The sequence below is a fragment of the Rhizobium sp. CCGE531 genome, assembly GCF_003627795.1.
GTDB lineage: Bacteria > Pseudomonadota > Alphaproteobacteria > Rhizobiales > Rhizobiaceae > Rhizobium.
On sequence record NZ_CP032684.1, the window covers coordinates 1,855,594 to 1,912,782 of the forward strand.

52 protein-coding genes, 5 tRNA genes and 1 pseudogene (2 of these 58 cut by a window edge) are annotated in these 57,189 nt (G+C 59.4%); 33 read left to right on the plus strand and 25 right to left on the minus strand.

Annotation, left to right across the window (positions count from 1 at the left end; all coding sequences use genetic code 11):
- From CCGE531_RS09050 to CCGE531_RS34200, 5 genes are all read left to right on the plus strand, one after another.
- A protein-coding gene (locus CCGE531_RS09050) for a hypothetical protein (RefSeq protein ID WP_120663856.1) crosses the window boundary here: on the plus strand, positions 1-4,305 show its final stretch. It extends 7,017 nt beyond the left edge of the window; 4,305 of the gene's 11,322 nt are visible here — the last part of the coding sequence; its start codon lies off the left edge, out of view; its stop codon occupies positions 4,303-4,305.
- On the plus strand, positions 4,293-4,976 hold the full coding sequence (locus CCGE531_RS09055) for a hypothetical protein (RefSeq protein ID WP_162943872.1): 684 nt from the start codon (positions 4,293-4,295) through the stop codon (positions 4,974-4,976). Before CCGE531_RS09050 ends, CCGE531_RS09055 begins: the two co-directional genes overlap by 13 nt.
- Before the next feature lie 255 nt (positions 4,977-5,231).
- Positions 5,232-5,993, plus strand: coding sequence for a hypothetical protein (locus CCGE531_RS09060; protein ID WP_120663858.1), 762 nt, complete (start codon positions 5,232-5,234; stop codon positions 5,991-5,993).
- 386 nt (positions 5,994-6,379) lie between these two features.
- Positions 6,380-6,805: a hypothetical protein gene (locus tag CCGE531_RS09065; protein ID WP_120663859.1), complete on the plus strand. Its 426-nt coding sequence runs from the start codon at positions 6,380-6,382 to the stop codon at positions 6,803-6,805.
- Positions 6,806-7,090: 285 nt separating this feature from the next.
- Complete coding sequence (locus CCGE531_RS34200; RefSeq protein WP_162943873.1) at positions 7,091-7,618, plus strand: hypothetical protein; 528 nt, start codon at positions 7,091-7,093, stop codon at positions 7,616-7,618.
- 342 nt (positions 7,619-7,960) lie between these two features.
- Here the strand turns inward: CCGE531_RS34200 and CCGE531_RS34205 are convergent, their stop codons facing one another.
- A complete protein-coding gene (locus CCGE531_RS34205) occupies positions 7,961-8,476 on the minus strand; it encodes a hypothetical protein (RefSeq protein WP_162943874.1) in 516 nt (171 codons plus the stop codon).
- Between the two features lie 960 nt (positions 8,477-9,436).
- Between CCGE531_RS34205 and CCGE531_RS09075 the strand changes: the two genes are divergently transcribed.
- The 3 genes from CCGE531_RS09075 (at position 9,437) to CCGE531_RS09085 (ending at position 14,831) form a co-directional block, all read left to right on the plus strand.
- Positions 9,437-11,614 carry a hypothetical protein gene (locus CCGE531_RS09075; protein WP_162943875.1) on the plus strand — a complete coding sequence of 726 codons (2,178 nt, stop codon included), beginning with the start codon at positions 9,437-9,439 and terminating at the stop codon, positions 11,612-11,614.
- A 307-nt stretch (positions 11,615-11,921) separates the two neighbouring features.
- A complete protein-coding gene (locus CCGE531_RS09080) occupies positions 11,922-12,533 on the plus strand; it encodes a hypothetical protein (protein WP_120663862.1) in 612 nt (203 codons plus the stop codon).
- Between the two features lie 393 nt (positions 12,534-12,926).
- Positions 12,927-14,831 carry a hypothetical protein gene (locus CCGE531_RS09085; RefSeq protein WP_162943876.1) on the plus strand — a complete coding sequence of 635 codons (1,905 nt, stop codon included), beginning with the start codon at positions 12,927-12,929 and terminating at the stop codon, positions 14,829-14,831.
- 236 nt (positions 14,832-15,067) lie between these two features.
- Here CCGE531_RS09085 and CCGE531_RS09090 read toward each other — a convergent pair whose 3' ends face one another.
- Entirely contained in the window at positions 15,068-15,562 is a 495-nt protein-coding gene (locus CCGE531_RS09090; protein ID WP_120663864.1) for a hypothetical protein, read from the minus strand.
- A 179-nt stretch (positions 15,563-15,741) separates the two neighbouring features.
- Between CCGE531_RS09090 and CCGE531_RS09095 the strand changes: the two genes are divergently transcribed.
- The 6 genes from CCGE531_RS09095 to CCGE531_RS09120 all read left to right on the plus strand — a co-directional run bounded on the left by CCGE531_RS09095 (position 15,742) and on the right by CCGE531_RS09120 (position 20,746).
- Positions 15,742-16,161 (plus strand): transposase, encoded by a 420-nt coding sequence (locus CCGE531_RS09095; RefSeq protein WP_120663865.1) that lies wholly within the window; start codon positions 15,742-15,744, stop codon positions 16,159-16,161.
- Positions 16,142-16,450: an IS66 family insertion sequence element accessory protein TnpB gene (gene tnpB / locus CCGE531_RS09100; protein WP_120663866.1), complete on the plus strand. Its 309-nt coding sequence runs from the start codon at positions 16,142-16,144 to the stop codon at positions 16,448-16,450. The genes CCGE531_RS09095 and tnpB (CCGE531_RS09100) overlap by 20 nt, the downstream gene beginning before the upstream one ends.
- Positions 16,451-16,617: 167 nt before the next feature.
- On the plus strand, positions 16,618-16,806 hold the full coding sequence (locus tag CCGE531_RS34210) for a hypothetical protein (protein WP_162943877.1): 189 nt from the start codon (positions 16,618-16,620) through the stop codon (positions 16,804-16,806).
- Positions 16,784-18,874 (plus strand): recombinase family protein, encoded by a 2,091-nt coding sequence (locus CCGE531_RS09110; RefSeq protein ID WP_120663868.1) that lies wholly within the window; start codon positions 16,784-16,786, stop codon positions 18,872-18,874. Before CCGE531_RS34210 ends, CCGE531_RS09110 begins: the two co-directional genes overlap by 23 nt.
- Before the next feature lie 7 nt (positions 18,875-18,881).
- Positions 18,882-19,106, plus strand: a complete 225-nt coding sequence (tnpB, locus tag CCGE531_RS09115; RefSeq protein WP_281024509.1) for an IS66 family insertion sequence element accessory protein TnpB — start codon at positions 18,882-18,884, stop codon at positions 19,104-19,106.
- Positions 19,107-19,159: 53 nt separating this feature from the next.
- A complete protein-coding gene (locus CCGE531_RS09120; protein WP_120663870.1) occupies positions 19,160-20,746 on the plus strand; it encodes an IS66 family transposase in 1,587 nt (528 codons plus the stop codon).
- Positions 20,747-21,269: 523 nt separating this feature from the next.
- Here the strand turns inward: CCGE531_RS09120 and CCGE531_RS09125 are convergent.
- The 5 genes and pseudogenes from CCGE531_RS09125 to phaC form a co-directional block, all read right to left on the minus strand.
- Positions 21,270-22,511: a site-specific integrase gene (locus CCGE531_RS09125; RefSeq protein WP_120663871.1), complete on the minus strand. Its 1,242-nt coding sequence runs from the start codon at positions 22,509-22,511 to the stop codon at positions 21,270-21,272.
- Positions 22,512-22,698: 187 nt separating this feature from the next.
- Positions 22,699-23,412: pseudogene (gene radC, locus CCGE531_RS09130) on the minus strand (DNA repair protein RadC); the annotation flags it as partial.
- 3 nt (positions 23,413-23,415) lie between these two features.
- A complete protein-coding gene (gene map / locus CCGE531_RS09135; RefSeq protein WP_120663872.1) occupies positions 23,416-24,252 on the minus strand; it encodes a type I methionyl aminopeptidase in 837 nt (278 codons plus the stop codon).
- A 2-nt stretch (positions 24,253-24,254) separates the two neighbouring features.
- Entirely contained in the window at positions 24,255-25,004 is a 750-nt protein-coding gene (sfsA, locus tag CCGE531_RS09140) for a DNA/RNA nuclease SfsA (RefSeq protein WP_120663873.1), read from the minus strand.
- A gap of 12 nt (positions 25,005-25,016) precedes the next feature.
- Positions 25,017-26,864: a class I poly(R)-hydroxyalkanoic acid synthase gene (phaC, locus tag CCGE531_RS09145; RefSeq protein ID WP_120663874.1), complete on the minus strand. Its 1,848-nt coding sequence runs from the start codon at positions 26,862-26,864 to the stop codon at positions 25,017-25,019.
- A 160-nt stretch (positions 26,865-27,024) separates the two neighbouring features.
- Between phaC and CCGE531_RS09150 the strand changes: the two genes are divergently transcribed.
- From CCGE531_RS09150 to recJ, 4 genes are all read left to right on the plus strand, one after another.
- Positions 27,025-27,477 (plus strand): hypothetical protein, encoded by a 453-nt coding sequence (locus CCGE531_RS09150; RefSeq protein ID WP_120663875.1) that lies wholly within the window; start codon positions 27,025-27,027, stop codon positions 27,475-27,477.
- Between the two features lie 222 nt (positions 27,478-27,699).
- Complete coding sequence (locus tag CCGE531_RS09155) at positions 27,700-28,917, plus strand: LL-diaminopimelate aminotransferase (protein ID WP_120663876.1); 1,218 nt, start codon at positions 27,700-27,702, stop codon at positions 28,915-28,917.
- Positions 28,918-28,974: 57 nt separating this feature from the next.
- Positions 28,975-30,294 carry a homoserine dehydrogenase gene (locus CCGE531_RS09160; protein ID WP_120663877.1) on the plus strand — a complete coding sequence of 440 codons (1,320 nt, stop codon included), beginning with the start codon at positions 28,975-28,977 and terminating at the stop codon, positions 30,292-30,294.
- A 57-nt stretch (positions 30,295-30,351) separates the two neighbouring features.
- Complete coding sequence (gene recJ / locus CCGE531_RS09165) at positions 30,352-32,154, plus strand: single-stranded-DNA-specific exonuclease RecJ (RefSeq protein ID WP_120666662.1); 1,803 nt, start codon at positions 30,352-30,354, stop codon at positions 32,152-32,154.
- Between the two features lie 61 nt (positions 32,155-32,215).
- Here recJ and CCGE531_RS09170 read toward each other — a convergent pair.
- The 5 genes from CCGE531_RS09170 to CCGE531_RS09190 form a co-directional block, all read right to left on the minus strand.
- Positions 32,216-32,290, minus strand: a tRNA-Glu gene (locus CCGE531_RS09170).
- 141 nt (positions 32,291-32,431) lie between these two features.
- Positions 32,432-32,506 (minus strand) — tRNA-Glu (locus CCGE531_RS09175).
- Positions 32,507-32,694: 188 nt separating this feature from the next.
- Positions 32,695-32,769, minus strand: a tRNA-Glu gene (locus CCGE531_RS09180).
- A 172-nt stretch (positions 32,770-32,941) separates the two neighbouring features.
- The gene (locus CCGE531_RS09185) at positions 32,942-33,736 is read right to left on the minus strand and encodes a hypothetical protein (protein WP_120663878.1); all 795 of its coding nucleotides are present in this window, start codon (positions 33,734-33,736) and stop codon (positions 32,942-32,944) included.
- Between the two features lie 204 nt (positions 33,737-33,940).
- Entirely contained in the window at positions 33,941-34,381 is a 441-nt protein-coding gene (locus CCGE531_RS09190) for a VOC family protein (RefSeq protein ID WP_120663879.1), read from the minus strand.
- Positions 34,382-34,579: 198 nt separating this feature from the next.
- Here CCGE531_RS09190 and CCGE531_RS09195 point away from each other — a divergent pair, with 198 nt between their 5' ends.
- From CCGE531_RS09195 to CCGE531_RS09215, 5 genes are all read left to right on the plus strand, one after another.
- A complete protein-coding gene (locus CCGE531_RS09195) occupies positions 34,580-35,158 on the plus strand; it encodes a cold-shock protein (protein ID WP_120663880.1) in 579 nt (192 codons plus the stop codon).
- Between the two features lies 1 nt (position 35,159).
- A complete protein-coding gene (locus tag CCGE531_RS09200) occupies positions 35,160-35,678 on the plus strand; it encodes a DUF192 domain-containing protein (RefSeq protein WP_120663881.1) in 519 nt (172 codons plus the stop codon).
- A gap of 165 nt (positions 35,679-35,843) precedes the next feature.
- A tRNA-Pro gene (locus CCGE531_RS09205) sits at positions 35,844-35,920 on the plus strand.
- A gap of 179 nt (positions 35,921-36,099) precedes the next feature.
- Positions 36,100-36,405, plus strand: coding sequence for an ETC complex I subunit (locus CCGE531_RS09210; protein WP_120663882.1), 306 nt, complete (start codon positions 36,100-36,102; stop codon positions 36,403-36,405).
- Between the two features lie 91 nt (positions 36,406-36,496).
- A tRNA-Arg gene (locus CCGE531_RS09215) sits at positions 36,497-36,573 on the plus strand.
- 71 nt (positions 36,574-36,644) lie between these two features.
- Here the strand turns inward: CCGE531_RS09215 and CCGE531_RS34215 are convergent.
- Positions 36,645-36,806 (minus strand): hypothetical protein, encoded by a 162-nt coding sequence (locus tag CCGE531_RS34215; RefSeq protein ID WP_162943879.1) that lies wholly within the window; start codon positions 36,804-36,806, stop codon positions 36,645-36,647.
- A gap of 90 nt (positions 36,807-36,896) precedes the next feature.
- Positions 36,897-37,190 carry a hypothetical protein gene (locus tag CCGE531_RS34755; RefSeq protein ID WP_245459031.1) on the minus strand — a complete coding sequence of 98 codons (294 nt, stop codon included), beginning with the start codon at positions 37,188-37,190 and terminating at the stop codon, positions 36,897-36,899.
- Positions 37,191-37,209: 19 nt separating this feature from the next.
- Here CCGE531_RS34755 and CCGE531_RS34760 point away from each other — a divergent pair, with 19 nt between their 5' ends.
- Positions 37,210-37,389, plus strand: coding sequence for an Lrp/AsnC ligand binding domain-containing protein (locus CCGE531_RS34760; RefSeq protein WP_245459118.1), 180 nt, complete (start codon positions 37,210-37,212; stop codon positions 37,387-37,389).
- A gap of 97 nt (positions 37,390-37,486) precedes the next feature.
- Here the strand turns inward: CCGE531_RS34760 and CCGE531_RS09225 are convergent, their stop codons facing one another.
- The 4 genes from CCGE531_RS09225 to CCGE531_RS09240 form a co-directional block, all read right to left on the minus strand.
- A complete protein-coding gene (locus tag CCGE531_RS09225) occupies positions 37,487-38,260 on the minus strand; it encodes an amino acid ABC transporter ATP-binding protein (RefSeq protein ID WP_120663883.1) in 774 nt (257 codons plus the stop codon).
- A 19-nt stretch (positions 38,261-38,279) separates the two neighbouring features.
- On the minus strand, positions 38,280-39,434 hold the full coding sequence (locus tag CCGE531_RS09230; RefSeq protein WP_120663884.1) for an amino acid ABC transporter permease: 1,155 nt from the start codon (positions 39,432-39,434) through the stop codon (positions 38,280-38,282).
- A 1-nt stretch (position 39,435) separates the two neighbouring features.
- Positions 39,436-40,629: an amino acid ABC transporter permease gene (locus tag CCGE531_RS09235; protein WP_120663885.1), complete on the minus strand. Its 1,194-nt coding sequence runs from the start codon at positions 40,627-40,629 to the stop codon at positions 39,436-39,438.
- Positions 40,630-40,724: 95 nt separating this feature from the next.
- Positions 40,725-41,750 (minus strand): amino acid ABC transporter substrate-binding protein, encoded by a 1,026-nt coding sequence (locus CCGE531_RS09240; RefSeq protein WP_120663886.1) that lies wholly within the window; start codon positions 41,748-41,750, stop codon positions 40,725-40,727.
- A gap of 372 nt (positions 41,751-42,122) precedes the next feature.
- Here CCGE531_RS09240 and CCGE531_RS09245 point away from each other — a divergent pair, with 372 nt between their 5' ends.
- The gene (locus CCGE531_RS09245) at positions 42,123-43,313 is read left to right on the plus strand and encodes a cystathionine beta-lyase (RefSeq protein ID WP_120663887.1); all 1,191 of its coding nucleotides are present in this window, start codon (positions 42,123-42,125) and stop codon (positions 43,311-43,313) included.
- On the opposite strand, the gene CCGE531_RS09250 is transcribed toward CCGE531_RS09245, so the two are convergent.
- Positions 43,314-44,477, minus strand: coding sequence for an FAD-dependent monooxygenase (locus tag CCGE531_RS09250; protein ID WP_120663888.1), 1,164 nt, complete (start codon positions 44,475-44,477; stop codon positions 43,314-43,316). It abuts the gene before it with no gap.
- Positions 44,478-44,505: 28 nt separating this feature from the next.
- Complete coding sequence (locus tag CCGE531_RS09255) at positions 44,506-44,751, minus strand: zinc-finger domain-containing protein (RefSeq protein WP_015339780.1); 246 nt, start codon at positions 44,749-44,751, stop codon at positions 44,506-44,508.
- Between the two features lie 220 nt (positions 44,752-44,971).
- On the opposite strand from CCGE531_RS09255, the gene CCGE531_RS09260 reads away from it, so the two are divergent.
- Positions 44,972-45,772 carry an alpha/beta hydrolase gene (locus CCGE531_RS09260; RefSeq protein WP_120666663.1) on the plus strand — a complete coding sequence of 267 codons (801 nt, stop codon included), beginning with the start codon at positions 44,972-44,974 and terminating at the stop codon, positions 45,770-45,772.
- Between the two features lie 212 nt (positions 45,773-45,984).
- Here the strand turns inward: CCGE531_RS09260 and CCGE531_RS09265 are convergent, their stop codons facing one another.
- Positions 45,985-46,785: an enoyl-CoA hydratase-related protein gene (locus CCGE531_RS09265; RefSeq protein WP_120666665.1), complete on the minus strand. Its 801-nt coding sequence runs from the start codon at positions 46,783-46,785 to the stop codon at positions 45,985-45,987.
- Positions 46,786-46,861: 76 nt separating this feature from the next.
- Between CCGE531_RS09265 and cysE the strand changes: the two genes are divergently transcribed.
- From cysE to clpA, 5 genes are all read left to right on the plus strand, one after another.
- Positions 46,862-47,725, plus strand: coding sequence for a serine O-acetyltransferase (gene cysE, locus CCGE531_RS09270; protein WP_120663889.1), 864 nt, complete (start codon positions 46,862-46,864; stop codon positions 47,723-47,725).
- A gap of 125 nt (positions 47,726-47,850) precedes the next feature.
- Positions 47,851-48,054: a DUF3126 family protein gene (locus tag CCGE531_RS09275; protein WP_047633271.1), complete on the plus strand. Its 204-nt coding sequence runs from the start codon at positions 47,851-47,853 to the stop codon at positions 48,052-48,054.
- 351 nt (positions 48,055-48,405) lie between these two features.
- On the plus strand, positions 48,406-48,771 hold the full coding sequence (locus CCGE531_RS09280; RefSeq protein ID WP_120663890.1) for a phasin family protein: 366 nt from the start codon (positions 48,406-48,408) through the stop codon (positions 48,769-48,771).
- Between the two features lie 288 nt (positions 48,772-49,059).
- The gene (gene clpS, locus CCGE531_RS09285) at positions 49,060-49,413 is read left to right on the plus strand and encodes an ATP-dependent Clp protease adapter ClpS (protein ID WP_069612294.1); all 354 of its coding nucleotides are present in this window, start codon (positions 49,060-49,062) and stop codon (positions 49,411-49,413) included.
- Between the two features lie 10 nt (positions 49,414-49,423).
- Entirely contained in the window at positions 49,424-51,955 is a 2,532-nt protein-coding gene (gene clpA / locus CCGE531_RS09290; RefSeq protein WP_120663891.1) for an ATP-dependent Clp protease ATP-binding subunit ClpA, read from the plus strand.
- Positions 51,956-52,064: 109 nt separating this feature from the next.
- On the opposite strand, the gene CCGE531_RS09295 is transcribed toward clpA, so the two are convergent.
- The 4 genes from CCGE531_RS09295 to CCGE531_RS09310 form a co-directional block, all read right to left on the minus strand.
- On the minus strand, positions 52,065-52,493 hold the full coding sequence (locus tag CCGE531_RS09295) for an HIT family protein (protein ID WP_120663892.1): 429 nt from the start codon (positions 52,491-52,493) through the stop codon (positions 52,065-52,067).
- A gap of 41 nt (positions 52,494-52,534) precedes the next feature.
- A complete protein-coding gene (locus CCGE531_RS09300) occupies positions 52,535-53,722 on the minus strand; it encodes a GNAT family N-acetyltransferase (RefSeq protein ID WP_120663893.1) in 1,188 nt (395 codons plus the stop codon).
- A 123-nt stretch (positions 53,723-53,845) separates the two neighbouring features.
- Positions 53,846-54,565, minus strand: a complete 720-nt coding sequence (locus CCGE531_RS09305; protein ID WP_120663894.1) for a glycerophosphodiester phosphodiesterase — start codon at positions 54,563-54,565, stop codon at positions 53,846-53,848.
- Positions 54,565-55,032, minus strand: a complete 468-nt coding sequence (locus CCGE531_RS09310; protein ID WP_120663895.1) for a RidA family protein — start codon at positions 55,030-55,032, stop codon at positions 54,565-54,567. The genes CCGE531_RS09305 and CCGE531_RS09310 overlap by 1 nt, the downstream gene beginning before the upstream one ends.
- Before the next feature lie 135 nt (positions 55,033-55,167).
- On the opposite strand from CCGE531_RS09310, the gene CCGE531_RS09315 reads away from it, so the two are divergent.
- Together CCGE531_RS09315 and CCGE531_RS09320 are read left to right on the plus strand one after the other, a co-directional pair.
- Entirely contained in the window at positions 55,168-55,995 is an 828-nt protein-coding gene (locus tag CCGE531_RS09315) for a cell envelope integrity EipB family protein (protein WP_120663896.1), read from the plus strand.
- A gap of 222 nt (positions 55,996-56,217) precedes the next feature.
- Positions 56,218-57,189: the 5' portion of a toxic anion resistance protein gene (locus tag CCGE531_RS09320; protein WP_120663897.1), read on the plus strand. The gene runs 108 nt beyond the window's last position; only the first 972 of its 1,080 coding nucleotides appear in the window; the start codon lies at positions 56,218-56,220; its stop codon lies off the right edge, out of view.

Sequence of the window (57,189 nt, forward strand, 5' to 3'; positions counted from 1 at the left end):
GCGGTGCGTGGCGAGTGGAGAACCGCCGCCTTCAACATTGCGATTGCCGGGAGCGACGAGACGACCGCCATCAGTTCGGTCGTTGAGGTTCTAGAACAGCCGGTTCACTACGAGTTCAAGGCTCTCCAGCGCAGCGACATGCGGGCCGAGAGCGGCCGTCTGATCATTATCCACCCCGGCGTCGCATCGACGATTGGCAAGATCGGGTATGCCGGCGTGCGTGATGCGGCGCGTCGCACCGCCGCGCGGCTGGAGTGGAACGCCAATCCCGCTTCTCTGGCGCTGACCATCGGCGCTGCCGGCGTCGACAACCGCACGATCGGCGGCTTCGATCTGTTCTGCGTCGATCCCGACGCATTGCCAGGACGCGATGAGACGGTCGTTGGAGAGGTGGTCTCGGCAGCCCGTCGCATGGGTCGCGTGGCGCTGCTTCCGGCCGAGATGGATGGGCTCGACCCGTCCGGCTTCGGCGATTTCGGTCGTATCGAGAGCGCCTACCCAAGCGAGACCTTGCGCCTGCTCCACGGCGAGAAGATGAAGGGCGCCAGCGGCCTGTCGAAGGCTGGCTGGTACTCGGGCGCCGATACAACGGCGATATTCCCGGAGCCAGCCATCCGGCGTTCAATCATGCCCGATCCCGATGAAGGCCTCATCGCAGCACTCTTTGCCGGCGGCAAGCCGGATGTGATCAGGGTATCGATTCCGTCCTGGCTGGCCGATGATCGCAAAATACCAGCACTTGATGGCTGGACGATATCCATCGGCGGCGCGCTGAAAGACGCAACCGGCTGGGACGAATACACCGACCAGGCGAGCGCGCCTGTGGCGGTCCCCGGCCCTGACCCGCGTGGCTGGAGCGTGTCCTATTCCCTGGCAGAGGGGGGTGCCATGTCGGTGCCAAAGCTTAGGCGCCTTCTGCAGAACCTTCGACTAAGTCCCGGCGACAATCCAGCGCAAGCCGTCGGTCGCGAAAAGGAGGTTCTGGGCTTGAGGATGAGCCAGCCGGACTTCATGTCGTCGATTGGCGTTCTTATAGAAGCATTGCGCGTCGGTCGCGACGGGCAACTGCTGGTCGTTGCGAGCCAGGAACACAGTTTCGACCCGATGCCGGCCACCCATCCCATCCTGGCGGATGCGCTCGCCTTCCTTCAGTACGATAGCCAAGACGACAACGGTCTGAAGAACGCTGACGGCAAAATCTATCGCCGCTTCGCCGTCGCGCCGGACAGCAGCCCCCAAATCACGTCAAAGGATTTCCTCGCTTACCTCGACGAGGTGCCGCCGGAACGCGATCCTTATGGCTGGGGTGCCCTGCGCACCTTGGGCCTTGCCGCAGGGTTCCGGCTCTACGACACCGACACCGGCGACTATGTCCGCTTCGGAACAGGGCTTGAAGGGCTTGAGAAGCGCGTCCAACTGGCGTTCGAGCGCGCACTTGAACGCTACGGTGACGAAGGAGCTCGCGACAACGGCCAGCCATTCTTCGATCTTTTGACGCAGCCCTGGGGCAATGTAAAACTTGAGTGGTTCGACGGTGGCGATTTGAGCGTGTCCAGCGGCGAGGCCGACCAGGTTCGCGAAGAAATGCTAGCAGTTGCGCAGATCGCGCTGCGACCACGTCCCGACCGGCTTCTGCCAGCGAAAATCGCCGATGCCGATGAAGAGACCGCCGTGAAGAATCTGGCTGTCGCGTACTATGCCCTGGTGATTGACGCGAACCAGCCAATCGCGAGCAAGCCCTGGGGCATCACTCAGAGGGACGAAACATTCGAGAACGTGCGTTACGACGTTCTCAGTGTCGTGCGCACGGTGACGACGCAGAAGCCCATGCGGCTAAGCAAGGATGCGTCTTACTTCGAGTTCCACGAGCCTGCGAAAGCCATCGACTGGCCGGAAACCGGTATGCGGCTGATCGCGATCGTGCGGGAGATCAGGATCGCCGCACCAGGTCCGGATGCCCCCCTGCTGGACATCCTGCCCCCGGAAGGCGCGGCAATCGGAACTGACGAACCATGGAAACGGGTCGTGCAGCCGGCAGTTCTCAATGCCCTCGCAGAGTCCGGGGTTCCGGGCGAAGAATTCTGCTTCGGGCGGTTTGAACGCCTGATCGCGGCCGATTGGGGCGATGCTCTGTTCTCCGGGACGGAGAGCAATATCGCTGTTCATCAGGCGCTCGATCGCCTCGCGCACTATGCCGGTCGCCGCTTTGCGCCGCTCGTGTTTCCAGTCAGTTCGGGCGCGGACGAGACCGATGCGAAGCAGTTGCGGTCCGATATGGCCAATCGGTTTGTCGCCTTCTGGGGTCGTTTCCTGGATCATTGCACGCCGGCCTGGGGCAAGGTAGCCTCAGGCGCACTCACACCAGCCCAGCCCCTTTCCGTCTTCCTGTCCCTGGGCACCGTTGCGGATCCCGGTCAGTGGCGGCGCGCGCCCGGTTCGACAGGAACGGTCTCCGTTACTATGGTCGATGCCGACCGCAGGGGTGCGCGACGCAAGTTCGCCATACGTCCTTATGGTCGCTATGAGGCATGGGCAAGCGCGGCGCCTGACAAGCTCGACGTCACGGGAAAAAAGAAGTTCCCCTGGACTGGTCCGACCGATCTTAAGGGAGCGCTTGGGGATGTCGCGGCCGAGGCCATAGGCAGGACCTACTTCGTTGACGTAACGCTGCCGCGGACCGAGCCACTCGAAAAGCCTGTCATCCTGTCATCGGTGACGCATCAGCCCAGCAAGAGCGCGCCGGGGCGAATGGAACTGGTCATCGCTCACAGTTCGGACGTTGTGCTGGCCGAAGCCAACCGGCGCAATGCTGCTCTGCTTGCGCCGCTCGATATCTCTGTCGGGTTCTGGCGCGAGTTCGCCAACATGCCCTGGTTGAGGTCATTGGAGAGCAAGCACGAGCTAACACTACAGCCCATGGATCAACTCGGTACGCTCGACGGGCCGATCGATTCCACAAGCCTGGCGATCACACGCGATACCGCCGATGAGCGTCTGACAGACCTCAGGAAACGCGTTCCCGATGCCTGGCTCGGATCGACGATGATCAGCGCGATGAACCTGCCGTACTTCTTCAGGGTGCACGCGCTGGTCCACGCGACGGCCGGCGTGGTCGTGTCCGAACAGGTGGCAACGACATTCGAGGAAGGGTTCTTCAAACTGGGCTGGCCATACGCCGCAGACGGCTACAAATATCGAGAGCTGTCCAGGCAGCATCGCTACAGCGTAAGCCGAAGACCGACAGAGCCGCCGCCAGAACCGGAGAAAGACCCGGCCAAGCGCATCAGTGAAGTCACAATCGTCACCTTTGACCTTGCCGCTATCCGGTTCGTCGACTGCATGGTAGTCGCTGAGGCTGAGACATGGTTCGGCAAGGATGGCAGCTTATGGTCAACAGCCTTTAAGGCTGTCGCGCACCTTCCAGAACCGTCGGTCAGTTACCGCATTTTGGTCGAGACATCGTTCAAGGTCACCTCCAGCGATGCGGGCAGCAAGGAAGTGCTGGCACGCACGTCCGAGATCGATGTGCTGCCAAATCCGCCAGCTCAGATGACGGCGGACGACCTCTATCTCCTGCAACAGTCAGGCGCTCGGTTTGTGCCCGGCCTCGGCTACGATGAGGAGGGCAATCCGATTGACCCGACCCCGGTCTACACCGCAACGCCTGTGCCGACCGGGAAAGATAAAATAACATGGCGCATTGCTGTCCCGGTCCGTCTGGCGCGAGAGCCGGCGCCAGTCACTCTGACACTCGACATGGGCCTGGCAATGGCGCTTCAAGATGCCCTGAAATTGCTGCCGGCGCCTGTTGCAGGAACCAGTCCAGCTGTCGCCGGCCTGCAGAACTTGCCCGTGGAATGGAGATCGCTGCCAACGGACATGCAGTGGACGGGCCTGATTGATGCCCTCGTGGCACGCTCGGATTGCCCGGAGGCGGTTGGGTTGGCAGGCGCGGCATCACAGCAGACACTCCCCACGCAGGGCGTTCTCATGTTACCGGTACCGCCTGAAGCACTGGAAGATCCAAATGTCGCTGCAGCTCTGAAATCGATCACTGGCGTTGATCCGGCCCCCGCCATGCCCGATCTGCTCGTTCTGCGCAGGCCGCCGACCGACATGGAACTGAACGCTTTCGCAGACAGCGGCGGCAAAGCATCCGGACTTCGCGACAAGGTCTACGATCTCGCAGAAGAGCAGCTTTTTGGACCTGGCCGTCAACCGGCCCTGGCCGCGTCGAAGGGCGCCCAGGTGCTGCCAAGTGACGCTTTCGTTTCCCGCAAGGAGGCCTCGACATGGCTGACCTGAGCATCGACCAATTCCTGTTGGAAGCTGCACCCGACGGCGAGAGGGATCTCGCTCGCATCAACATCGCCGGCGGCGATCAAAAGCCCTTCTACAGCGCACAATTGCGATCGTTCTGGCGCGAGAGCAAAGATGACGCCGGCCAAGTTGTCGACGAGAGTTTCGGCCTGCGCAGCCTGCTCATCGATGCGAGCGCCCGCGACATCATAAAACCCAAAACCACGATGAATCCGCCGACGGTGTTGCGGGTCTATCCACGCTCGCGAGAGTACGGATATAACCCGAAAAAGGGCGAGGGTGTGCGATCAAGGCGCTTCTTTCTGTGGTCTAAAAAGGGTGTGATCGAGGGGCTGCTTCAAGAATCGACTGCAGCCTTCGATCTGATGGTTGTGCCGACCGACCCATGGCCAACCAGCAACGAGGGAGCCAATGTCCGCCTTCCCGCGATGCGACTGGTTGACGGGGTCGCCAGTGTCCAGCTCGATCTCAAGAACGGTGGTCTCGGCAAATTCCTCGCCTATTCCAAGGGCGCCCAAAGCCTTTTCGGCGGCCTCATGATTCAGGTTGCAAAAGGGACGGCCTTCTTGATGCACGCCTTGTTCCGAGCGGCATTGAATTCAAGGGTTGCCTGCCGGATCCGACCCGCGATTTCGGCGGGGCCCCCACAGATCTGATCGAAGGAACCTTCAGGCTCGAATGCGATAGCCGGGGCTCGAACCGCAATACCTGCTGCGCCTGGTTTCCGTAGAGAATCAGGCAGCCATCGATAAGACCGAAGGGCGCATCGCATTGGCGCTGGCCGAGCCTGCCGCGGCCTCGGCGCCCATCGCAATTCGCTACGACAAACGGCCCTGGTGCCTCCACTCTCATGGCCTCTGAAGCAGAGCGCCAACGCTCTCACCCTTGTAAAGACTGACCAGGACTTCGAGATGCGGATCGACGCGTCCGCTATTGACGTGCGCGTCAGGACGCAGGGCATCAGCGGCGATGAGCGGGGTCTCGCCACGATCTTCGTCAAGACCGTGGCCTGGATGCGCATGGCCAAGCCAACCGTGGAACTCACGATAAGCGCGGGCGTGGTTGCGATGAAGCCGCAACCCAGCCCGGGCGACGTCGAGATTACCTTTGACAAGGATGGGAAGGGTGGTTGGACGGCTGCGCTTGCGGACATCACGGATTGCCCCTTTTCCGCGCCGCTCACACCAGTCGTGGAACGGCTGTTGCCAATCTATCAGGCAGGGGGCGGCATAGGTCCTGAAGCAGACGCGGTCCCTTATGTCTTCCTGCCAGTACAGGAAGGTTGGCTGCAGATCGCGGTGCCGGGACCGCTTCCGGATGGACAGGGCGCCGTTGCGAACAATGACGAGACACCGGATTCGGCCATGAGCGGACGCATTTTTGTCTCGCACGAAGGTTCCAATCGTGGCGTCGTCATCGACGACGCCAGTGCAATCGAGCTCAAGATCGACTGGTCCTTCGCAGGAAAGCCCACGCCCAGTCTGATCCAGCTCCGGGCCGGAACGCCAAAAGGCCAACTGCTGGGGATGGTTTATGTTTCCGAGAGCAGCCCTAATGCTCGCGAAGCCTTGCGACGTTTAGCGGAGGGCCAGCTTCGACCCGCGATCTGCCTTTATGGTTTGGCGCCGAGCCCGCCGATCCTTGCATCAGGGGACATTCGACTGGAACCATGACACGGGCGTATTTTCGGCGTCGATCACCAGCGTGCCTGTTCCGCCGGAAGGAATTGACGCCGTGCTCTGCTGGCTGCCACCGGCCGAAAGCGCCTATATTTCGAACTTCGCATTGACCCGCAGGCCCTCGGCGCCTGACCCATCCGTCTCGCGTGGCCTGTTGCCGCGGCGGATCCTTCCCCTAAGAATCCCGTTTTCCAGCTTTCGTCCGATCCAGGAAGCGGATATCTCCCCAAACTGACCGCCCAAACACGGAATGGTTCAGGTTCCTTGCCAAGCCTAAGAACGGCCAACAAGAAGTCGTAACCGACGACGATCGACTGATCCTTCTCACATTACCGGGAACCGAGTTCCGATCCAGCGCAGACTACGGGATCGACAAGGCGATGCTGCGGTTCGATTTGCCGGTTCTGGATGAACTCTTCGCTTGGTCCGACCCACCAAAACAAACCGCATCGTCGCCGACCTTGCCGCCGCATGGGGCGACTACGAGGCCGCCGGCACTTCCCACCGCTTTGCAACCGGAGCAACTGGCGGACAGTTGGCAGGCGAGCCGGAACCGGATGGCGCTGACCCGAACCCAGGACGCCGAAGTGACCGATGGTTTGATGTTGGCAAAAACGTCCCCAGACGATCCACAGCCTCATCGCGCCTTACGACGGTCAGTCAAGGCGGAGGTCCATCCAGATGCCTTGGAGGGATGGGGCGAATACGCACTCGCAACGGTCAAATACTCCAAGGATCGCGCGGCCGAGGGGCTGGGCGGAGACAAGGCGGTGCCGTTCTACATCGACGGTTCGCAATCAAGGTAGGCGACGGCGCGATCGAAGTGGAGGGCTATGCGGCCAACCTGTCAAGCATTCAGTCAGATGAGTGACCGGAAAGGCTTGGGATTCGCGCGGCTTGGCCTGTCATCCCAGATCAGGCGGTATCCGCGGCGCGGCCTATCTCGCTGACGCAAAGAAAGGCGAAAAAAAGCCCATCAAGGTTCGCGACCAGCGCAGAGGTGGCAGTCATCGAGGCCGTGGACCAGAAGAAAGCCTGGTCCTTCGCAACCAAGCTTGGGTTTTTCACCCGCGATCTGCCACTGGAGGGCCATGGTCTTCGACGGGGAGAACAAACTGTCGATCGAAAGCGCCTGCGGCACTGATGGCCAGGCCTTCAATGCGGACCATTTTCCTTATTCGCTTTACGAATGGCGCCTGTTCGAGATCGGGGATGACAGCGGATCCAAACCATATGACATCCGCTGGGGGCCGTTCACGTTCAAGCCGTTGCGCCTGCGCAAGGCCACGTTCGACGGATCAGGCAAGCCAACGGCGCTCGCCATCCTCGGCAGCCTGCGTTTTGATCCGGCAAGGCGATGCCGCCAACACCGACGGTCCATTGGCCAAGACGACGTCTATGCACGCAGCGATCTCTTTACACTAACGCTACAATGGAAAGATGGACATGGTCCTACAGTTGGTCCGGTAGCGAGGTCTCAACTGTCGGAAACGCGCTCAGCTTCGCTTCCACAGAGAGCCAACGGTCAATTTCCAGGCTTCGCTTGGCAATCCCGAAGGAGCATTCTTCAAGTCGGTGGACGACGTTCAGACCATCGTTTGTGTCAACATCGCGAATGACAACCGACCGCCGATTTCACTTTCCGGCTGTTCGGCAATGACTTTGCCATGAAGAATACCGTTGTTCTACCAACGGCTCGGGGTTTTAAGGTCGAACTGCCCGTTGAAATACCGTCTGAGCCGCTTTCGAAAGGGCAACCTGTGTCGTGTTCTATCCGCAGCGCGCGTCCGTGACGATAGACGGAAAAGCCCGCACATTGACCATTGCCGGACAGGTTAGGGTCTATCCACAGCCTGACGGCAAGACGCTGGCCGATGAATGCCTTGTCACGTTGGAAAAGGGCAAGCTGACCTGGCTTGGTCTGGCAGTCCCGTCAAATGACTGGCGATTAACGTCGACCATCAGGCCGGAGTCCTGTCATGGCGTCTGGAAAAGTTGATACCAGGCTGCGATCGCACCTTTTGGATTCCGGGCGAACGGGCTGACATTGTCCCGCGACCTTGATTGCTGGCAGCACCAGTTGCAGCCGCCCCTGCATCCAGCTCCCCAGCTCGACATGTCATCGGTGTGGATGGAGAGTTCGCGCCGTCGATGCCAAGCAGCCCGAGCACGTAATGGAGCATGTGCTCCTCGCCCCAACGGACGATCAACGTAAGCACAGCCTCCACATCTCTTGGGAAAAACTCGCCAAAAACACCCGATTCAGTGGCCGGTTCGATCCCAGTTTCAGACGCCAGGGAAAAGCAGTCCGGATGCATGGCTGAGACCGGATGATGCCGATCAGACTGTTCTAAGCCGCGAGCTTCATATCGCGGCAGCAACGATTGAGGCTCGAACATCAGGTGCGTTTCGTCTTGAAGCGGCACCGCATCGACGGCGATCGGCTGGCATCGATCGCCGCCTCGCCACAGTCCCAACCGGTGCGCCTGCTGTCGTCGCCGCGCATACGCTGGGACCGGAGGGAGCACAGGCGCAATGGACCACACTTGACCATGTCGTCATCACCACCGCGAAGCTTACGGCCGCCGCAAAGAATCCAAAACTTCGGCCCCGCTCGACAGCAAGGACAAGTACCGGGGGAAGAAAGTGGACGTTGAGAACGGGCGGCGACCTTCCCGACGGCGCTCTCGGCTTTTTCGACGATTTCCTCATCGAGCAATGGTGGTCAAGAGGCGACGATGCGCCAATCTTCATAGGCGGGGCGGTTGCGCAATTCCCCGATGGGGAGGCGAACGCTATACTGCTGTCGTGCCATGGGCCGACCTGTCACTGGCAAAGTCGCCCATAGGTGCAAAGCCGCTCAACCCAAGCCGGCGTCTGGCAAGTTGCAAGCGTCGATCATGGCCCTCAACGCCACAGAAACAACCGGACCGATCACCAATGTCACGATAGGAAGCCTGGCAGAAGGTAGTGCAATCGACACTGCGTTCGTTCTGGCCGATTGGCATCGGAAGGCTTGAGGCGACCGCGGGCCCCTGAGGTCATTCCTGTAGAGCAAGCCTATTTGTGAAAACGCAAAAGCAAGGCAGGCTTGCTCTTGAACCGGCGGACCTGGAAGCGGCCGCCCTTCTTTCTACGAGCGATTTTGCCATCGCTGCGCGCGTCGGGACCTCGATAAGTTTGCCGCCGATCGTACGGTCATTGACTGGAAGGCATCGACATTGCAGGGCGGACGCTTTCTTGCAGCAGGGAGCGTGATCCGCAGGCCCGCGACACCCCCGTTCGGGTCCCATCCGCCCCGACACGACCGGGTTTGTCGGCTGATTCACAGGTTGCGGTGTTTGCAGATCTAATCGTCCTGTCGCGCAGCCGGGCAACCAGCTTGGCAATATCGGCGTGTCGTCGCTGGCGCCGCAGATGATCTTTCCGACAAGGTCATGCGCGATGAGCGGGGAGGCGCGCTCAATGTCGACACCAACGCCCTGATCGCGATACGGGTGACGTCATGCTCCGGCGCGCTGCCGGGCGTTGCCTGGCGGCGAATTTCCCGACCCCTGGCGGCCCTGGTGAAGGAGCCGCCTCACCCCGGCCCAAAGCGATGTCGGTCCTCCGCCGCGCTCGGATGGCCGACGGGGGAAGGACGCAATGGCTTGCAAAACTGGGCCGGCACTGGGCGACGAGTTGCCGCTGCTCGGTCACGACTCAGGCTTTGCAGGAGACGTTTCCAGATATTCGGAATGGCCAGCCTTTGCGCCAGCCTCTTCCGACGCATCTTGATGTCGACGGAACAGCCTTTGGTCGACCCAGCAGGTCTTTATCTGACGTTCGCCAACCAGATAGCCTACGATCGCGGCGCTGCGCGCAAATTCGGCTTTGACGGTCCGGCCGCGCGACACCTGCTGCCTTCAGTCGCGCGTCGGCGCGCACCTTTGTCGAAAGCCACAGAGGCGGTGCTGGAAACGGTACTTCATGCGGCGGCGCCGCAGCAAGCGGACGCGATCGTGGCCGCCAAGGCAGATGAGAAACCGCAACATAAGCAGGTGGCGGCCATATTGCCGCCCGTCATCGAGCGAGGGACAGTGGGCCGCAGGCCCGGCGTGATTGACGTTTCGGTCGCTTCCCTGACAGTGCCCGCGGACGAGGCAGCCTTCGACGAGGGACAGGTGCAGTTCGGCCGGCCGGCGAACTCCGGCCCGGTGGTTGCACATCAGCTGCGCACCCCGCGTTCTCCGGTTCTCCCGGCCGATCTTATGCCATGGGATGAGAGTGGGAAACCGCCAAGCCTAGCGGAGATGGAGCGCGTCACGTTCGGCCTTCGCCGCCGCACCTATGTGTCGCTGGCCGATTTCGATGAAACGGCTGGCCGGCTTGCACTCTTCCTGGGGTTGGACGGACTGGCCGATGCGGCTCGGTTCGAGTTCTCGTCCCCACACGCCCATCGACACGACCGCGCTCTGTTCACCCTAAAGGGCGGGGCCACGATTAGCGCCAGCTGGAATGGACTGGCGGCGATCGCGATCGAGGTAGAATCGCGCCCGGAAGGCGCCGGCGTTGAACCGACGTTGACGGCCTCAGGCCGGATCGAGATCGGCTCGCTGTCGTTTCCGGTTCAACTATCAGCAGACAAGAATGGGCCTTTCGCGTCGTTGCTCGACTTGAGGCTTGCGACCTCGATAGTCTACGCCAAACTTCAAGAGGGACTTGGCGATGTCCAGATAGCGCTGCGCGAAGCCAATGCCGACACGCATCTGCGACTGGTGGTCGACCTCAAGGCCAAGAACGATGGGGGCGGCGGCCAGCCTCCCGGTGACCTCCCGGATGGCCCACGATGGCAGATCTTGCTTCCGCTCCTGCTTGATCCCGGTGCGCGTCGGGTGCTGCCGGTGTGGTCGAAGACGGTTCTGTTCGGCGATCCGTCCTATGACCGCCAGCTTGCCAGCCCGACCGCCAGCGACGCAATCGGCGGCGCAGGCTCGTTCATGCTGGCTGCGGATCGCGTGGCCTATGACCTGGGATCGACCCTCTATTTCGCCGCAGGGCTGACTGCCACTGATAGCGGTGAGTTTGTCAAAGACAATGGCAAGTACGAGATCAGTTTCTCAAGACTGCCGCCGCGCACTCCGGGGGGCGACCAGCCACCTCCGGAGCCGCTGGTGCTTCAGGGGATCGCGCCCAACAGTAACGGCCGCTACAGCCTGACCAATGCGGTGGTCTTTGAGGCGGCTCTTGCGAATCTTGTCTCGCCCAGCCTGGCGGAGGGCGCCTTGGGTAGACGTTGTCCGCTGGCGCCCGGCGATCGGCTGCAACTCGTGGCCGGCAAGGCGGTCGTCCAGGTCGATATTGTAGCTGAACCAGTGATCGCGCCACCGCCGTCGGTCTTCTCCGTCGTCGAAACATCGAAAAAAGGCGTCGTACGCGTGCGCCTGCATGCAGCCGCGCCGCTGCCGCAGAAAATCGAGTTTCCTGGACTGCTTCGGGATCTGGCGCTCGGCCACGTCAGGCGACGGGCGCTCTTTGTCTGGTGCTATGCTCTTGGCGGCGCCGAACCGAAGGATGCCCGCACCGACCTGCTGAAATTCGATCGGTCAGGGGGTGCGCAACTCAACGATTTGTGACGGGGCGAGCTTTCCCGTCGCGGTCAACAAACGGAGGCGGAGGCATTATGATTGCTGGTGATGTTCGATTTGGGCAGGTTAAGCGAAGCATATCGCCAAGAAGCTGGGTTCGCATACCAAGATCAACCGCTCTATTCGCATGAGGCAGGCAGAGTAATGGAATCGACTTGCGATGCGCTTTGAACGGTTACATCGCGGTTCTGCTTGACGATACCGAAGGACCAACAAGCGACCTCCGACGCGAGGCTCTTCAATCGGACGGTCATGCGCGGCGGACAGAGCCGGTCGACGCGGGATGTGCTATCTAATGGGAGCCCAGGAAATGATAGATTGGCCAGACTGGATATCCGCTGCGGGTGGCCTGCTGGGCGGCCTGGGCACGGCGGGCGGCGTCATCTATGCGGCCAGGCAAATACAGCTTGGCAGGCACGAACAACAACGAGACGAACAGTGGCGCAGAACCGAATTCGCGCGTGGTCTGATCGACCGACTCTCGTCTGATGACGAATTGGTCTTTTGTACACGTGCTCTTGAATGGGGTGTCGGGCCTCTAATCATCCCGGAAAAATATCGGATCCTATTCACTCCGCCCTGTAGCACATTCGAGCATAGTCAGAGCAACATGTCCGCGGCATTGAAAGCTGATCTTGGTGCGAGTTGGAGAACGCCAGAGGCGCTCACCTATCGCTACTGCTTTGACACGTTCTTTTCTTATTTAGAGGTAATCAGCCATCACCTAAAAGTCGAAAATGTGCAAAGAGCACAGTTGGTCGGCTTGGATTACTATCTGCGGCTCGTCCGCGAACCCCCTTATCTGGATTGGAGCCGGACGCATCCGTTCTTGCCGTTTCTAGATCGATACTATCCCGGCCTTAGAAGTTTCATTTGGCATTGCGTTGAGATGGAAACCGGCTCCTAAAAGTTGTCCGGGCAACAGCCCGCGCCCAACAAGCTGAGGTGGCGATCGGTGGTCGGCGAGCCAACTTGCGTAGTCGGTTTTGGAATGTAAGCTTGATTGACTTGATAATACATCTCAAAGTCAACGGATTTGCGTAGTGGCAGAAGATGCCAAGCTCGTAGCAGGCGAGAAAGGACTTGGAGTCTGAAAAGCAGGGCATATCGATCTGGAAAGATGTCGAATGAGGAAAATGAGCGGTCGTCATCCCGTCTAGCTTATTATCCAATGGCTCGCTTATCACCTGTGCTTGTATTTGCGAACACACTTCAGATACGACACTAGACTGCTGCATGCCGAAAATATTACTATGTGCTCAGAAAAGTAGCACTTTGACCGTATTTCTTGGGGAGATAGATGAAAAGGATTGTTGCTACAGTCATTTGCGCAGTCGTTATGTTGGGCGCAGTTATTTATGGCGCCTTGCTTGCCACAGGGGCGATTTCGCAAGTCGCAGCCAGTCATCTTGCCGAGGAGGCAGAAAAGAGGGCTGTCGCTGCCGAAATGGCAGTCGGTGAAGAAGGGTCGACTCCGAAAGAGTGGCCACTTCGAGTATTTTTGTCGACGTCAGCAGTTAGCAAGTACGCTTCAACGTTAAAAGGAGCGAAGGTCGTTTTCCCAGTCGGTAAGAACGATGGAACTGGCCACGTGGACGGGTATGTCGAAGCGTCCATTGTTGACGTCAGCCTTGTACCTGACGACGCCAGACTTCGACTTCGGTTAGTTACAGACGTGAGCTATTTGGCCGACAAGGAGAACCCGTGGTGGGCAAGCGCCACAGCCAAAGCAACGATAGAAGCCTTAGCACTCCCTCAAGGCGCCGCGGCCGATGAAAATGGCAAGCACGGAACGCGCTTCCAGATCATTCCGGACTCAATAAGAGTCCAGGTTGGCTGGTTCGATTGGGGAGCAAAGGAGGTCGCAGCGCGGCTAGTGGCAAATCTGACAACGATTGGCCTTGGCGATCAACTCTCCTTCTTGATCGACCCGCTTCCCTTCAACCCAGAGGTCGATCTTTCAAAACCGTCGATAAGTGAAAAGGGCCTCGGGGGCGGTGGCAGTACGCAGATTGCCACCACTATCCATCGCGATCCAGTGTCGTTGGGAGCGAAAATCGATCAGTGGCTTATTACGCGTTCCGGTGTCTGGCTCCTTGGAGGAAAACCGCCAGCAACCCCCGTGGCTAACCTACCAGGGAGCCTAGATGCTCAGCGGGCATTGTTGGCCGGAAAACTTGGTCCGTTCGTAACCTCAGATACTGAATTGGTTGTGGCCATCGACAAAAGCGTTATCGTCGGGTTTGCGGAGAAGATCCTTGGGGATGCTATCGAGGTTTCGGCGGCCACTCAGAACACAAACGGGAACATTACAAACGCGCAGTTGAAAGATGACACTTTGGGCACCTACGGCGTCGTGGCGCGACCAACGGCTGATCCGTTCGGAACGGTATTGGCCGTTGTGAAAAAGAGGCAGGTCGCATGGACTAAGGACGGTTTGTCTATCGACGCAGATGTTACGGCGAAAGCGGACGTCAAGGTCAATGTTCATTTCGACACTGGAATAGGCGGTGGTATCGGAAAGGACGTGGATCTCCATGCTGATGCCGAAGCGCCGCTGCATGCGACCGGCAAACTTCAAGAGGTGACGGTAGGCGCGGTAAAAGCGGTAACGTTTCAGCCGGTCTTAGATTGCGCGCCTCTCACTTTGGAGCTTCAGGGCGCTCCTGACACCGCCATCACGGACATCTATTTCCAGACGTCACCGGCACATCTGCAGGTCGTGAATGCAATTGGTGGCGGCGCACTGGCGCCAGCACTTCTTGTCTCTGACTTACCTGAAATCTTACCGACTGGAGACCGAATTGCGGCCGATGGTAGCATCGTCGAGAAAGACCCAGACCGTACTATTGTGGTCTTTCCGTCAAAGTACCTGTCAGTGTCCTTTTCTACGCAGGGATCGGCGACGAGTGAAGACGGCGTTACCGTAAAAGCGAACGTCTCTGTCACTCGGCGAGATGACCCGCCGACGCAGAAAGATACCGACAGCGCTCGAAAACTACGAGCAGACTTGAAAGACGCAGTACCAAAATTGGAATGCTCAAAGGAAGTTAAGGTGACGCTCGACGTCGGCGGCATTCGAGTGCTCGACATAATGCGGGTGGCAGCCGCCGTCCAGCGCGAACTAAAGGCGCAACAGCAGATAGCAGAACACGTGTGGAAGGGGTTACAACCGCCGATCCGAGGATTACCGCCGAGAACCTGAAAGCAATTGGCAACATTGTCGTCACCAATGCCATCGCCAATGCAGATGACGCTCGACAGATGCTGGTAAGCACAATTTCCGACCTCGGCCAAAAGGCCAAAATTTCGGATTTGGGCTGGGTGGCGCCGCCCGTCGATACAAACACACACGAGACTCCGCTTCCGCACACTTGTGTTACGATGGGAGTTGTTCATCCATGTTAGAGGAACGATCGCCAAGTAAGTTCACGTGCGTCGCTAGGGTACGACCGGCATTATTTCAGAGATCCCATACATCGCAAACGTGTCTGAAACCTCCGGCATACTTAGGTTGAGGTCAGCCGAACCGGTCGGGGTAAGCCAATCTTGGGCATAGGCGAAGTACAGCTCTCTTGAAAAAGAGGCCAAGAAGGCCCAATCCATCGCAACGACTTGGCCCCAGGTCATACAATAGATCCAAGACTGATCGTAGCCGGTGATAGGTACACAATGGCCGCCGGCGCTTTGACTGTCCATGTCGGCGGCGCGCCAAGGGCCGGTCGGATTGCTCCATGCTCTATACGGCAAATCGAGCGCGACGGAGGCCCCACCGAATCCGCAAAGCAGTCGATACAAGCCCGCGCGAGCCATGGCGTGGACGTCCTTGTGCCACTGTCCGTCGCCGGGAGCATAAAGGGAACGGTAGAAGCCACCGAGCTTGTGGCCGGCGAAGCCAGTATCCATGGCAAATTGGAGGCCGGCTCTGACGGTCATGCCGGGATCTGGATCTCCAGGCTTCGCCCAGCCAGTGAATTTGCCGTAAGCGGCAAGAACCTCAGCGTCGCTTATTGTGACCCATTGCTTTTTCGCAGTAAGCGCGAATTTCTGCGCACCTTCTGAAGCGCAGTGCTCTCAGGCATGAAGTGTCCACCAAAATAGGTGGACACCAAATCATGGAAGAAGATGAGCAAAGACTGCGGGTGCGGCTTGTGGGTAGTGACGGACGACGTCGATATGACCCAGCTTCGGTAGATCGTCTTGTTGCAGCCTGTCTTGAACCGGGGGTCTCGGTATCGCGGCTTGCGCTTGAACACGGCGTTAATGTCAATCTCCTGCGGAAATGGATACAGAGGGCCAAGCGGCTTGGTCATCCTGTGCCTGCGGGTCCGGCGTTCGTTCCGGTTCAGGTCGGTCCCGATCGGAGCCTGCCAGTGCAGCGCAGCAGCTTGGATACGAGGATCGAGAGGCTGTCTCCTGCGGCCAAGCTGAGCGCTTCACTACCGAACGGGGTGAGCGTGACGGTGGAATGCAGTGATGTCGATGGGTTGACAGCAATAATAGGAGCGCTGGGTCATGTTCAGACTGGGCGCTGATCTCAAGGTTTACCTGCATCGCGAACCGATCGACTTTCGGGCCGGCATCAACAGCCTTGCGATCCTGATCCAGGAGACGATGGCGCTGGATCCCTTTGCTCCTGCGGTTTTTGCCTTCTGCAATCGCCGGCGCCAACGACCGACATTCTACATACGGTTTTCGATATTCGACGATCGCATATCCGTGGCATCCGCTGTTCGGCTGCAGGGTGCAGGTCTCGCGTTATCGCCGCGGGAAGACCCTGATGTGCATCTATACGGACGAGCGTCCCGATCACCTCTCCCGTGAGCTGCCGAACTGGATGTTCGACGAGAGTTATTGCAGCGGCATGAGGCTTGGATCACCCGAGATCAGCATTGATGGCCTGAATGAATTGGCGGCCGCGTTGGCGTCGTTCGGCGCGACTCAGGCAGGAGGCGCAAGCTCTCGTCCTTCGAGGAAGAAGGAGAAGGGTAATGCGAAACAGGCGACATCAAAATCGCGACCAACTCGTTCTGGAGTTGGAGCGTCAAAATCGCCAGATTCCGGTGGTCAAGAACGTCAAAGGACTGGTGGAAACGCTGGCGGATCTTCTGTTGGAGGCTTTGGGAGCGAGCAAAACGGCGAAGACGGGAGGCGTAGATGAACACGAAGATCACGTCTGACCATCTGGGCCGCGCCGCGATTGTCTATGTCCGCCAGTCAACCATGGCGCAAGTGACGGGCAATCTCGAAAGCCAGCGCCGGCAATATGATCTGGCTGGTGCCGCCGCAACGACCGGGTTTGCATCGGTAACTGTGATCGATGATGACCTTGGACGCTCAGGCTCAGGCAGCGTGGAGCGACCTGGGTTTGAGCGGCTTGTCGCGCTGGTCTGCTCGGGTAACGTAGGTGCGGTCTATTGCATCGAGGCATCGCGTCTGGCGCGCAATGGGCGGGACTGGCATCATCTGATCGATCTGTGCGCGCTCACTGGTACGCTGGTCATCGATCCAGATGGCGCCTTTGATCCAAGGCTTGTCAATGATCGTCTGCTGCTTGGGCTGAAAGGCACGATGTCGGAGTATGAACTGAGTTTGATCCGTCAGCGCGGCATTGCCGCGCGCGATTCCAAGGCGGGACGCGGGGAGTTCCGGTTCATGTTGCCTCCGGGCTTCTGCTGGAGTGAGGCGGGCAAGATCGAGATCGATCCGGACGAACATGTGGCGGAGGCGATCAGGCTTGTCTTTGACAAATTCCGGGAACTGGGAAGTGGGCGACAAGTCTTTTTGTGGCTGCGGTCGGCCGATATCAAAATGCCCGTCGTCTTGCGCAACGTGGAAGTGCGCAAGCTCGTCTGGAAGGCGCCAGCTTATCATAGCGTCATGCAGATCCTCCACAATCCACTCTACGCGGGCGCCTATGTCTTCGGAAGGCGAGCACAACGAACGTTGATCATCGATGGTCGCGCTCGCAAGGCCAACGGGCTGCGCAAGCCCAGGGATGAATGGAGTGTATTGCTGCGCGACAATCATCAAGGTTACATCACATGGCGGGAGTATGAAGAGAACCAGAAGCTTCTGACCGAGAACGCACACATGAAGAGGAATTGTGATCGCAAATCGGCGCGTGGCGGTCGTGCGCTGTTGACGGGACTGATACGATGCGGCCGCTGCGGCCGAATGATGCGTGTCTTCTACGGCGGCGCAAAGGGCAACGCGCATCGCTATCAGTGCCGCGGCGACGACGCTCGTGTGGGTCTCGGGCTTTGCATCGGAATTGGCGGCGTGAGGGTCGATCGTGCCGTGGCCACTCAGATTCTGGAAGCGGTTTCGGATCGCGCTGTCGAAGCGGCGATCTTCGCCTCGGATCAGGTTGAGCGGTCCGCAAGAGATGTTATAGCGGCAATTGAGCGGGACCTTGAAGGCGCACGCTATGAGGCGTCACTGGCCGGACGCAGATACGAGCTGGTCGATCCGGCCAAACGTCATGTCGCCCGCGAACTGGAAGCTCGTTGGAACGATGCACTGGAACGTGTGAGCATGCTTGAGCGCAAGATCGAAGAATTGTCCGCGCTGTCGACAGCACGTCCAGCAATTGATCGTGGCCGGCTTCTACAGCTTGCCCATGACTTACCGACAGCCTGGAATGCACCGTCAACCGATACGCGGACAAAGCAGCGGCTCATCCATATTCTGGTCCAGGAGATCATCTGCGATCTCGACGATACGACCAACCAGGCTGTGCTGCTGATCCATTGGACCGGTGGCCGCCATACTGAGGTACGCGTGGCGCGTGTCAAGACTGGCCGATATCCGAGCGATATGGCCCCGCCCGCCGTAGAGGCACTACGAAAGCTGGGCGGACATTGGCCAGATCGGGAGCTCGCAGTGTCCCTCAATCGGATGCTTTGCAAGACCGGTGATGGTGAGGGTTGGACGGCGGTGCGTGTTCGTGACATGCGCGAGCGGTTGGGCATTCCAGAATATGATCCCACAAAAGCGGGCAGTCCCGTGATTAGCCTGATGAAAGCTGCCGAAAGGCTCGGTATCTGCATCGGATCGGCGAAAAGCCTTGTAAAGAAGGGCATCTTGCCCGCAACGCAAATCTTGCCAGGCTCACAGTGGATGGTTCCGATTGAAGCGCTAACCTCAGAGGCTGTTCTGATAGGGGTGCAGGGTGTGGTCGGGCGACGGCCCAAGATTTATGAAGATTATCAATATGATAAGGTTGTCCGATTGCCCGGACTTTAACAGAGGGATGCATTATGAAACGCGTTGGCGTGACCGGATGAAGCTCCTGTTTTTTGATCGGTCCGGTTTTGTGATGGTCCTGAAGAAATTGACGGAAGACAGGTTCCGTTGGCCCTGCCGGGAGGTTCCGCTCGTTGTGCTGACGACAGAACAGCTCCACTGGATCCTCGACGGCATCGATATCGACGCAATGATCCGCCATCCGGTGCGCCAATATCAGATCGCCGGCTGAGGATCGCGAATTGAGCTGTTGACGCGGAGAAGCGGTTCAGATTCAAAACTAGGATGACTCGAACCGGCGATCCTAGTGTTGCAGAGCTGATGGCGCAGTTGGCGGCCAATGCTGCCGAAATCGCTGCGCTCACAGCCGAGAAGGAAGCGCTCTCGCAGCGGGTCGTCAAGCTGGAAGAAGAGTTGGCACTGGCAAAGCTCCATCGCTTTGCCCCGCGCAGCGAAAAGCACATCGATCGTCTCTTCAACGAGGCCGAAGAGGCTGCGGTCGAGGATGACAGCGAGGCAGGCGATGTTGTCGAACTTCCGGAGACCGGCCTGCCAGCGGTAGAAGGTCAAACGGGAAAGAAGCGTGGACGCAGACCTCTGCCGGAAGACCTGCCACGCGAGCGCGTTGAATATGACCTCCCCGACGATCAGAAGTCTTGTCCCTGCTGCCAGGGTCAGATGCATCGCATGGGGGAGGCTGTTACCGAACAGCTCCATATCGAGGTCAAGGCAAAGGTCCTACAGAATGTGCGGTTCAAGTACGCTTGCCGCCATTGCGACCGCACCGGGATCAACACGCCTGTCGTGATCGCGCCGATGCCGACGCAGCCGCTGCCAGGCAGTATCGCTACCGCCTCGACACTGGCCTTCGCGCTCGTTCACAAATACGTCGATGGCACACCGCTCTACCGCGTGGCGCAAACATTCGAGCGTGCTGGTGTTCCGATCAGCCGCGGCGCTCTCGCTCACTGGGTGATCGGCTCAAGCGAGAAGCATCTGCACCGCATCTATGATGCGCTGAAACTGCGGTTGCGATCGCAGCCTCTCATTCATGGCGATGAGACGACGGTTCAAGTCCTCAAGGAAAAGGACAAAGAGGCCACCAGCACATCGTACATGTGGGCCTATCGCAGCGGCGAGGACAGTGACCAGCCAATCGTACTGCTCGATTATCAGCCCGGCCGCGGCCAGATCCACCCGCAGACCTTCCTTGGTGACTACCGCGGCATATTGGTGAGCGATGGCTACACAGCCTGGCGCACATTGCATGGCGCAACCCATATCGGATGCATGGCTCACTCCAGGCGGCGCTTCGTTGATGCCCTCAAGGCGAGAAAGAATGGCGGCGGCCCGCCGGAGCAAGCTCTCCGGTTCTTCGAGCAGCTCTACCGGATCGAAAGGCAGGCGCGAGAGATAAAGCCCGATGCCGGTGAAACGCAGGCCGATTGCATTCGCCGCTTCCGGCAACAGCACAGCTTGCCTGTCCTGAACGCTCTAAAGACGTGGCTCGATAACATCGCGCCGAAGGTCGTGCCGGATACGAAGCTCGGCGATGCTGTGTCCTACACCCTGAACCAGTGGGATCACCTGACACGCTACACCAGCGACGGCAGGATACCGATCGATAACAACATTCTCGAACGCGACATCAGGGTTTTTGCGACCGGAAGAAAATCGTGGCTGTTCAGCGACACTGCTGACGGAGCCAAGGCCAGCGCAGTGATCTATAGTTTGATGCTGACCTGCCGCGCCTGTGGCGTCGACCCTCTGATCTGGCTGCGGCACGTGCTTACTGAGTTGCCGCAGCGAGACGACTACGCCGACATCGGCGACCTGCTACCGATCAACTTCTCGAAAACCTCCGCCGCCTAACGGAGCCGGATATCGCTACCGATGCGAGGCGGCTCCAGCGGTGCCGCAGCCGTCAATGCGCATCGAAAATCGCGCTTACTTTTCGCATGCCATGATGCGAACTGCACCATGTGAGCGGCGCAGGCGAGCACGCAATCCCCGGCTATGTCGTTCCCGAGCGCAGTCCAGCCGGAGCTGCCAACTGTGAAATCTCTAGTGGCAGGTGCATCAGGCAGGTTTCGAGCATGTGGCGGCCGTTTGGCGACCAATCCGGGAAGCACCGGCTTGGGCTCCTCTCCGGGAATTAGGACTGCACCTAACGGGAGAAGACTAGCTGCATGAGTTCGAAGCGCCGCGCTGGCGGCGAACGCGGTCGCGCCGGCGAGAACCGTACGTCGGTTGAATCTTTTGGGCATGGCGGTGATCCCTCCCAAAACACCACCGTGACATGAATCCCGTGCGGCCACAAGCAGCGCGCCCAGCTGCCGGCCCCGACCGTCATCACCCTAACTCGCTCCATTAAATTTTTGCAGATACAATAAAATCACGCGGCATCCTTCATCCTCTTCCTCAAGAGCATGGCCCGCACGAACTTATCCCATTTTTTCATACCGGCTCGCTTTTCGGGCATGTAGTTCCAGCGGTCGTAATTCTTTGAGCTGACGTCCTGTAGTGCGTGGTTCTGGATGCGATCTCGGATCTCTTTCGAGAGACCAGCCTTGCCAGCCAGCGTCTTGAAGGTCCGCCGAAGATCGCGGTTCGTGGCGTAGGGAATGACCCCGCGATCCCGCTGCCGCCAGACGAAGCTGTAGAGCGTCGCATGGCTGACCGGCTTCGACGGGTCCTTCGCAGAAGGAAAGTACCAGCCGTGCGCATTCGGCTTGATCGACTCGATCAACTCGGCAGCGAGCGATGGGACCGGAACGGCGTGCGGCTGGAGGTTCTTGGTCTTCGACCAGTCGATGATCCTTTCCTTGGCATCCCACTGGTCGACATGCAGGCGGGCGATCTCCTCGACACGCTGACCCGTCAGCATGATGATCTGCACGGCACGCGGATAGGACGGATGCACCGGAGTGTCCGGGCATTCGAGCCAGCGATAGAGCTGCAAGAACTCGTCCTCGCTGAGCCAGCGTGTGCCCTGGACCTTGGGCTCGGTCGGAATGCCCGATGCCGGATTGTAGGGAATGCGGAAGCGGCGAGGGGAGGTGTTGCGATAATCGTTGTCTGACTTCATTCCCCAGCTGTAGGCCGCATGGATGTAGCACCTGACATGATCCGCCATCGATCGGGCACCGCGCTCATAGATCGGCCGGATCAGCTCGACGATCTCTTCGGATTCGATCTCACGCGCCAGGCGATTGCGGCCGAGCGTGTCGGCGATCTTGTTGAGGCCCTTTTCCGTTTCCTTCCAGGACGGTTTGCTCGCCGCTTTCAACGACGCGACATAGCCTTCGAACAGATCGGCGACGGTACCGGGGCGAGTGTCGGTGGCGATCTTGATGCTGCGCCCCTTCTGGATGACGTCGGCGAAGTCGCGCTTAAAGATCTCGCGCGCTTGGGCGAGCGACATCGATGGATAGGCGCCGAGCTTCTTCTTTGTCCGCTTTCCATCGCGCCACTGCTGCGCCATCCAGTCGGCGGTGACACGCTTCGGCATCGGCTTGAGCACAAGGACGAGACGGCCAGTGCCGCGTCCTTCGCCGTCGGCGAGGTTCTCCTGCTTTCGGCTGCTTTCCACGCGCTTCAACGCTTGCCGGATGGCTGAATCGGTGAGGCTCGGCATGGCGTTTCTCCCTCTCGGCAACTGGGATCGGTCGAGAAGAAATAGGGATCGGCGTTCGGGATCTGGAGGCCGTCCGCTACCCCTTCAACAGCCCCCAGTTTGCCAAAGCCGCCCCCTGTACGCAAGGGCTAAAACCAATGATGTTTCAATATGCTTGAGCGTGATCCAACGTGATCGAACCAAGGTAAGTGGGGTGGTTATGGACGAGAATCACGGCTGAGGCGGAGAGCTCCAGCGCGCGTTTGACGACTTCGCGCGGATAGACGGGCGTATGATCGACCGTGCCGAAACCCTGCACCTCATCTGCGATCAAGGCATTGCGCTTGTCGAGAAACAGCAGGCGAAATTGCTCGCGCGCCTCATGCGCCATGGCGGCATGACAATAGTCGATGAGCGCCTTCCAGGAAGAGAGCACCGGCTTGCCGGTCAATTCGCTCTTCAACATCCGCTGCGCGACGCTCGCAATCAGCTTCAGGTCAAGCCCGACCGCATCGCCGACGCCGCTGACCTCGGTCAGCAGGCCGACCGGCGCACCGAACACGCCGCCGAGCGAGCCGAAGCGGGCAAGCAGAGCCTTGGCGATCGGCTTCGTGTCCCGGCGCGGGATCAGCCGGAAGAGCAGCAGCTCGAGGATTTCATAATCGGCCAGCGCCGCGTCGCCGCCGTCGCGAAAGCGATTGCGTAACCGCTCGCGGTGGCCGTGATAATGGGCTTCGGCGTTCGCTGGGGCGGGTTTGGCCGCAGGCGCGGATTTGGTGGCTCGCGAGGCGGGCTTGGCGGCTTGTGGTGCGAAGAATAGTCGCTCGTCCAGAAGCGCGGCCTCTTCCAAAGCCTCCTTATTCCCGCCTCTGTCGAGGGGCATGTCGCCATGTCCGTTGGAAGAAGCGGGACGTTTCGCCATGAACTATCCCTGCAGCGGCGGCAGGCCGGGGCGGTCGAGGCCGCCGGGCGACAGGGTGAAGATCTCGCAGCCCGTCGCGGTGACGCCGACCGTGTGCTCGTACTGCGCCGAGAGCGAACGGTCGCGGGTCACGGCTGTCCAGCCATCGCCGAGCACCTTCACATGTGGCTTGCCGAGATTAATCATCGGCTCGATGGTGAAGATCATGCCTTCGCGCAGCTCCGGGCCGTCATTGACCCGGCCGTAATGCAGGATATTCGGCGAATCGTGGAACAGGCTGCCGACGCCGTGGCCGCAGAAGTCGCGCACGACCGAGCAGCGCTCGCCCTCGGCATAGGTCTGGATCGCTTCGCCGATGGCGCCGGTGCGGGCACCGGGGCGCACGGCGGCGATGCCGCGCATCAGGGATTCGTAGGTAACCTCCAGCAGCCGCTCGGCCGAACGCTTGATTTCGCCGACAGGATACATGCGGCTGGAATCGCCATGCCAGCCGTCGAGCACATAGGTCACGTCGATATTGACGATATCGCTCTCGCGCAGCGGCTTGTCGTTGGGAATGCCGTGGCAGACGACGTGGTTGATCGACGTGCACGAGGATTTCATGTAGCCGCGATAGTTCAGCGTCGCCGGATAAGCGCCGTGATCCATGCCGAATTCGAAAACGAAGCGGTCGATGACATCGGTGGCCACGCCGGGCTTGACGATCGCGGCCAGTTCATCGAGGCAGCGGGCGGTCAACTGGCATGCCTTGCGCATTCCGGCAAAGGCATCCTGCCCGTAGAGGCGGATAGCGCCCGTATTTTTCGCCGGCGCGGTTGCCGCTTCGATGTAATTCACCATGACTAGCCTTCAGCAGAAATCTTTATACTCGTATCTAATGCAGCTATGCCGGGTTCGTCTATCGGGATCAACCCGGCAGGCGCTATTTCCGTCGGCGAAACCCTGCATTTCAGCGCGTATACTTCGACGCCCCGCGCCAAGGCCCGCTCGAATGCCCTGGCATAGACCGGATCGAGATCACCGCAAACCCGGAAGAGATCGCAATCATGTCGCTGGATCACGAATAGCATGACGGCGCGGTAACCGGCCTCTGCCATATCGCCGAGTTCTTCAAGATGCTTGGTGCCGCGGGCCGTCGCCGTATCGGGAAATTCCGCAAGGCCCGGCCGTCGCATGAAATGGACGTTCTTCACCTCGACATAGGTGGTTGTCCGCAAAGGGTCGGTCAAGAGCAGGTCGATGCGGGAATTGCGGCCGTAATTCTGCTCGCGCTTTACGGTCGTATAATCGCCGAGATCGGAAATTTGCCCGAGAGCAATCGCTTCTGCCGCGATCCGGTTCGGCATGGCGGTGTTGACGCCGACGGTCGTGCCGTCCGCCTCGATCAGTTCGAAGACATGACGGTACTTTCGCTTCGCTCCTTCGTGTTCGGAGAGCCAGATGCGCGAGCCCGGCGCCGTCAGGCCGAGCATCGAGCCCGTATTCGGGCAGGAGCCGGTGACGAAGGTTCCGTCCTCCAGTTCGGCATCGAAGAGGAAGCGCTTGTAACGCGAAATCAGGCGGGCAGGGACGAGAGGCGAAGGAAAGAGCATGGCCCCGATCGTCTACGCCCGTTCCATGACGAAGCTGCCGGGTGCTTCTTCAAGCGCATTAAGCGCCTTGCCACCGGGTGGGCGGGCTGCTGCCATGCGATGATCCTGCGAGACGATCCAGGCATGCCAATGCGGCCACCAGGAGCCCGGCGTTTCCTTTGCCTCGGCCAGCCAGTTCTCGTAGTCGCCGCTTGTCGGGCCGCCGGTCCAGAACTGGTATTTATGCTTGTCCGGTGGGTTGACGACGCCGGCGATGTGGCCGGAGCCCGTCACGACGAATTCCACCGGGCCGCCGAAATATTGGCTGCCGACGAAGACGGATTTTGCCGGCGCGATATGATCCTCGCGCGTTGCCAGATTGTAGACCGGGATGCGCACATCCTTCAGCGACAGCGTCTTGCCGTCGAGCGCCATCCTGCCCTGGCTCAAGGCATTGTTGAGATAGCAGTTGCGCAGGTAGAAGGAATGGTTGGCGGCCGCCATGCGCGTGGAATCGGCATTCCAGAACAGGAGGTCGAAGGGTAGCGGATCCTGCCCCTTCAGGTAACTATTGACGAAATAGGGCCAGATCAGTTCGGAGGCGCGCAGCATGTTGAAGGCCGTCGCCATCTTCGAGCCTTCGAGATAGCCGAGCACCTTCATCTGTTCTTCGAGCGCCGCAATCTGCTCTTCGTCGACGAAAACCTTCAGGTCGCCGGCGAAGGTGAAATCGACCTGCGTCGTCAGGAAGGTCACAGTGCGGATGCGCTTGTTCTTTTCCTTGGCGTGGAGCGCGAGCGTGGCGGCGAGCAGCGTGCCGCCGACGCAATATCCCACTGCATTGACCTCCTGCTCGCCCGTCGCCCTTTCGATCGTATCCAGGGCAAAATCGATGCCTTCGCGGGCATAGGAGGTCCAGTCCTTGGCCGCATGGCGCTGATCGGGGTTCACCCAGGAGATGACGAAGACGGTGTGACCCTGCTCCACACACCATTTTATGAAGGATTTCTGCGGGTTGAGATCGAGAATATAGAATTTGTTGATCCAGGGCGGGCAGATCAGCAAGGGGCGCTTCAGCACCTTGTCCGTCGCCGGCTCGTATTGGATGACCTGACAGACATCGCTTTGCGCGATCACCTTGCCCGGCGTCAGCGCCATGTCACGGCCGACGGCGAATTTCGTCATGTCGGTTTGCCGCAGGCGCAGTTCGCCGTGACCGAAGCTGATATCCTCCGCCAGCATCTTCATGCCGCGCACCAGGTTCTCGGCATTGGACGCGATGGTTTCGCGGTAGACCTGCGGATTCGTCGCGATGAAATTGGTTGGCGAAAAGGCGGCGGTGATCTGCTTTGTATAGAATGCAGCCTTGTGGCGCGTATGCTCGTCCAGGCCTTCCGCTTCTCCGACTAGCTTTTCCGCCCAGTTCGACGTCAGAAGATAGGTCTGCTTCAGGAAATCGAAGAAGGGGTTCTTCTGCCAGTCCTCGTCGGCGAAACGTCTATCCTTGACCGGCTCGGCTTCGGCCTCGGCGGACGAATCGCCGCTGAGACGCTGCATGGTTTTTGTCCACAGGCTGAAATAGCCCGACAGGAGATGCGTTTGTGCCTCCAGTGTCCGGCGGGGATCGGAGAGCCAGTATTCGCCGACCTTGGACAGCGTCTTGACCATGTCGGTGAAAGGATCGGCGACGGTATCGATCTTTTCGCCGCGTTCGCGGGGCGCGAGCCAGGCGGAAGCCGCCTTGCCGAGATTTTCCAGCGCACGGGCAAAGTTGACGGCCATCGCTTCGGGATCCCTGACGATGTAAGGCTCGACTGACTTTGGGTCGAAGCCGGGGAAGCCGCCATTGCCTTCATTATTGTCCCGCTTGCTGTCGGTCACGCATCATCCTCCCGGCGGCAGCTCATGTCTTGTTTTCCATTTGTACATCTTGCGGGAAAAGGAATACAAGTCGAATGAAACGCAACCCTGCTCTTGCTTTGCTGCTGCGACAAATTTAACAGTCGCAACCCACAGCAAGGAATAGCGCAGGAAGACAATTATGGGCGGCGGCATGGTGGCAAGACTGAACCGGTATTCCGTATTCTGCGGTGCAATGTGCGGCATTCTCGCATTGACGCTGGCGGGCTGCTCGACGCCCGAGGAAAAGGCTGCGTATGCCAAGCGCAAGCAGCCGCCTGAGGCTGTGATCGTAAAGCCCGCAAAGGGCACGCCGGTCGTGGAAACCAGCACGCAGCAATATTACAAGGACGGCTATCCTTCCTTCAACGCACCGCCGACGGCCGCAAACGTGCAGATCAACGATCAGCAGGCGGGCGACATGGCCAAGCAGCTGACGGCGCTCGGCGCCCAGCGCAAGGCGGGTACGATCTCGGAAGCCGAGTACCAGAAGCGCGTCGCCGAGATGCGCAAGCTTGCCGCCGAACACGGTCAGGACACGCTGCAGGAAATTCAGAAAGAGGGCAGCGCCCAGCCGGGCCAGACGCAGAATTAGCCTTGCGTTTCAGGCGATTTGGACGCAAAGCGTTCGGATAGGCCGAATTTGGATGTGTCTGACTGGCGAATTGCACTTTGCGTGCATAGCCGCCCAAGATTCACCTTATCTTTCGAGATAGCATGGTTACGGCGCCGCGAGTCCCAAGTTCGTATCGCGGCTGGCCGGGAGATCAACGAACTTCAGCGCGGTTTTGAGGGCCGCTGTCCCATGGGGAAAGAAATGGAAGAGTTTCATAAAGTCCGGCGTTTGCCGCCCTACGTTTTCGAACAGGTCAACCGTTTGAAAGCGAGCGCGCGAGCGGGCGGGGCGGACATTATCGACCTCGGCATGGGCAATCCCGATCTTCCGACCCCCAAGGCGATCGTCGACAAGCTGTGCGAAGTGGTCCAGGACCCGCGTACGCATCGTTATTCCTCCTCCAAGGGTATTCCAGGCCTTCGCCGCGCGCAGGCCGCCTACTATGCGCGCCGTTTCGGCGTGAAGCTCAATCCGGATACGCAGGTGGTCGCCACCCTCGGCTCCAAGGAAGGCTTCGCCAACATGGCGCAGGCGATCACCGCACCCGGCGACGTCATCCTCTGCCCGAACCCGACCTATCCGATCCATGCTTTCGGCTTCCTGATGGCCGGCGGCGTCATCCGCTCCATGTCGGTCGAGCCGGACGACAGCTTCTTCCCGCCGCTGGAGCGGGCGGTGCGCCACTCGATCCCGAAGCCGCTGGCCCTGATTCTCAACTACCCATCGAACCCGACGGCCTATGTCGCGACGCTCGATTTCTACAAGGAAGTCATCGCCTTCGCGAAGAAGCACGATATCATCGTGCTCTCGGATCTCGCCTATTCGGAGATCTACTTCGACGACGCGCCGCCGCCGTCAGTGCTGGAAGTTCCAGGCGCCATGGACGTGACCGTCGAGTTCACCTCGATGTCGAAGACCTTCTCCATGCCCGGCTGGCGCATGGGCTTTGCCGTCGGCAACGAGCGGCTGATCGCGGCGCTGACGCGCGTGAAGTCCTATCTCGATTACGGTGCCTTCACGCCGATCCAGGTGGCGGCGACCCATGCGCTGAACGGCGACGGCTCCGATATCGCGGAAGTGCGCAGCATCTACAAGCGCCGTCGCGACGTCCTAGTGGACAGCTTCGGCAAGGCCGGCTTCGACGTGCCGCCGCCGGCGGCGACCATGTTTGCCTGGGCGAAGATCCCGGAAAAGTTCCGTCACCTCGGTTCGCTGGAATTCTCCAAGCTTCTGGTCGAGAAGGCTGACATCGCAGTCGCTCCCGGCATCGGCTTTGGCGAACAGGGCGACGATTATGTTCGCATCGCGCTCGTTGAGAACGAACACCGTATCCGGCAGGCCGCGCGCAATCTGAAGCGCTTCCTCTCCTCCGCGGATGAGACGATGCACAATGTCATTTCGCTGAACGCCCATCGTTAATATCGCGCGGCAGCCGTTCCCGCGGCTGCCGCCCCCAATACTGATCAGGAATTTTCCATGGCAGATGCCCTCAAAATCGGCATTGCGGGCTTGGGCACCGTTGGTGCTTCGCTTGTCCGCATCATCCAGAGCCGCGCTAACGAGCTTGCCGTTACCTGCGGTCGTCCCGTCAAGATCGTTGCCGTCACCGCGCGCGATCGCACGCGGGATCGCGGCATCGATCTCACCGATATCGAATGGTTCGGCGGCCCTGTCGATCTGGCGCAGAAGGCCGATATCGACGTTTTCGTCGAGCTGATCGGCGGCTCCGAGGGCGCTGCAAACGCTGCCGTGCGCGCGGCTCTTGCCCGCGGTCTGCATGTCGTCACCGCCAACAAGGCGCTGCTTGCCTATCACGGTGTCGAGCTCGCCCAGATTGCGGAAGAGAAGGGCGCCCTTCTCAATTTCGAGGCGGCCGTCGCCGGTGGCATTCCGGTGATCAAGGCGCTGCGCGAATCGCTGACCGGCAATACCATTTCCCGCGTCTACGGGATCATGAACGGCACCTGCAACTACATCCTCACCCGGATGGAGAAGGAAGGCCTGTCCTTCGCCGACTGCCTGAAGGAAGCGCAGCGTCTCGGCTATGCCGAAGCCGATCCGGCCTTCGATATCGAAGGCAACGACACCGCGCATAAGCTCGCCATCCTGACGACGCTCGCTTTCGGCAATCGCATCGCGGCCGACGACATCTATCTCGAGGGGATCACCAACGTCTCCATCGAGGATATCCGCGCCGCCGCCGACCTCGGCTACCGCATCAAGCTGCTCGGCGTCGCCCAGCGCACCGAGAGCGGCATCGAACAGCGCGTCCACCCGACGATGGTGCCGCTCGAATCGGTCATCGCCCAGGTCGACGGCGTCACCAATGCGGTCGCGATCGAATCGGACATTCTCGGCGAACTGCTGATGGTCGGCCCCGGTGCCGGCGGCAATGCGACAGCTTCATCCGTACTCGGCGACATCGCCGATATCGCCAAGAGCCGGCCGGGCGAGCAGCGCGTGCCGGTGCTGGGCCATCCCGCCAAGGCGCTGGAACCCTACCGCAAGGCGCAGATGCAGAGCCATGAAGGCGGCTATTTCATCCGCCTGACCGTTCTCGACCGCACCGGCGTCTTCGCGAGCGTCGCGACCCGCATGGCGGAAAACCATATTTCGCTCGAATCGATCGTACAGCGCGCGACGCAGCATCTGGCGCCGGCCCATCATCAGACGATCATCCTCGTCACCCATGCGACGACAGAGGATTCGGTGCGCAAGGCGGTTGCGGCAATCAAGAACGAAGGCTATCTCGTCGGCGAGCCGCAGGTCATCCGTATCGAGCGGCCGAAAGAATAGGGCTGATAGCGGCGGCGTGTCTCGTAGGGACGCCGCCCTCAAACTCCGGGAGAGATGGTGGAGCAACCGGTCGATCCAGTTCAGCGGGCATTTCTCGGTGTCGAGCGCTCGGTGTCAGGCAATCGCTGGGTTTCCCGGCTCGATCAGGCCGGCCTGAATAGGGCGCTGGCCATCGCGCAGACACATGGCCTGCCGGAGCTGATTGCGCGCGTGCTTGCCGGACGCGGCGTCGGGCAAGAAGAGGCCATGGCCTTCCTCGATCCGACCATCCGTGGCCTGATGCCGGATCCGCATCTGCTGACCGATTGTGAAAAGGCCGCGCAGCGTCTCCTGCATACGGTCAGGAAGGGCGAGACGGTTGCGATCTTCGGCGACTACGATGTCGACGGCGCGGCTTCCTCAGCGCTCCTCTATCGCTTCCTGGCACACTTCGGCGTTCCCACAAGCATCTACATTCCCGATCGCATCTTTGAGGGCTACGGCCCCAATCCTACAGCCATCAATCAGCTGATCGACAACGGCGCGACGCTGATCGTGACGGTCGATTGCGGCTCCACCAGCTTCGAATCGCTTGAGGTGGCGAGGGCGCGCAATATCGACGTCGTCGTGATTGATCACCATCAGGTGGCGCACGAGCTGCCGCCATGCCATGCCCTGGTCAATCCGAACCGTGAGGATGATCTGTCGGGGCAGGGGCATCTCTGTGCCGCCGGCGTCGTTTTCATGGTTCTGGTCGCAGCCCTGCGGCTCTTGCGCGAGACCGGTGATTCCCGGGTGCGTTCGATCGATCTGCTTGCCTTGCTCGATATCGTCGCGCTCGCGACCGTTTGCGATGTCGTGCCGCTGAAGGGCCTCAATCGCGCCTATGTCGTCAAGGGGCTGATCGCCGCCCGCCATCAGGGCAATCTCGGGCTTGCAGCGCTGTTTCGCAAGGCCGGTCTCAACGGTCCCGTCTCGCCCTATCATTTCGGCTTCCTGATCGGCCCGCGCATCAATGCCGGTGGCCGTATCGGCGATGCTGCGCTCGGCGCGCGCCTGCTGACGCTGGACGATACCGGCGAGGCGGAAACGATCGCCGCGAAGCTCGATGAGCTCAACCGCGAAAGGCAGGCCATGGAAGCCGCAATGCTGCAGGAAGCCGAGGCCGAGGCGCTGGCGGAATATGGCAATGGCGATGGTGCCTCCGTCATCATCACGGCGCGCGAGAACTGGCATCCGGGGATCGTAGGCCTCATTGCATCGCGCCTGAAAGACAAATTCCGCCGGCCGGCCTTCGCCATCGCCTTCGATCCGACGGGAAAGGGCACAGGCTCCGGTCGCTCCATCAATGGCTTCGACATGGGCCGCATGGTGCGTGCCGCTGTCGACGCCGGCCTGCTGGTCAAGGGTGGCGGCCATGCCATGGCGGCCGGCCTGACGGTGGAACGAAGCAATCTCGGCAAGCTGCGGGCCTTTTTTACCGAAAAGGCGGAGAGGCAGGTGGCCGGTCTGGTCGCCAACGAAACGCTGAAGATCGACGGCGCGCTCGGCGCAAGCGGCGCGACCGTGGAGCTCATCGACAGGCTCGAGACGGCCGGTCCCTATGGCTCGGGCCATCCGCAGCCCATCTTCGCGCTGCCGAGCCACCGACTGCGCGATTCCCGCCTCGTCGGCCAGTCGCACATCAAGATCACGCTGGAAGCGCAGGACGGCGGCCGGGTGGATGGTATTGCCTTCCGTTCGGCTGAGACGCCTCTGGGCGAGCTGCTGATGTCATCCCGTGGCGCGCAGATCCACGTCGCCGGCACGCTTGGCGCTGACCATTGGCAGGGAAGCCGCCGCGTGCAGCTTCGTGTCACGGACGCGGCAAAAGCTCCGTGAAATAAATCATTCACAGCGTCGCTTTAAGAAGCAAAATCAACGATTTTAAGGAGAGGGACAGTGGCACGCCCTAGGGGAGTCGAACCCCTCTTTACAGAATGAAAATCTGTCGTCCTAACCGATAGACGAAGGGCGCGTGCTGTGGCGCCCTTATAGTCAGCACCCTTCATTCCCGCAAGCGGAAAAACGAGAAAAATCCCAGAAAAATCCCAGAAAAATCCATGACTAGACGAAGATTTTTCGAGGCGATTGTGGAAAACATCGAGCCATCGCGATCTGGTACGCCCTAGGGGAGTCGAACCCCTCTTTACAGAATGAGAATCTGTCGTCCTAACCGATAGACGAAGGGCGCATGCTGCAAGACCTAAAGCATGTCGCGATCTTTTAGATTCGCTCCTCGCGCTTTAGGTCTTTGATTTCGCGCATGTCGTTATCGCAAAACCGCTGCACACTTTTGCGCGACATGCTGTAAATAGGAATAGCCTATTGCGTCCGCAAGCGATAGCTCAATGAATTCATAATGGGGAAGAAGAACAACAGTGGCACGCCCTAGGGGAGTCGAACCCCTCTTTACAGAATGAAAATCTGTCGTCCTAACCGATAGACGAAGGGCGCGTGCGCTGTTGTGTGGCGCGCTTATAGCGGGGTGATTTCATTCCCGCAAGCGGCAATTTTGCTTTTTTGTGGAAAAAATGACAGATGGGTGAAACTGCCGACAGCCCTGAATAAGTGAGACTTAACAGGCTCTTGCCGGCGATATCGGAGATTCCCTGGAAACGCGGGCTCCTTACTGGCCGTTTCCGCCTTGTATCGGCTGCACGAGCAGCTTGCCGTTTTGAGGCTGGTTTTTCGATGCCACGAACTGCGCCAGGATCGCCGCTTGTTTGCCGTTCAGTTCGCGGACATTCGGGTTCGGCGCTGCCATGACGCCCGAGGGCGTCACCTGCGCAACCGGCTGCCCCGAATTCGCCGCGGGAGTGCTTGCATTGCGGATGACGGGCGGCGGCAGCACATCGGCCGAGGTGCGGCCGTTCGGCGCGCCTGAGGCGTCCATCGCTTGCGGCGCGGTGGTCTGCATCGCTGTCGGGGGCGTAGTGTAGACGCTGCGCATCATCGGCGTGATGGCCTGTGCGCCGTCAGGTTGGGTCTTGGCAAGCGTCCCGTCCGGGTTGACGGCGATCGGCGGAGGGGCTGAAAAGATGCTGCTCCTGTTCGCATTGACGCCAGTCGGCTGCGTGACCAGGCCGGCGATGCCGGTCTGTCCGTCCACGGGAGCTGCCGTCGGGGCGGGATAGAACGCTTGATTTTGCTGGGCGACGATCTGCTGGCGCGTGCCGTTGACGCTGTGCACCAGGGGGTCGCGATAGGTGCCATCGGCTTTGCGACGGCGGGCGTCGGCGCTGCTGTTCATGTCGGCCGCGAGCTGTTCGGCCGCCGTCGGTTGCGCGGCGGGTGCGGCTTCCGATGTCTCCGTCGGCTTCTTGGCCGTGGTCGCGCAGCCGGCGATCATCACAAATGAGACAATGACGGCAATAGTGCTTGCGAGCTTCTTCCCGCCGTATAAAATCTGTTGATCGCACATGGGACGTTCCCTGCAAAAAGGTTTGCATCGGAACGGCCTCCTGCGAGGGACGATGATATCGCACGCGCCAACTGGGAATGATGACCGCGCGATATCCGATGCATGATGCTTCGAGTCGTCCAAGCATGCCGGAGGATGGGCATGGGCGGCAAGCGCGAAACGGATGGCTCCGCGCGTGCCGTAAGCCTCGCGAAAGCTTGGCTCCTACCAGGAGCCGGTATTGGGCATCGAGGCCCAGGGTTCCGCAGATGGAAGATTATCGCCCTTCTGCAGGATTTCGATGGAAATGCCGTCCGGAGAGCGCACGAAGGCCATGTGACCGTCGCGCGGCGGGCGATTGATCGTGATGCCGTTGTCCATGAGCTTCTGGCAGGTCGCATAAATATCGTCGACCTCATAGGCGAGGTGGCCGAAATTGCGTCCTCCGCTATATTCCTCCGGGTCCCAGTTATAGGTCAGTTCCAGGCTGGGCGCGCCATTGCTGCGAGACGATTCGGCATCCTCGCCGGCTGCAAGGAATACGAGTGTGAAACGACCTTTCTCGTTCTCGTAGCGGCGGGTTTCAGTAAGACCGAACAAGGTGCTATAAAAATGCAACGAGGCGTCGAGATCGGTGACGCGGACCATCGTATGGAGATAACGCATTCTATTTCCTCTCTTAATGTTGCGCTGGCCCGATCTTCGATCGAAGCACCAGCTTCGCGCAAGTCACTGGAGCGATAATCTTAGGGTGGGAATAAACGAAAACTAGGACTTGCGCTTTTCCGTTACCAAGATGTTAATCTTGATATCAGGGAATCAGTTAACCGTAACAGTGTGACGCGTAATCGAGGGCTGGCTAGGATGGGTGACAGAATTTCAACGAAGGGAGTTGACGACTTCGAAGAGATGTCGGGCGATACCGTCGAGCTCATCGAAATCTCCGGCATCGTCAAGTGGTTCGACGTCGCCAAGGGATTCGGTTTTATCGTGCCTGACAATGGCATGCAGGACGTATTGCTGCATGTGACGTGTCTGCGCCGTGACGGTTATCAGACGATTCTCGAAGGAACCCGCATCGTCGCGCTGATCCAGCGCAGGGAGCGTGGCTATCAGGCCTTCAAGATCCTCTCCATGGATCAGTCGACCGCCGTGCATCCCTCGCAGATGCCGCCGGTTCGCACGCATGTGCAGGTGACGGCGACGAGCGGTCTGGAGCGCGCGCTGGTGAAGTGGTTCAACCGCACCAAGGGCTTCGGCTTCCTGACGCGCGGCGAGGGCACCGAGGATATTTTCGTACATATGGAAACGCTACGTCGCTTCGGTCTGGCCGAGCTGCGGCCGGGGCAGGTGGTGCTCGTCCGCTTCGGGCCTGGCGAAAAAGGCTTGATGGCGGCGGAAATCCATCCGGATGCGCCGAGCCCGGTGACGCGGCCGCACTGATATGAATAGAGGCATATTTCCTAGAGTTCTGAAAAGCGCCATTTTGGCGCTTTTTCTCGTTGGGGCAGTCGTCCCGTCCTCCTTCGCGGCGCAAACTGCGGGACAGCAACAGCAGTTGATGGCGTTCGATTCGGAGCCGCTGACGATCGTATCGGCCAAGGGGCAGACTCATAAATTCACCGTGGAGCTGGCGCTGACGCCGGCGCAGCTTGAATATGGTCTGATGTATCGCGACAAGATGCAGGGCGACCACGGCATGCTGTTTGATTTCGGCGCGCCGAGGCCGGTCATGATGTGGATGAAGAACACCGAGCTGTCGCTCGACATGCTCTTTCTGGACCAGAGCGGCACCGTTACCCATATCCAGGAAAACGCCGTGCCTTATTCCGAAACGATCATCAATTCCGGCGGGCCGGTCGCCTATGTGATCGAGCTGAACGGCGGGATCGTCAGGAAGCTTGGCCTTGCCGTCGGCGACAAGGTGGCGAGCGCGACGATTTCGGCAAAGCTCGGCAAGTAGCTTTTCACTGGAAGATCTGCACGGCGCGATTTTAGCTGTTGCAGCGTGGGGACGAACCGTGTATCTCCCCACTCGTTCCGCCGGACGGGTGTCATGCGGTGCAGGAACTTGAAACGTGATCCTTTTGCGAAAACGCAATATTCCAGCGGATCATGTTTGCGGGTACGGAGTGTAGCGCAGTCTGGTAGCGCATCTGGTTTGGGACCAGAGGGTCGGGAGTTCGAATCTCTCCACTCCGACCATTTTAAAATTTCCCTCTTTATGTCGATGAATTCGCGCCGAGGCTGGCGGCCTTTTCGCTTGAAAACAAAGGGATTCGCGGCTAAGCAAAGGTCGTGTTCGGTCGGTCTTCAAAGGCCGCGCCAAGGCAAAAGAAGCAAAGAAGCGGGTCGTTCCCGCTTTAATCGGAGGCGCTGCAGCGATGCCTGCCAAGATTTATCGTCCCGCAAAGACCGCCATGCAATCCGGCAAGGCCAAGACCAACCTGTGGGTTCTGGAGTTCGATCAGGAAATCCCGCGCAAGATCGATCCGATCATGGGCTATACGTCTTCGGCCGACACCCGCCAGCAGCTTAAGCTGACGTTCGACACGCAGGAGCAGGCTGAGGCCTATGCCCAGCGTAATGGCGTAGAATACCGCGTCATCGCTCCCAAGGATGCCGATCGTCAGGTGGTCTCCTATACCGACAATTTCCGTTACACGCGCATCCAGCCCTGGACTCACTGAGACCGGTGTTTATTGAAGCCGCCGCCCATTGAGTTTGCCGGCGCTTTCAGGCATGTGTTGGCGGCCGTAATCAACTTGCGGCTTGGCCTATGGCCCCTTAGCTCAGCTGGATAGAGCACCTGCCTTCTAAGCAGGTGGTCGCAGGTTCGAATCCTGCAGGGGTCGCCATTTTCCCGATATGATTTGCGCGTGGTTGCATCGCATGCCTATATCCAAGCGCCATTAGCACCGTTTCCTGTTCAGTTCGCCGCTCTCGGCCAGCTGCCGGCATCCACAGGTCTTGTTGCATCGACCGTCATCTGGATGAGGTCGTAGCCGAACATCGATCCGGCCAGTTTGATGACGATGATGGTCGCGCTTAAAAGTGCAAGCCCGCCGATGATTCTGTCGCTTTTCTTCACGGCCCGCTTCCCCCGACGTCTCGTGAATGCCGCGTTATTCGCGGCGGCAAAGAGTATATCGCGTTTTGTGCGAAGCGCTACAGGGCTCGCTCACGTTGCCAAGCGACCGGCGGCGATCAGGAGGAGGCAGCCTGCGATACCCTCGGTCCAGCGGCGACGGCGATCGCTGAAGCCCGCGCGCGATCCGATTACTGCGAGGATGAGGCTGAGGAGGACATCGACGACCGCGCAGAGCCCGATGAATACAGCCGAGAGCAAAGACGCCTGCAGCGCTATGTTTCCATCGTGGCTGATGAACTGCGGTAGGATGGCGAAATAGATCATCATGCCCTTGGGGTTGACGGCGCAGGATGCGGAAACGATTGACCATTTTATCGCTGCCATGAAGAAGCTGCCGCAAGTGATGGAATGCTACATCATGCTCGGCGAAAGCGATGCGCTGCTGCGTGTCGCCGTTTCCGATCTTGATGACTACAGACGATTCCAGTCCACGCATCTGACGAAGGTCAACAGCATTCAGAACGTCAAGACAGACGTGCCATGTGAGATCGTCAAGCAGACCTATGCTCTGCCGCTGGGCTGACAGGTTTGCTTGGCAGCCTTTATCCTGAGGACTGCACATGAAAAACCCGCCGGCTGCGAGGCAGCGGCGGGTTTTCCCTGGTCGAACCGTTGCTCGATTAGTGCAGGATTTGGCTCAGGAAGAGCTTGGTGCGCTCATGCTGTGGATTGTCGAAGAATTCCTTCGGCGAATTCTGTTCGACGATCTGGCCCTGGTCCATGAAGATGACGCGGTTGGCGACCTGGCGGGCAAAGCCCATTTCGTGGGTCACGCAGAGCATGGTCATGCCTTCTTCGGCAAGGCCCACCATCGTGTCGAGCACTTCCTTGATCATTTCCGGGTCGAGCGCGGAGGTCGGCTCGTCGAACAGCATGATCTTCGGGTTCATGCAGAGCGAGCGGGCAATCGCCACGCGCTGCTGCTGGCCGCCCGAAAGCTGGCCGGGATATTTCTTCGCCTGTTCGGGGATCTTGACGCGCTTGAGGAAGTGCATGGCGATTTCTTCCGCCTGCTTCTTCGGCATCTTGCGCACCCAGATCGGCGCCAGCGTGCAGTTTTCCAGAATGGTCAAGTGCGGGAAGAGGTTGAAGTGCTGGAACACCATGCCGACTTCGCGGCGCACTTCATCGATTTTCTTCAGGTCGTTCGTCAGCTCCACGCCGTCGACGATGATCTGGCCTTTCTGATGCTCTTCCAGGCGGTTGATGCAGCGGATCATCGTCGATTTGCCCGAGCCGGAAGGACCGGCGATGACGATGCGCTCACCGCGCATGACCTTCAGGTTGATATCGCGCAACACATGGAAGTCGCCATACCACTTGTTCAGATTGATCATATCGACCGCGACCTCGGTCTCGGAAACGGTCATTTTTTTCGATTGGGCATCAGCCATTTTTTTATTCCCTCAGTTTTTATCGCTTATAGCCAGTGTCGAGATGGCGTTCCATGAAGCCTGAATAGCGCGACATGCCGAAGCAGAACAGCCAAAAAACGAATCCGGCGAAAACGAGACCCGTCACTGGAGTCACCGCGCTTGCCCAAGTCGCATCCGAGAAATTCTGGCGGACGATGCCGAGCAGGTCGAACATGCCAATGATCGCAACGAGCGACGTGTCCTTGAACATGCCGATATAGGTGTTGACGATGCCGGGAATGACCAGCTTGATCGCCTGCGGCAAAATGATCAGCCGCATCTTCTGCCAGTAGCCGAGGCCGAGCGAATCCGCACCCTCGAATTGGCCCTTCGGTATTGCCTGAAGACCGCCGCGGATGACTTCCGCCATATAGGCCGAGGTGAAGATCGAAAGGCCGACTACCGCACGCAGCAGCTTATCCACCGTCCAGCCTTGCGGCATGAAGAGCGGCAGCATGTAGCTGGCCATGAACAGCACCGTGATCAGCGGCACGCCGCGGATGATTTCGATGAACGCGACGCACAGCATGCGAAGGACGGGCAGTTTCGACCGACGTCCCAGCGCAAGCAGGATGCCGAACGGAAAGGAGACCGCGATTGCGACGAAGGCGATCACCAGCGTCACAAGCAGACCGCCCCATCTCTCCGTTTCCACGGTCTCGAGGCCGAGGCCGCCGTGGAGCAGGAAGAACGAGACCACCGGCAGCACGAAGAATGCCAGGATTGCATTCAATCCTTTCCTGGGAACTGACGGCATCAAGAGCGGCGCGAAGGCAATGATCGTCAGGATAATGACGAGTATCGGCCGCCAGCGCTCGTCCGGCGGATAGAGGCCGAACATGAAGATGACGAATTTTGCGCGAACGAAGGCCCAGCAGGCGGCGTTCCAGCCGTCCGGCTGCGTTCCGCCCTGAACCGTGGTGGCACAGAATGTGCGATCGGTTCCACTCCAGACTGCCTGTATGAACAGCCAATTGACCAGATGCGGGATCGCCCAGGCAAGCAGGGCAATGGCAAGAATAGTCAGAACGACGTCCTTCGGTGAGGCAAAGAGGTTCTTTCTGATCCAATGCCATGCGCCTTTTTCGCCGGCAGGTGCAGGTTGCTGCGACAAAAGGGTCTTGCTGACGAAGCTTTGATTTGGATTCGGCATCTTATCTCTCCACCAGAGCCATCTTGGCGTTGAACCAGTTCATGAACAGCGATGTTATGATGCTCAGGGCGAGATAGATGACCATCCATATGATGACGACCTCGACAGCCCGGCCGGACTGGTTGAGGATCACGCCGCCGACGGCGACGAGATCGGCATAGCCGATGGCGATGGCGAGAGACGAGTTCTTGATGAGATTGAGATATTGGCTCGTCAGCGGTGGAATAATGATGCGCATTGCCTGTGGAATGACCACGAGTCTGTTGATGGCTGAAGCGCGAAGGCCAAGTGCACCTGCGGCTTCAGACTGGCCTTTTGGCACACCGCGGATGCCGGCGCGCACGATCTCGGCGATATAGGTTGCCGTGTAAAGAGACAAAGCTAGAAGGAGGGCGAGGAACTCCGGCCCCACGACCATCCCGCCCGTCAGGTTGAACTTGCCTGCAACGGGATAGTCGAACGAAAGCGGCATGCCCGTGACCAGGAAGACCAGCAGCGGCAGGCCGATCAATATCCCGAGCGACACCCAAATGGTGTGAAATTGCTGCCCGGTTGCCGCCTGACGCCTATGCGCCCGGCGCGCCACGAAAAATACGGCCGCTATGGCTATAAGAAACGCAACACCCACAGCCCACATTCCCTCGCCGAAGATCGGTCTCGGAAAGGCGAGGCCACGATTGCTGAGATAGGTGGCGAACGGCAGATGCACGGCATCGCGCGCTTGTGGCAGCAGCACCAGAACGCCGCTGTACCAAAAGAAGATGACGAGCAGTGGCGGGATATTGCGGAAGAGCTCGACATAGGCTTGTGAAAGCTTCGCGATCAGCCAGTTGCCTGAAAGTCTGCCGATACCGATGATGAAGCCTACGATCGTCGCTGCGACGATACCGACCACTGAAATGAGAAGAGTATTGAGCAGGCCGACGAGCAGCGCTTGCGTATTGGTGGAATCACTCGAATAGGGGATCAGCGCCTGTCCCAGATTGAAGCCGGCGCGGCCTTCGAGGAAGTTGAAGCCGAAGGAGCGGTTCAAGGCGCGCAGATTGTCCATTGTATTCTCGATGATGAACCAGCAGATCAGCACGAGAATGACGATGGTAAGTACTTGATAGAACACACCCCTGACTTTGGGATCGTACAGCACCCTTGATATGGGTGAGCGCTCGCCTTCAGGCGAATTTGCAGTAATTGCCATGCAGAGTTTTTCCCCAATGTGCCCGTTTCAGGCTTGTTTTCTTGAGGGGAGAAAGGCGGATTGCCGCCTTTCTCCGAAAGTTGGCCTATTTCCGCTTAGCGGACCGGAGGCGCGTATTGGATGCCGCCCTTGCTCCACAGGGCATTGAGACCGCGAGAAATCTTCAGCGGGCTGCCTGCACCGATATTGCGATCAAAGAGTTCGCCGTAATTGCCGACGCCCTTGATGACGTTGTAAGCCCATTCATTGGTGAGGCCCAGGTCGGTACCGATCGTGGAACCCTGCTCGGCGCCGAGGAAACGCTTGATATCAGGGTTTGCCGAACCCTTCATCTCGTCGACGTTCTTCTGCGTGATGCCGAACTCTTCGGCATTGACCAGCGCATAGGCGGTCCAGCTGACGATGTTGAACCACTGATCGTCACCCTGGCGAACAGCCGGGCCAAGCGGCTCCTTGGAGATGATTTCAGGCAGAACGACGTTGTCGTCCGGATTCTTCAGCGTCAGGCGCAGCGCATAGAGGCCGGACTGGTCTGTCGTGTAGACGTCGCAACGGCCGGAGTCATATGCGGTGTTGACTTCCTCGAGCTTGTCGAAGACCACCGGATTGTACTGCAGGTTGTTGGTCTTGAAGTAGTCGGCAAGATTGAGTTCCGTCGTCGTGCCGGATTGCACGCAGACGGCTGCGCCGGAAAGTTCAAGCGCCGACTTCACGTTCAGCTCCTTGCGAACCATGAAGCCCTGGCCGTCATAATAGGTGACGGGGCGGAACTTGAGACCGAGCGCGGTATCGCGGTTGATGGTCCAGGTGGTATTGCGAGAAAGCACGTCGATTTCGCCCGACTGCAGCGCGGTAAAGCGGTCCTTGGCGCTGAGAGGCGTGTACTTTACCTTCGTCGCATCTCCAAAGACAGCCGAAGCGACGGCCTTGCAGAAGTCGACGTCAAAACCGGCCCAGTTACCGGATGCGTCTGGTTGTGCGAAGCCAAGAAGGCCCGTATTCACGCCGCACTGGATGAAGCCCTTGGCCTTCACGTCGCTCAGCGTCGAAGCCGAGGCGCCGGAAACGGTGTAAGCCAATGCTGCGGCTCCGAGAAACGCGGAGAGAGCAAACTTGTTCATCTTTCCCTACCTTTGTCTATTGTTTTATATTTAAAATTTATCGCTCCCGAAGCAGGTTCCTGGAGAACCACGTTCCCTCACTCTCCCGGTGCGAGTGGTCCTATCACAGTCGTAAATGGATTGGCGGTCAAGAGATTGACCCCAATATTGCGGATTTATTCGGCATTTTCACTTTGCGCGGCCGAAAAATGTGCGCTTGGCGTCAAAATGGGCACCGCTTTGCCAAAAAACTGCACGGAGATGGGGTTTATCACGCTGTTTTTGTTATTTTAGCCTTCTAATAATATGCCGCCTCGGCAGGATCGGGGTTGACCCCACCGGACTTGCCCGCCACAAATCCGGTTTCCTACAGCGCCAAAGGCATATCCGGACATGAAAGACAAAGACACATTCCTGCAGAACGCCGGCATCAACACGCGTTTATCCCACATCGGCAATTCGCCCTTCGATTTCCACGGCTTCGTCAATCCGCCTGTCGTGCACGCCTCCACGGTGCTTTTCCCCAATGCGCGCGTCATGGAGACACACGACCAGAAATACACCTATGGCACGCGCGGCACGCCGACGACGGATGCGCTGTGCGAGGCGATCGATGCGCTGGAAGGGTCGGCTGGAACGATCCTCGTGCCGTCCGGGCTTGCGGCGGTCACCGTGCCGTTTCTCGCTTATTTGTCCGCCGGCGATCACGCCTTGATTGTTGATTCGGTCTATGGCCCGACACGCTTCTTCTGCGATACCATGCTGAAGCGCCTCGGCATCGAGGTCGAGTACTACGATCCCATGATCGGAGCCGGCATCGAACAATTGATCAGGCCGAACACCAAGCTGGTTCACACCGAGGCGCCGGGTTCCAACACTTTCGAGATGCAGGATATTCCGGTGATCTCGGCGGCTGCCCACCGGCATGGCTGCGTGGTGACCATGGACAATACCTGGGCGACGCCGCTCTATTTCAAGCCGCTCGATCACGGTGTCGACGTCTCCATTCATGCCGTCACGAAATATCCGGCCGGCCATTCCGATATTCTGATGGGAACCGTTTCCGCCAACGCGGCGCACTGGAAGCAGTTGCTGGACGCGCACGGTCAGCTTGGCATCTGCGGCGCGCCTGACGACGCCTATCAGGTGCTGCGCGGATTGCGCACCATGGGCGTGCGCCTGGAGCGGCATCAGGAGAGCGCACTTGCGATTGCCGAGTGGCTCGAGGGCAGGGAAGAGGTCGCGCGCGTACTGCATCCGGCACTGCCGAGCTTCCCTGGACACGAATTGTGGAAACGCGACTTCAAGGGCGCAAGCGGGATCTTCTCTTTCGTGCTGGCGGTTGACGATGAGCGGAAATTCAAGGCGAAGGCGCATGCCTTCCTCGATGCCTTGCGCATTTTCGGTCTCGGCTATTCCTGGGGCGGTTTCGAAAGTCTTGCTCTGCAGGTCAATCTCAACGACCGTCGCGTCACCAAGGCTCCGACGGAAGGCCCGGTCATCCGTCTGCAGATCGGCCTGGAAGACGTCGCCGATATCAAGGCGGATATCGAAAAGGGTTTTGCCGCAGCCAAGGCGGCTTGATCAGCCGATGGCGCGATAGCCGTAGATCCAGTCCATGTCCGCCGCGAGGCTTTGCGGTGGACGAAGCGACAGAACGAGGTCGCGCGCCATCCGGATCGGCCCGCGTGCGTGATAGGCAAATTGATTGAAGGCGGCGCGTTGTCGCAAGCGGGCGATGCGCGGCGCTCGATGTTTCTCATAGAGATCGAACGCTTCAGGCAGTGGACGTGCCGCCAGCATGCCGGCGAGCTCGAAGGCGTCCTCGATCGCCATGGCCGCGCCTTGAGCCGCAAACGGCATCATCGCATGCGCGGCGTCACCGATGAGAATCACATCGCGCCGGTTATGCCATTTGCCGGCTTTCATCTCGTAAAGTGGCCAGAAGCTAGCCTGTTCCTGTCTTTCCAGCATGTGCAGGATCGCGTCATTCCAGCCGGAGAAGCCGCGCAGCATGCTCTCTCTCTGAGCTTTGCTGCCGGTGGCGTTCCAGTCATGGCTGGCGCTGCTGCCGGAAACGATCGCGACCATATTGAATGCAGCATTTTCTCGGATCGGGTAGCAAACGAGATGGCTGGAGCGGCCGAGAAAGGCCGTGACGCTGGTGCGGTTCAGGATCGCCGGCGCGGATGCTTCCGGAACCGTGAAGCGCCATGCGATATTTCCGGAAAAGAGCGGCGAGGGGGCACCGGGCACGAGGGAGCGTGTCTTCGACCAGACACCATCGGCGCCAATGACGAGATCAAAGTCGCGGCCAACGATTCCATCCGGCATCGTTCGGTCTTCAAGATCGATGCGTCGGCCAAGATGCAGCGCGCACAGCGCATTGGCGGCGACGGCATCGAGAAGCGCCTTTTGCAGCGTGGCGCGATGTGCCGTACCGTAAGGTGCTCCCCACCGTCGCCTCGCAAAATTCCCACATGGGACGGATGCGATTTGCCGCAGCGAGGAGCCGGATACCAGCTGAACCTCCTCAGGCTCCAGCCAGACCGACCGAAACGCATCGAGCACGCCAAGCGTATCGAGGATGCGGGAGGCATTCGGCGAAATCTGCAGGCCGGCGCCGACTTCGGTCAGCGCTTCGGCCTGTTCGAAAATATCCGATTCTATGCCATGCCTCGCCAAAGCCAGCGCGGCCGTCAATCCAGCTATTCCGGCGCCGATGATGGCAGCTCTTTTGACCGGCATCGATTATGTCCGATCGGAATCGACGGGATTACGCTGCCTTGAAGTGAAAGACGCAGCCGGCGGGATTGGTCTGATCCGCCTTCAGCGACGGATTATAGCGATACAGCGTCGAGCAGTAGGAGCAGACCTTCTCGTTCTCGTCGCCAAGATCGATGAAGATATGCGGATGATCGTAGGGAACCGAGGCGCCAGTGCACATGAATTCCTTCACGCCGATTTCGATGACGCGATGTCCGCCGTCGTTCTGGAAATGGGGAATATTGTGGCCGGCCATGATGATCTCCGAATGCGTCCTGCCGTAAGCGGCATGAATGTTGCGCCAGACTTGCTAGCCCCTCTTTATAATCCTTCTTCCTGCTTGTGTAGTGCGAAAGTCCGGCTTGATGCAGAGATTTTCGCACGCGCAGGGTTCATTTGATATCGCCGATAAAATATGGTCCGGCGCCAACAGAACCCAGCTTGCCCAACAGAACCCAGCTTGCGAAGACGAAGCCATGAATTTGAATGCTCCCACGATGTCTAATTTTGTCCGAGACGGATTGAAGCTCGCCTTTTTCGATGAGGGCGATCCCGGCGGCGTGCCGGTGCTGCTCATTCACGGCTTTGCCTCGACGGCGATTGCGAACTGGGTCAACCCGGGCTGGCTCAAGACGCTTGGCGAGGCGGGCTACCGCATGATCGCCATCGACAATCGCGGCCACGGCTTGAGCGACAAGCTTTATGACGCCGATGTCTACCACCCCTGGATCATGGCCGAGGATGCCGTCGCTCTCCTCGACCATCTCGGCATATCCGAGGCGCATGTGATGGGCTATTCCATGGGCGCGCGCGTTGCCACGTTCATGGCGATCGCACATCCCGATCGCGTCCGCTCGCTGGTGCTTGGCGGCCTTGGCATCGGCATGGTCGAGGGGGTCGGCGATTGGGATCCGATCGCGGACGCGCTGGTTGCACCGTCGCTCGATGACGTCACGCATCCGCGCGGGCGTATGTTCCGCGCCTTTGCCGAGCAGACGAAAAGCGACCGGCAGGCGCTGGCCGCCTGCATCCAGGGCTCGCGCGATCTGGCGGCGAGGGAAGATGTGGCAAGGATCGAAGCGCCGGCTTTGATCGCCGTCGGCACCAAGGACGATATTGCCGGCTCCGGCCATGAACTGGCGGCGCTGATGCCGAATGCCGAGGCCATCGACATCCCGAACCGCGATCATATGCTTGCCGTCGGAGACAAGATCTTCAAGGCGGCGGTTCTCGAGTTCTATCAGCGCCTCGACAGGCGCTACTGCATAATTCCTTAAATCGGAATCGATTTAAGGATAAAATTATGCAGCAGATTTAAGGTGCTACAGCGACCTTTGCGCGTCATATATGACGCGCGGCGCTGTAGAGCATTTCCCCAGGAAAAGTGCGCAGCGGTTTTCCGTCCGGAATGCGTCAAGAAGCAAAATGCGCCAGGAAACAAAAGGATAGAGCGGTTTCGCGATTCGAAGAAAAGCGGAAGTGCTCTAGGTCACTTGCCGGTGAAATGGGGTTTCCGCCGCTCGGCAAAGGCGGCGCGGCCCTCGGCATAGTCGGCGCTGTCGAAGGTTTCGGCGCCGATCACCTCCGCTTCGCGCAGCAGGTCTCTATCCTGCTCGATGGCGGCGCGGATCGCGAGTTTCGAGGCATGCAGCGCGATCGGCGCATTGGCTGCGATCGCATGGGCGAGGGCAGAGACCTCGCTGTCGAAAGCGTCCGCCTCGATTTCCTCCAGAAGAAAGCCGGCGGCAACCATCTTCTCGCTCGACATGGGAGCGCCCGTGAACAACGTGACCTTGGCCATCTGCGCCCCAAGGGCGTTGACGATGTCCTGCACCGCATCGGCGGGATAGGCGATGCCGAGGCGAACGGCGGGCACGGAAAACCGTGCGCCGCGTTCGGCGATCCGCAAATCGCAGGCAGCCGCCAGCCCGAAGCCGCCGCCATAGCAGATGCCGCGGATCGCCGCGATCGTCGGCACGCGGCAATGCCGGATTGCCTCGAAAGCCTGGCTGTTCAACGCCTCATAAGCGACCGCGGTCTCGGCGTTCTTGCGGAGGTTATCGAATTCGCTGATATCGGCGCCGGCGGAAAAATCCGCGCCGGTGCCACGAAGGACGACGACATGCGTATGCGCTTTGTCGGTCAGCATGCGCACGGCTTGCGGGATGGCACGCCACATGGCGGCGGTCACCGCATTCTTCCGGTCGGGGTTGCGGACGGTGATCGTGCCTATGGCATCGCTGCACGTCGCCTGGATGAGACCGCCGGCAAAATCATGCTCGAAATTCATGCGCGACCAACCCATTTGTCTTGTGTGGCATTTATTCTATATAATGTATCCCTGACAGAAAATCGGGAGGCCGCCAATGGTCGCAGCAACGGACATTCGCCCTGTAGAGGGCTTGGGCGCGGTTAAGGTCATGGATCCCATATGGGACAGCATGCGCGAGGAAGCTCGCGCCGCTGCCCAAGAGGATCCGTTGCTTGCCGCCTTCCTCTATTCGACGATCATCAACCACCGTTCGCTGGAGGAATGCGTTATCTATCGCATCTGCGAACGCCTCGATCATCCCGACATGCAGGCCATTCTCCTGCGGCAGACATTCGAGGAGATGCTGGCCGACTGGCCGGAGTGGGGATCGATCCTGCGCGTCGACATTCAGGCCGTCTACGATCGTGATCCCGCCTGCCTGCGGTTCCTGGAGCCCGTGCTCTATTTCAAGGGGTTCCATGCGCTGCAGACGCATCGTCTCGCGCACTGGCTCTACAATCACGGTCGCCGCGATTTCGCGCTTTATCTGCAGAGCCGTTCCTCGAGCGTTTTCCAGACCGATATCAATCCGGCGGCGCGCATCGGCAAGGGCATCTTCCTCGATCACGCGACCGGCCTCGTGGTGGGTGAAACGGCCGTGATCGGCGATAACGTTTCGATCCTGCACGGGGTCACGCTAGGCGGAACCGGCAAGGAAGGCAGCGACCGTCACCCGAAAATCGCCCATGGCGTATTGATCGGCGCCGGCGCCAAGATTCTCGGCAATATCCAGATCGGCCATTGCTCGCGCATAGCCGCCGGCTCGGTGGTGCTGAAGGAGGTGCCGCCGAAGACGACGGTTGCCGGCGTTCCGGCCAAGGTGGTCGGCGAGGCCGGCTGTTCCGAGCCATCCCGCTCCATGGATCAACTGCTCGCCGAACGCATGGTTGTCGACCAGATCAAGGGTGCGGGAATCTAGGGGAAATCCAGCCTGACTTTCGGAGGCTCGCGCTGCCGGCGGACAGGTATGCGCGGTTCCGGTCTTTACACCGCCGCTTTTCCTATGCAAGAAGCGGCCAACCGAGATCCTCACGGAGAAGCATTGTGAAGCCTGAAGAAATCAAGAAACTCGACGCCTATTTCAAGCGCACGTTCAACCCGCAGATCGTGGTGAAGGCCCGTCCGCGCAAGAACGATTCTGCGGAAGTCTATCTCGGCGAAGAGTTTCTGGGTGTCGTCTATATCGATGACGAAGATGGCGATCGCTCCTATAATTTCTCGATGGCGATCCTGGACGTCGATCTCTAATTTTATCGATTGCGTATAGCGATCGTATACTCGGGCCGTATTTCATTGAAAATGCGGCCCTTTTCTTTGGCAATTGCCAATTTGCTCATTCCGCGGCCTTTCTGAGCCGACACAGCTTTTCCGTCCTTAAATGCTAATATTTAAACAAAGCCTTGGGTTGCAGGGGCAATGATATATATTAGAAAAAACAGAATGATGCGGTGCACTTCTTGCGGCTGACATCGCGTTGTCACCAGAAATGCAACCAAGGGATGATATTGCGTCGCACAAGACTACTTGACTAATTGTGCGTCGCATTTAAGCTTTGCCCTGTAAACCGGCCGCCGGCCGGCCAACAAGGGACGGAGAAGCATGTTCAATTTCGAAGACGCGAACAAGAAGGGCAAGGAAGCCATGGACACGGCGCTGAAGAGCTATTCCGATGTCACCAAGGGCTTTCAGGCAATTGCTGCGGAAGCCGCCGAATATTCCAAGAAGTCTTTCCAGGATGGCGTTACCCACGTCGAAACGCTCGCCGGCGTCAAGAGCTTCGAAGCTGCCTTCGAACTGCAGAGCAGCTATGTAAAGTCTTCCTACGAAAACTTCGTCGCCGAAGCCACCAAGCTCGGCGAAATGTATGCAGATCTCGCCAAGAATGCCTATAAGCCTTACGAAGCGCCCGTTGCTGCCGCGACCAAGGCCGCCAGCAAGGCAGCAGCAACGGCAACCGCCGCTTAAGTTCCCGCCGAGAGGCAAAATTTCCGGAAGGACCGGCCACGCACGGCGTGGCCGGTCTTTTGCGTTTTCGAGCACTGAACCGAAGCTGAGGATATGTCGCGACTTTTTTGGCCGCAGCCCGTTTTGTCAGCGAATTGTGATTGCAGTGTCCCGCAAGGGGCTTAAAATCACGCCAATATGAACTAAGTTAGAGGTTCGGATATCTGGCCCGACCAAATGAAGAAACCAATCCTAGTTGCCAAGTCGGAATGCGATAGCTTCTGCCGGATGATTTGAGGAAAGAACGAAATGATCGCTGAGCCGATCCGGATGCAAAACAACAGCGAAAGGAACGGGGACAACGGAAATCGCGGGACCTCGGTGATTACGCGCACCAAGCCCAAAACCAAGAAACCCAATCTATACCGCGTGCTGCTTCTGAATGATGACTATACGCCCATGGACTTCGTGATCCATATCCTGGAGCGTTTCTTTCAAAAGGATCTCGAGAGTGCCACCCGCATCATGCTTCACGTCCACAACCACGGCGTCGGCGAGTGCGGGATATATACATATGAAGTAGCCGAAACGAAGGTGAGCCAGGTGATGGACTTTGCCCGGCAGCACCAGCATCCGCTGCAATGTGTTATGGAAAAGAAGTGAGGATCTGAACGTGCCAACATTTTCGCCTAGTCTTGAGAAGGCGCTGCATCAGGCACTGACCTACGCGAACGAGCGGCATCACGAGTATGCCACGCTGGAACATCTGCTTTTGGCGCTGGTAGACGACGCCGATGCCGCAGCTGTCATGGGCGCGTGCAATGTTGATCTCGACGCGCTCCGTAAGACTCTGACTGAATACGTCGATAATGAACTTTCCAACCTGGTCACGGGCTATGATGAGGACTCGAAGCCGACTTCCGGCTTCCAGCGCGTCATCCAGCGCGCCGTGATCCATGTGCAATCTTCCGGCCGCGAGGAAGTGACGGGCGCCAATGTTCTCGTCGCGATTTTCGCGGAGCGGGAAAGCCATGCTGCCTTTTTCCTGCAGGAGCAGGAAATGACCCGCTACGACGCGGTCAATTACATTTCTCACGGCATCGGCAAGCGCCCGGGTTCCTCCCAGACCCGCACGCCGCGCGGCGCCGAGGAAAGCGAATCCGAAAGCAAGCCGACCGCGCGCGGCGAGCAGGAGGAGGGTAGCAGCAAGAAGCAGCAGGACGCGCTGAAGGCCTATTGCGTCAACCTCAACGAGAAGGCCAAGAGCGGCAAGATCGATCCGCTGATCGGCCGTCATTCGGAGGTCAGCCGCACCATCCAGGTGCTGTGCCGGCGTTCGAAGAACAACCCGCTCTATGTCGGCGACCCCGGCGTCGGCAAGACCGCGATCGCCGAAGGTCTCGCCAAGCGCATCGTCGAGGGCAAGGTTCCCGAAGCATTGGCCGACGCCACGATCTTTTCGCTCGATATGGGCACGCTGCTGGCCGGCACCCGTTATCGCGGCGATTTCGAAGAGCGCCTGAAGCAGGTCGTCAAGGAGCTCGAAGAGTATCCGGGCGCCGTGCTGTTCATCGACGAGATCCATACGGTCATCGGTGCGGGCGCCACTTCCGGCGGCGCGATGGATGCATCGAACCTGTTGAAGCCGGCCCTTTCCTCGGGGGCGATCCGTTGCATCGGTTCGACCACCTACAAGGAATATCGTCAGTTCTTCGAGAAGGACCGGGCGCTCGTCCGCCGTTTCCAGAAGATCGACGTCAACGAGCCGAGCATCGAGGATGCCATCGAAATCATGAAGGGCCTGAAGCCCTATTTCGAAGAGTATCATCACCTGCGCTATTCGAACGACGCCATCAAGTCGGCGGTCGAGCTCTCGGCGCGCTATATCTCCGACCGCAAGCTGCCGGACAAGGCGATCGATGTCATCGACGAAACCGGTGCCGCGCAAATGCTGTTGCCGCCGTCGAAGCGTCGCAAGCTGATTACGGAGCGGGAGATCGAGGTTACGATCGCGACCATGGCCCGCATTCCGCCGAAGACGGTTTCCAAGGATGACGAGATGGTTCTCGCCAACCTCGAACAGGAACTGCGTTCGGTCGTTTACGGCCAGGATACGGCGATCGAAGCGCTTTCGACTTCGATCAAGCTCGCTCGCGCCGGCCTGCGCGAACCGAACAAGCCGATCGGCTGCTACGTCTTCTCAGGCCCCACGGGCGTCGGCAAGACGGAAGTCGCCAAGCAGCTTGCTTCGTCGCTCGGCGTCGAACTGCTGCGCTTCGACATGTCGGAATATATGGAGCGTCATACGGTTTCTCGTTTGCTCGGCGCACCTCCCGGCTATGTCGGCTTCGATCAGGGCGGCCTCCTGACCGATGGTGTCGATCAGCATCCGCACAGCGTCGTCCTGCTCGACGAAATCGAGAAGGCGCATCCGGATATCTTCAATATCCTGCTGCAGGTCATGGACCATGGCGCGCTGACCGACCACAACGGCAAGAAGATCGACTTCCGCAACGTCATCCTGATCATGACGACCAATGCGGGCGCTTCGGAAATGGCCAAGGCCGCCATCGGCTTCGGTTCGTCCAAGCGTACGGGCGAGGACGAAGAGGCTCTGAACCGGATGTTCTCGCCGGAATTCCGCAACCGTCTGGATGCGGTCATTCCCTTCGCGTCACTGCCGACGACGGTCATCCACAAGGTCGTGCAGAAGTTCATCATGCAGCTGGAAGCGCAGCTTTCCGAACGGAACGTTACCTTCGACCTGCACGAGGACGCCATCGCCTGGCTGTCCGAGAAGGGCTACGACGACAAGATGGGCGCCCGTCCGCTGGCGCGCGTCATCCAGGAAAGCATCAAGAAGCCGCTGGCGAACGAAATCCTCTTCGGCAAGCTGAAGAAGGGCGGCGTCGTCAACGTCACGGTCGGCAAGAAGGAAGACGGCTCGACGGGTATCCTGCTCGACGCGATCGCGGACACCGCTCCGATCCGGCCGAAGCCCGAAGCCGAAGTCGGCGATGTGCCGGCCGAGGTGGAGGAGGATGACGGCGATACCGTCAAGACCAGAAGCCGCGTCGGCAAGGCCGGAGCGGCAACCGATGCCCGTCGTTCGGCGAAGGCTTCGAGATCGAGCGAAAGCGATGAACCGGAAGGCAAGTCGCCCCGCAAGGGTGGCGGCGCGGTTCCAAAGGTGCCGCGCAAGTAATCGCCGATCGGCTGCCTGAGAAAAACGAAACGGCTGCATTAGGGATAATGCAGCCGTTTTTATATGCTTATGAGGAAAACATCAGAAATGACTCGAGGGACCCGGCGCCTCAGGCCAGCGCCTCGATGATTTTCCTGGCGTTTTCCGCCAGCACCGCGCCATCCTCCATCTTGCCCGAATGCGGCTTCAGCGCGATGCCTTCGAGGCGCGGGATGATGTGGAAATGCAGATGGAACACGGTCTGGCCGGCGGCTGGTTCGTTGAACTGGGCGATATAGACACCGTCGGCATCGAAGGCTTCCTGAACCGCAATGGCGATCTTCTGGACGACAGCGATTGCGTGCTGCAATGCGGCCGTATCGGCATCGAAAATGTTGCGGGACGGTGACTTCGGCATAACCAGCGTATGGCCGGGCGACTGCGGCATCACATCCATGAAGGCGACCGTGTGCTCATCCTCATAGACACGATAGGACGGGATATCGCCCTTCAGGATCTTCGCGAAGATATTGTTGTCGTCATAGGCGGGGCTGGTCATCCAGGTTCTCCTCGTCTTCCGTTTATGGTTATTTCGAACCGCTAAATATCCTGCCGCTCGCCTTTGCGGAAGGGGCTGTGTTCGGTGAGGACTTCGCTCATCTCCTCCACCTGCTCCCGCTCGTGCTCCAGGTAGTCGGCAACAGCGCGCCGCAGGCCATGATGGCCGATATAGTGCGCCGAATGCGTGATGACCGGAAGATAGCCGCGCGCCAGCTTGTGCTCGCCTTGCGCGCCGGCTTCCACCCGCTTCAGCCCCTTCTCAAGCGCGAAATCGATCGCCTGATGATAGCAGACTTCGAAATGCAGAAAGGGATGATCTTCGATGCAGCCCCAATGCCGGCCAAACAGCGTCTCGCCGCCGATGAAGTTGATGGCGCCGGCAATGTAGCGGCCCTCCCGCTTGGCCATGACGAGCAGGATATCGTCGGGCATGCGTTCGCCGATCAGTGAATAGAATTTTCGGGTGAGATAGGGGCGGCCCCATTTGCGGCTGCCGGTATCCATGTAGAAGGCGAAAAACTGGTCCCAGATGTTTTCGGTGAGATCGCTGCCGGTCAACCAGTCGATGCTGATGCCATGCTCGACCGCCGTGCGCCGCTCCTTCTTCAGCGCCTTGCGCTTGCGTGACGCAAGCGTTTCCAGGAAGGCATCGTGATCCGCATAGCCTTCATTGATGAAATGGAACTGCTGGTCAGTGCGATGCAGGTAGCCATCGCCTTCGAAGATCGAAGCTTCGTCTTCGGGCAGGAAGGTGATGTGCGCGGAGGAAACGCCGAGTTGCCGGGTGACTTCCTTCAGGCTCTCGGCCAGCGCCGGCTGCAGCACGCTCCGATCCTGTCCCTCGGCGACGAGCAGCCGTGGCCCGGTAGCGGGCGTGAAGGGAATGGAGCATTGCAGCTTCGGATAATAGCGGCCACCAGCCCGCTCGAAAGCATCGGCCCAGCCATGGTCGAAGACATATTCGCCCTGGCTGTGGCTCTTGAGATAGCCCGCGACGGCACCGAGCAATTCGCCGCCGTCGGTTTCGAGCAGCAGGTGATTGCCGAGCCATCCCGTCTTGTCGGTCGCGGAGCCGGACTCCTCGAGCGACGACAGGAAAGCGTGCGAGACGAAGGGATTGTACGGCAGGATGCTGCCGGTTCTGGACGCCCCGGCCAGCTTGGACCAGCTCTCCGGGGCGATGTTCTTAAAGGATCGTTCGACTCGAATGGATAATTCGTCTGTCATCAACTTCTTGCGCTAGGAAGGATGGGAGGGGCTCTCACCGCTGCGCCTCCATCCGGGAGGATACGTCGTAGGCGCAGCGATAATTTGGGTTTGCGCAAAGCCTCTCCTTCAATCGATCCCGATTTACGAGGCCAGGCGCGGGTCAAAACCTTCGAAGGTCATCTGGTCTGCATTGGCAAATGTATGTTTGCGGGCCGCTTCGTCGCGCACGGTCCAGGTGATGACCGGAATGCCGCGCTGGCGCTGCGCCGTGACAAAGGGGTTCGGCAGGTGGCCGTAGAAGTACGAAATGAAGTCTAGCCCAAGATGCATGGCTTCGTCATGCTGAAAAAACGTCTCGGGCTTGTTTCCTTCGGCCGTAAGCCCGACCGGGTAGGGTGCTTCCAGGCCTTTAAGGTCCTTGAGCAGCCAGTGGTCGAAGCTCATCAGCGCGACGTGGCCCCTGTAACCTTCGAGCACTTCGAGAACGAATTCAGCAAAGCCTTCGTCGTCGCCTTCGCGTCCCTTGAGTTCCAGCAAGAGCGGCACCTTGCCACCGCAGAGCTGCAGAAGCTGCTTCAGCGTCGGGATCTTGTCCTTGGTGCCGCCGATCGAGAGCAGCCCGAGTTCGGCCGAGGTGCGCTCGCGCACTTCGCCGGGCAGGTTGCAGACGCGCTGCAGGTCGTCGTCATGGAAGACGACCGGAACGCCGTCCGAGGCGTAATGCAGGTCGCATTCGATGGCAAAGCCCGCCTCGATGGCGCGGCTGAAGGCCGAGAGCGTATTCTCCCAGACTTCCTTGTTCATGTCATGATAGCCGCGATGGGCGACGGGACGCTCAGTCAGCCAGGCAAGCTTGCTCATTATGCAATTTCCAGAATGGCATCGATTTCAACGGCGGCATTGAGCGGCAAGGCGGCCATGCCGACGGCTGCGCGGGCATGCTTGCCGGCTTCGCCCAATACATTTGCCAGAAGATTGGAGGCGCCGTTGATCACAAGATGTTGTTCGACGAAATCCGGGGTCGAAGCAACGAAGCCGTTCAGCTTGATCAGCCGCTTGATCCGGCCGAGATTACCGCCGAGCGCGGCTTTCGCCTGGGCAAGAATATTGATGGCGCAGAGCTCGGCCGCGCGCTGGCCGCCGGCGACATCGACGTCGTTGCCGAGATGGCCCGTCACGCCGATCTTGCCGTTTTCCATCGGCAGCTGCCCCGACAGATAGAGAAGATTGCCGCTGATGACATAGGGAACATAGTTGGCGGCCGGTGCCGCGGCCTGTGGCAGAACGATGCCGAGTTCCTTCAGGCGACCCTCGATGGCGTCGGACATTTTCATCTCCCGTTTTGTTGTAAAAACTTCAAAAATCCGGCATCAAGACTAAATTCCGTCACTTAGGATCGGCAGCCTCGTTTCAGCCGAAAGCGTTCTTATAACATCGCATGCGAGTCCAACAGGAGATAATGAATGTTCCGCTCGAGTCTTGCTGCCACCGTCGTTTCGGGGCTGGGCATTCTGTCACTGGGGATTTCCGCAGCCAATGCAGCCGGTCCGAGCGGGCTGATCGCGCATCGCGCCGTCTATGATCTCGAGCTGAAGGATGCTTCGGATCGCTCCGGCATTTCCGGCATGGTCGGCCGCATGGTCTATGAGTTCGAAGGCTCCGATTGCGCCGGATTCACCACCAACTTCCGTTTCGTGACGAAGATCGACACAGGCGATTCCACCCGTGTCAGCGACCAGCAGACGACCACGTTCGAGGATCTCGGGAAGCGCCTGTTCCGCTTCGAGACCAAGTCCTTTACCGACAACCAGCTCGACAAGGACGTGCGGGGAGCCGCAAGCGACGATCAGAAGGGCATCAAGGTCGATCTGATGCAGCCGCATAGCAAGCAGGTCGAACTTATCCAGAGCCGTTTCCCGACCGAGCATATGCTCGACATCATCCACAATGCCAAGCTCGGCAAGAATTTCTTCGAGGCGCAGGTCTTCGACGGCTCCGACGATGGCGACAAGCCGCTCATCGCCACCACGGTCGTGGGCAAGGCGCAGCCTCCGGCCACGGACGATCCCGATGCCGACAAGGCCGGCGCCTTCGCCAAGACGTCTTTCTGGCCGGTGACCGTGGCCTATTTCAACGAGAAGTCCACAGGCGATGCCACGCCCGTCTACCGCATGTCCTTCAAACTCTACGAGAACGGCATAACGCGCGATCTCACCATGGATTACGGCGACTTCGTACTGACCGGCAAGCTTACCAAGCTCGAGGTTCTCGATGCCAAGGCGTGCCAGTAGTCCGACGTGCGGCGCTGGGTTGGCCGAAACATAAAATCATCGTCATAAAACTGTGATCTAAGCTTCACTATGGTGTGAAACGATTGGCACGTGTGGGTGAGTCCGTCTTTCGCTCGCGCCGATCTGGAATTGTAGTGGGGCGCGCGGGGGAATGATCGCTTTTTGGGGCGATTGGAAGTTTTTGCGGTCGGCTCCGTGTTTATGGACGAGAAAGCACGACCTATGAGCAATACCGATATCTCCACCGGTTCCACCAACAGCCTGCCGGTTGTCGTCGCCGATCCGGCGGAAATCGCCCGCATCGGCGACGGCATCGATCTGACCGATCGCGCGGGCATTTCCGTCTATGGCGATCGCGCGCAGCAAGCCGTTTCCGATTATTCCGATCGTATCCTGCGCGAAGTTCGCAATCGCGATCTTGGCGAGGTCGGCAAGCTGCTGACCGATATCATCGTCAAATCGAAGAAGCTGGACCCCGCCTCCTTGAAGGACGAGGGTTTCCTCTCGCGGATGTTTTCCTCGTTCAGGGCGAGGCTGGAGCGCTTCAAGGAGCAATTCGAGGATGTGGCCGGCCAGATCGATCGCATCGGGCTCGAGCTCGATCGGCACAAGGACATCTTGCGCCGGGATATCGCCCTTCTGGACGATCTGCACGAGGAGACCAAGCAGTCCATCGTGCAGCTCGATGCGTATGTGCAGGCCGGCAAGGATTTTGCCGAGCGTTTTCGGTCGACCGAACTCCCCCGGCTGAAGAGCGCCGCCGATGCGGCCTCCGCCAATCCGGGCGGCGGCATGCTGGAAGCGCAGATCTACCAGGATAGCCTTCAGGCCCTCGATCGGCTGGAGAAGCGGATTTTTTATCTGCAGCAGGCACGCCAGCTCGGCATTCAGCAATTGCCGCAGATCCGGATTGTCCAGTCGGGCGACGAAACCCTGATCGAAAACCTGCAGGCGACCTCGGCGCTGACGGTGCCGGCCTGGAAGCAGAAGATGGTGATCCTGCTCGGCCTGACGCAGCAGAAATCCGCGCTCGACCTGCAGAAGACGGTCACCGACGCCACCAATGACATGATCCGCCAAGCCTCGAAAATGATGAAGGATCAGGCGATCGCCATAGAACAGCAGTCGCAGCGCGGTATCGTCGACATCGACACACTTGCGGCTGCCAACCGCGACCTGATCGACACGATCGGC

Coding starts and splice junctions, on each gene's coding strand:
- CCGE531_RS09055 (WP_162943872.1), top strand. CDS start 4,293: ATGGCTGACCTGAGCATCGACCAATTCCTGTTGGAAGCTGCACCCGAC.
- CCGE531_RS09060 (WP_120663858.1), top strand. CDS start 5,232: ATGCGGATCGACGCGTCCGCTATTGACGTGCGCGTCAGGACGCAGGGC.
- CCGE531_RS09065 (WP_120663859.1), top strand. CDS start 6,380: ATGCTGCGGTTCGATTTGCCGGTTCTGGATGAACTCTTCGCTTGGTCC.
- CCGE531_RS34200 (WP_162943873.1), top strand. CDS start 7,091: ATGGTCTTCGACGGGGAGAACAAACTGTCGATCGAAAGCGCCTGCGGC.
- CCGE531_RS09075 (WP_162943875.1), top strand. CDS start 9,437: ATGCGCGATGAGCGGGGAGGCGCGCTCAATGTCGACACCAACGCCCTG.
- CCGE531_RS09080 (WP_120663862.1), top strand. CDS start 11,922: ATGGGAGCCCAGGAAATGATAGATTGGCCAGACTGGATATCCGCTGCG.
- CCGE531_RS09085 (WP_162943876.1), top strand. CDS start 12,927: ATGAAAAGGATTGTTGCTACAGTCATTTGCGCAGTCGTTATGTTGGGC.
- CCGE531_RS09090 (WP_120663864.1), bottom strand. CDS start 15,562: ATGACCGTCAGAGCCGGCCTCCAATTTGCCATGGATACTGGCTTCGCC.
- CCGE531_RS09095 (WP_120663865.1), top strand. CDS start 15,742: ATGGAAGAAGATGAGCAAAGACTGCGGGTGCGGCTTGTGGGTAGTGAC.
- tnpB (WP_120663866.1), top strand. CDS start 16,142: ATGTTCAGACTGGGCGCTGATCTCAAGGTTTACCTGCATCGCGAACCG.
- CCGE531_RS34210 (WP_162943877.1), top strand. CDS start 16,618: ATGCGAAACAGGCGACATCAAAATCGCGACCAACTCGTTCTGGAGTTG.
- CCGE531_RS09110 (WP_120663868.1), top strand. CDS start 16,784: ATGAACACGAAGATCACGTCTGACCATCTGGGCCGCGCCGCGATTGTC.
- tnpB (WP_281024509.1), top strand. CDS start 18,882: ATGCATTATGAAACGCGTTGGCGTGACCGGATGAAGCTCCTGTTTTTT.
- CCGE531_RS09120 (WP_120663870.1), top strand. CDS start 19,160: ATGACTCGAACCGGCGATCCTAGTGTTGCAGAGCTGATGGCGCAGTTG.
- CCGE531_RS09125 (WP_120663871.1), bottom strand. CDS start 22,511: ATGCCGAGCCTCACCGATTCAGCCATCCGGCAAGCGTTGAAGCGCGTG.
- map (WP_120663872.1), bottom strand. CDS start 24,252: ATGGTGAATTACATCGAAGCGGCAACCGCGCCGGCGAAAAATACGGGC.
- sfsA (WP_120663873.1), bottom strand. CDS start 25,004: ATGCTCTTTCCTTCGCCTCTCGTCCCTGCCCGCCTGATTTCGCGTTAC.
- CCGE531_RS09150 (WP_120663875.1), top strand. CDS start 27,025: ATGGGCGGCGGCATGGTGGCAAGACTGAACCGGTATTCCGTATTCTGC.
- CCGE531_RS09155 (WP_120663876.1), top strand. CDS start 27,700: ATGGAAGAGTTTCATAAAGTCCGGCGTTTGCCGCCCTACGTTTTCGAA.
- CCGE531_RS09160 (WP_120663877.1), top strand. CDS start 28,975: ATGGCAGATGCCCTCAAAATCGGCATTGCGGGCTTGGGCACCGTTGGT.
- CCGE531_RS09185 (WP_120663878.1), bottom strand. CDS start 33,736: ATGTGCGATCAACAGATTTTATACGGCGGGAAGAAGCTCGCAAGCACT.
- CCGE531_RS09190 (WP_120663879.1), bottom strand. CDS start 34,381: ATGCGTTATCTCCATACGATGGTCCGCGTCACCGATCTCGACGCCTCG.
- CCGE531_RS09195 (WP_120663880.1), top strand. CDS start 34,580: ATGGGTGACAGAATTTCAACGAAGGGAGTTGACGACTTCGAAGAGATG.
- CCGE531_RS09200 (WP_120663881.1), top strand. CDS start 35,160: ATGAATAGAGGCATATTTCCTAGAGTTCTGAAAAGCGCCATTTTGGCG.
- CCGE531_RS09210 (WP_120663882.1), top strand. CDS start 36,100: ATGCCTGCCAAGATTTATCGTCCCGCAAAGACCGCCATGCAATCCGGC.
- CCGE531_RS34755 (WP_245459031.1), bottom strand. CDS start 37,190: ATGGCAGCGATAAAATGGTCAATCGTTTCCGCATCCTGCGCCGTCAAC.
- CCGE531_RS34760 (WP_245459118.1), top strand. CDS start 37,210: ATGGAATGCTACATCATGCTCGGCGAAAGCGATGCGCTGCTGCGTGTC.
- CCGE531_RS09225 (WP_120663883.1), bottom strand. CDS start 38,260: ATGGCTGATGCCCAATCGAAAAAAATGACCGTTTCCGAGACCGAGGTC.
- CCGE531_RS09230 (WP_120663884.1), bottom strand. CDS start 39,434: ATGCCGAATCCAAATCAAAGCTTCGTCAGCAAGACCCTTTTGTCGCAG.
- CCGE531_RS09235 (WP_120663885.1), bottom strand. CDS start 40,629: ATGGCAATTACTGCAAATTCGCCTGAAGGCGAGCGCTCACCCATATCA.
- CCGE531_RS09240 (WP_120663886.1), bottom strand. CDS start 41,750: ATGAACAAGTTTGCTCTCTCCGCGTTTCTCGGAGCCGCAGCATTGGCT.
- CCGE531_RS09245 (WP_120663887.1), top strand. CDS start 42,123: ATGAAAGACAAAGACACATTCCTGCAGAACGCCGGCATCAACACGCGT.
- CCGE531_RS09250 (WP_120663888.1), bottom strand. CDS start 44,477: ATGCCGGTCAAAAGAGCTGCCATCATCGGCGCCGGAATAGCTGGATTG.
- CCGE531_RS09255 (WP_015339780.1), bottom strand. CDS start 44,751: ATGGCCGGCCACAATATTCCCCATTTCCAGAACGACGGCGGACATCGC.
- CCGE531_RS09260 (WP_120666663.1), top strand. CDS start 44,972: ATGAATTTGAATGCTCCCACGATGTCTAATTTTGTCCGAGACGGATTG.
- CCGE531_RS09265 (WP_120666665.1), bottom strand. CDS start 46,785: ATGAATTTCGAGCATGATTTTGCCGGCGGTCTCATCCAGGCGACGTGC.
- cysE (WP_120663889.1), top strand. CDS start 46,862: ATGGTCGCAGCAACGGACATTCGCCCTGTAGAGGGCTTGGGCGCGGTT.
- CCGE531_RS09280 (WP_120663890.1), top strand. CDS start 48,406: ATGTTCAATTTCGAAGACGCGAACAAGAAGGGCAAGGAAGCCATGGAC.
- clpS (WP_069612294.1), top strand. CDS start 49,060: ATGATCGCTGAGCCGATCCGGATGCAAAACAACAGCGAAAGGAACGGG.
- CCGE531_RS09295 (WP_120663892.1), bottom strand. CDS start 52,493: ATGACCAGCCCCGCCTATGACGACAACAATATCTTCGCGAAGATCCTG.
- CCGE531_RS09300 (WP_120663893.1), bottom strand. CDS start 53,722: ATGACAGACGAATTATCCATTCGAGTCGAACGATCCTTTAAGAACATC.
- CCGE531_RS09305 (WP_120663894.1), bottom strand. CDS start 54,565: ATGAGCAAGCTTGCCTGGCTGACTGAGCGTCCCGTCGCCCATCGCGGC.
- CCGE531_RS09310 (WP_120663895.1), bottom strand. CDS start 55,032: ATGTCCGACGCCATCGAGGGTCGCCTGAAGGAACTCGGCATCGTTCTG.
- CCGE531_RS09315 (WP_120663896.1), top strand. CDS start 55,168: ATGTTCCGCTCGAGTCTTGCTGCCACCGTCGTTTCGGGGCTGGGCATT.